This is a genomic window from Pseudoalteromonas sp. SWXJ133 (genome assembly GCF_015864365.1).
GTDB lineage: Bacteria > Pseudomonadota > Gammaproteobacteria > Enterobacterales > Alteromonadaceae > Pseudoalteromonas > Pseudoalteromonas arctica.
Window position 1 is genome coordinate 115,343 of record NZ_JADYXJ010000008.1, and the last position, 57,671, is coordinate 173,013.

At 39.6% G+C, this 57,671-nt stretch carries 53 protein-coding genes, 8 tRNA genes and 1 pseudogene (1 of these 62 cut by a window edge); 39 read left to right on the plus strand and 23 right to left on the minus strand.

The features are described from left to right. Positions 1-816, minus strand: the 5' portion of a protein-coding gene (locus I6F40_RS08385) for a DUF3549 family protein (RefSeq protein ID WP_197192757.1). Its footprint begins 213 nt before the window's first position; only the first 816 of its 1,029 coding nucleotides appear in the window; its start codon is at positions 814-816; its stop codon lies beyond the left edge, outside the window. 104 nt (positions 817-920) lie between these two features. Between I6F40_RS08385 and I6F40_RS08390 the strand changes: the two genes are divergently transcribed. Genes I6F40_RS08390 through I6F40_RS08400 form a run of 3 tightly spaced genes read left to right on the plus strand, consistent with a single transcriptional unit; the run spans position 921 to position 2,447 of the window. Then, on the plus strand, positions 921-1,241 hold the full coding sequence (locus tag I6F40_RS08390; protein WP_166379261.1) for a YqcC family protein: 321 nt from the start codon (positions 921-923) through the stop codon (positions 1,239-1,241). Beyond that, a complete protein-coding gene (truC, locus tag I6F40_RS08395) occupies positions 1,234-1,998 on the plus strand; it encodes a tRNA pseudouridine(65) synthase TruC (RefSeq protein ID WP_197192758.1) in 765 nt (254 codons plus the stop codon). Before I6F40_RS08390 ends, truC begins: the two co-directional genes overlap by 8 nt. Continuing rightward, positions 1,998-2,447 (plus strand): flavodoxin, encoded by a 450-nt coding sequence (locus I6F40_RS08400; RefSeq protein WP_002963026.1) that lies wholly within the window; start codon positions 1,998-2,000, stop codon positions 2,445-2,447. Before truC ends, I6F40_RS08400 begins: the two co-directional genes overlap by 1 nt. Positions 2,448-2,515: 68 nt before the next feature. Here the strand turns inward: I6F40_RS08400 and I6F40_RS08405 are convergent, their stop codons facing one another. Further along, a complete protein-coding gene (locus tag I6F40_RS08405) occupies positions 2,516-4,096 on the minus strand; it encodes a LysM peptidoglycan-binding domain-containing protein (RefSeq protein WP_197192759.1) in 1,581 nt (526 codons plus the stop codon). 155 nt (positions 4,097-4,251) lie between these two features. Further along, positions 4,252-5,025, minus strand: coding sequence for a hydroxyacylglutathione hydrolase (gene gloB, locus I6F40_RS08410; RefSeq protein WP_166379267.1), 774 nt, complete (start codon positions 5,023-5,025; stop codon positions 4,252-4,254). Positions 5,026-5,078: 53 nt separating this feature from the next. Between gloB and I6F40_RS08415 the strand changes: the two genes are divergently transcribed. After that, positions 5,079-5,864, plus strand: a complete 786-nt coding sequence (locus I6F40_RS08415) for a class I SAM-dependent methyltransferase (protein ID WP_165735688.1) — start codon at positions 5,079-5,081, stop codon at positions 5,862-5,864. A 162-nt stretch (positions 5,865-6,026) separates the two neighbouring features. On the opposite strand, the gene rnhA is transcribed toward I6F40_RS08415, so the two are convergent. After that, complete coding sequence (gene rnhA / locus I6F40_RS08420; RefSeq protein WP_166379269.1) at positions 6,027-6,491, minus strand: ribonuclease HI; 465 nt, start codon at positions 6,489-6,491, stop codon at positions 6,027-6,029. A gap of 68 nt (positions 6,492-6,559) precedes the next feature. On the opposite strand from rnhA, the gene dnaQ reads away from it, so the two are divergent. From dnaQ to I6F40_RS08490, 14 genes are all read left to right on the plus strand, one after another. Further along, on the plus strand, positions 6,560-7,273 hold the full coding sequence (dnaQ, locus tag I6F40_RS08425) for a DNA polymerase III subunit epsilon (protein WP_166379271.1): 714 nt from the start codon (positions 6,560-6,562) through the stop codon (positions 7,271-7,273). 9 nt (positions 7,274-7,282) lie between these two features. Next, a complete protein-coding gene (locus I6F40_RS08430) occupies positions 7,283-8,653 on the plus strand; it encodes a TIGR03503 family protein (protein ID WP_166379273.1) in 1,371 nt (456 codons plus the stop codon). Between the two features lie 98 nt (positions 8,654-8,751). Further along, positions 8,752-8,828, plus strand: a tRNA-Asp gene (locus tag I6F40_RS08435). 27 nt (positions 8,829-8,855) lie between these two features. Next, positions 8,856-8,932: transfer RNA gene (locus I6F40_RS08440), tRNA-Asp, on the plus strand. A 41-nt stretch (positions 8,933-8,973) separates the two neighbouring features. Continuing rightward, a tRNA-Asp gene (locus I6F40_RS08445) sits at positions 8,974-9,050 on the plus strand. Between the two features lie 31 nt (positions 9,051-9,081). Continuing rightward, positions 9,082-9,158 (plus strand) — tRNA-Asp (locus I6F40_RS08450). 38 nt (positions 9,159-9,196) lie between these two features. After that, positions 9,197-9,273 (plus strand) — tRNA-Asp (locus I6F40_RS08455). 37 nt (positions 9,274-9,310) lie between these two features. Then, positions 9,311-9,387: transfer RNA gene (locus I6F40_RS08460), tRNA-Asp, on the plus strand. Between the two features lie 37 nt (positions 9,388-9,424). Then, positions 9,425-9,501, plus strand: a tRNA-Asp gene (locus tag I6F40_RS08465). A 54-nt stretch (positions 9,502-9,555) separates the two neighbouring features. Continuing rightward, positions 9,556-9,632: transfer RNA gene (locus I6F40_RS08470), tRNA-Asp, on the plus strand. A gap of 193 nt (positions 9,633-9,825) precedes the next feature. Then, the gene (locus I6F40_RS08475) at positions 9,826-10,539 is read left to right on the plus strand and encodes a response regulator transcription factor (protein WP_024604903.1); all 714 of its coding nucleotides are present in this window, start codon (positions 9,826-9,828) and stop codon (positions 10,537-10,539) included. Then, positions 10,536-11,894: a histidine kinase sensor domain-containing protein gene (locus I6F40_RS08480; protein WP_166378959.1), complete on the plus strand. Its 1,359-nt coding sequence runs from the start codon at positions 10,536-10,538 to the stop codon at positions 11,892-11,894. The genes I6F40_RS08475 and I6F40_RS08480 overlap by 4 nt, the downstream gene beginning before the upstream one ends. 210 nt (positions 11,895-12,104) lie before the next feature. Further along, positions 12,105-14,141: a TonB-dependent receptor gene (locus I6F40_RS08485; protein ID WP_166378961.1), complete on the plus strand. Its 2,037-nt coding sequence runs from the start codon at positions 12,105-12,107 to the stop codon at positions 14,139-14,141. Positions 14,142-14,159: 18 nt separating this feature from the next. Next, positions 14,160-15,281, plus strand: coding sequence for a PepSY-associated TM helix domain-containing protein (locus I6F40_RS08490; RefSeq protein WP_166378963.1), 1,122 nt, complete (start codon positions 14,160-14,162; stop codon positions 15,279-15,281). Between the two features lie 125 nt (positions 15,282-15,406). On the opposite strand, the gene fadE is transcribed toward I6F40_RS08490, so the two are convergent. Continuing rightward, a complete protein-coding gene (gene fadE / locus I6F40_RS08495; RefSeq protein ID WP_007586946.1) occupies positions 15,407-17,863 on the minus strand; it encodes an acyl-CoA dehydrogenase FadE in 2,457 nt (818 codons plus the stop codon). A gap of 324 nt (positions 17,864-18,187) precedes the next feature. Between fadE and I6F40_RS08500 the strand changes: the two genes are divergently transcribed. Then, a complete protein-coding gene (locus I6F40_RS08500) occupies positions 18,188-18,952 on the plus strand; it encodes a class II glutamine amidotransferase (protein ID WP_166378965.1) in 765 nt (254 codons plus the stop codon). A gap of 38 nt (positions 18,953-18,990) precedes the next feature. Here I6F40_RS08500 and I6F40_RS08505 read toward each other — a convergent pair whose 3' ends face one another. From I6F40_RS08505 to cmoA, 5 genes are all read right to left on the minus strand, one after another. Next, complete coding sequence (locus I6F40_RS08505; RefSeq protein WP_007586948.1) at positions 18,991-19,725, minus strand: DUF3108 domain-containing protein; 735 nt, start codon at positions 19,723-19,725, stop codon at positions 18,991-18,993. A 16-nt stretch (positions 19,726-19,741) separates the two neighbouring features. After that, positions 19,742-20,389, minus strand: a complete 648-nt coding sequence (gene purN, locus I6F40_RS08510; RefSeq protein WP_007586949.1) for a phosphoribosylglycinamide formyltransferase — start codon at positions 20,387-20,389, stop codon at positions 19,742-19,744. Next, on the minus strand, positions 20,389-21,441 hold the full coding sequence (gene purM, locus I6F40_RS08515; protein WP_002959993.1) for a phosphoribosylformylglycinamidine cyclo-ligase: 1,053 nt from the start codon (positions 21,439-21,441) through the stop codon (positions 20,389-20,391). Before purM ends, purN begins: the two co-directional genes overlap by 1 nt. A 190-nt stretch (positions 21,442-21,631) precedes the next feature. After that, entirely contained in the window at positions 21,632-22,600 is a 969-nt protein-coding gene (gene cmoB, locus I6F40_RS08520; protein ID WP_166378967.1) for a tRNA 5-methoxyuridine(34)/uridine 5-oxyacetic acid(34) synthase CmoB, read from the minus strand. 12 nt (positions 22,601-22,612) lie between these two features. Further along, complete coding sequence (gene cmoA, locus I6F40_RS08525; RefSeq protein WP_007378000.1) at positions 22,613-23,338, minus strand: carboxy-S-adenosyl-L-methionine synthase CmoA; 726 nt, start codon at positions 23,336-23,338, stop codon at positions 22,613-22,615. A gap of 116 nt (positions 23,339-23,454) precedes the next feature. Between cmoA and I6F40_RS08530 the strand changes: the two genes are divergently transcribed. Beyond that, positions 23,455-24,141 carry a DUF3334 family protein gene (locus tag I6F40_RS08530; RefSeq protein WP_007586957.1) on the plus strand — a complete coding sequence of 229 codons (687 nt, stop codon included), beginning with the start codon at positions 23,455-23,457 and terminating at the stop codon, positions 24,139-24,141. Positions 24,142-24,293: 152 nt separating this feature from the next. Here I6F40_RS08530 and I6F40_RS08535 read toward each other — a convergent pair whose 3' ends face one another. The 6 genes from I6F40_RS08535 to I6F40_RS08560 form a co-directional block, all read right to left on the minus strand. After that, entirely contained in the window at positions 24,294-24,971 is a 678-nt protein-coding gene (locus I6F40_RS08535) for a response regulator (RefSeq protein WP_166378969.1), read from the minus strand. A 4-nt stretch (positions 24,972-24,975) separates the two neighbouring features. Continuing rightward, entirely contained in the window at positions 24,976-26,334 is a 1,359-nt protein-coding gene (locus I6F40_RS08540; RefSeq protein ID WP_231609332.1) for an ATP-binding protein, read from the minus strand. A gap of 222 nt (positions 26,335-26,556) precedes the next feature. Beyond that, on the minus strand, positions 26,557-27,066 hold the full coding sequence (locus I6F40_RS08545; RefSeq protein WP_166378971.1) for a hypothetical protein: 510 nt from the start codon (positions 27,064-27,066) through the stop codon (positions 26,557-26,559). Positions 27,067-27,103: 37 nt separating this feature from the next. Continuing rightward, positions 27,104-29,287, minus strand: a complete 2,184-nt coding sequence (locus tag I6F40_RS08550; protein WP_197192761.1) for a YHYH protein — start codon at positions 29,285-29,287, stop codon at positions 27,104-27,106. A 235-nt stretch (positions 29,288-29,522) separates the two neighbouring features. Then, positions 29,523-30,023: a M48 metallopeptidase family protein gene (locus I6F40_RS08555; RefSeq protein WP_166378973.1), complete on the minus strand. Its 501-nt coding sequence runs from the start codon at positions 30,021-30,023 to the stop codon at positions 29,523-29,525. Between the two features lie 24 nt (positions 30,024-30,047). Further along, positions 30,048-30,896 carry a DUF72 domain-containing protein gene (locus tag I6F40_RS08560; protein WP_166378975.1) on the minus strand — a complete coding sequence of 283 codons (849 nt, stop codon included), beginning with the start codon at positions 30,894-30,896 and terminating at the stop codon, positions 30,048-30,050. A 247-nt stretch (positions 30,897-31,143) separates the two neighbouring features. On the opposite strand from I6F40_RS08560, the gene aspS reads away from it, so the two are divergent. The 3 genes from aspS to I6F40_RS08575 all read left to right on the plus strand — a co-directional run bounded on the left by aspS (position 31,144) and on the right by I6F40_RS08575 (position 33,883). Then, complete coding sequence (aspS, locus tag I6F40_RS08565; protein ID WP_166378977.1) at positions 31,144-32,922, plus strand: aspartate--tRNA ligase; 1,779 nt, start codon at positions 31,144-31,146, stop codon at positions 32,920-32,922. Positions 32,923-33,041: 119 nt separating this feature from the next. Then, positions 33,042-33,272, plus strand: a complete 231-nt coding sequence (locus I6F40_RS08570) for a hypothetical protein (protein WP_166378979.1) — start codon at positions 33,042-33,044, stop codon at positions 33,270-33,272. 14 nt (positions 33,273-33,286) lie between these two features. Continuing rightward, the gene (locus I6F40_RS08575) at positions 33,287-33,883 is read left to right on the plus strand and encodes a pentapeptide repeat-containing protein (protein WP_166378981.1); all 597 of its coding nucleotides are present in this window, start codon (positions 33,287-33,289) and stop codon (positions 33,881-33,883) included. A gap of 72 nt (positions 33,884-33,955) precedes the next feature. On the opposite strand, the gene I6F40_RS08580 is transcribed toward I6F40_RS08575, so the two are convergent. Next, a complete protein-coding gene (locus I6F40_RS08580; protein ID WP_166378983.1) occupies positions 33,956-34,279 on the minus strand; it encodes a hypothetical protein in 324 nt (107 codons plus the stop codon). Positions 34,280-34,408: 129 nt separating this feature from the next. Between I6F40_RS08580 and I6F40_RS08585 the strand changes: the two genes are divergently transcribed. Next, positions 34,409-35,176: an alpha/beta hydrolase gene (locus I6F40_RS08585; RefSeq protein ID WP_024591306.1), complete on the plus strand. Its 768-nt coding sequence runs from the start codon at positions 34,409-34,411 to the stop codon at positions 35,174-35,176. A gap of 58 nt (positions 35,177-35,234) precedes the next feature. Here the strand turns inward: I6F40_RS08585 and I6F40_RS08590 are convergent, their stop codons facing one another. After that, positions 35,235-36,437 carry a bifunctional alpha/beta hydrolase/OsmC family protein gene (locus I6F40_RS08590; RefSeq protein ID WP_007586983.1) on the minus strand — a complete coding sequence of 401 codons (1,203 nt, stop codon included), beginning with the start codon at positions 36,435-36,437 and terminating at the stop codon, positions 35,235-35,237. Positions 36,438-36,965: 528 nt separating this feature from the next. Here I6F40_RS08590 and I6F40_RS08595 point away from each other — a divergent pair. Next, positions 36,966-37,805 (plus strand): isopenicillin N synthase family dioxygenase, encoded by an 840-nt coding sequence (locus tag I6F40_RS08595; protein ID WP_149605142.1) that lies wholly within the window; start codon positions 36,966-36,968, stop codon positions 37,803-37,805. 200 nt (positions 37,806-38,005) lie between these two features. Continuing rightward, positions 38,006-39,400, plus strand: coding sequence for a DEAD/DEAH box helicase (locus I6F40_RS08600; protein WP_166378985.1), 1,395 nt, complete (start codon positions 38,006-38,008; stop codon positions 39,398-39,400). Positions 39,401-39,530: 130 nt separating this feature from the next. On the opposite strand, the gene I6F40_RS08605 is transcribed toward I6F40_RS08600, so the two are convergent. After that, positions 39,531-40,274 (minus strand): DUF3307 domain-containing protein, encoded by a 744-nt coding sequence (locus I6F40_RS08605; protein ID WP_166378987.1) that lies wholly within the window; start codon positions 40,272-40,274, stop codon positions 39,531-39,533. Further along, positions 40,274-40,897 (minus strand): hypothetical protein, encoded by a 624-nt coding sequence (locus tag I6F40_RS08610; RefSeq protein ID WP_166378989.1) that lies wholly within the window; start codon positions 40,895-40,897, stop codon positions 40,274-40,276. The genes I6F40_RS08605 and I6F40_RS08610 overlap by 1 nt, the downstream gene beginning before the upstream one ends. Positions 40,898-41,047: 150 nt before the next feature. On the opposite strand from I6F40_RS08610, the gene I6F40_RS08615 reads away from it, so the two are divergent. The 7 genes from I6F40_RS08615 to I6F40_RS08645 all read left to right on the plus strand — a co-directional run bounded on the left by I6F40_RS08615 (position 41,048) and on the right by I6F40_RS08645 (position 47,081). Continuing rightward, positions 41,048-41,551, plus strand: coding sequence for a LabA-like NYN domain-containing protein (locus tag I6F40_RS08615; RefSeq protein WP_010555312.1), 504 nt, complete (start codon positions 41,048-41,050; stop codon positions 41,549-41,551). 174 nt (positions 41,552-41,725) lie between these two features. After that, entirely contained in the window at positions 41,726-42,646 is a 921-nt protein-coding gene (gene nudC, locus I6F40_RS08620; protein WP_166379013.1) for an NAD(+) diphosphatase, read from the plus strand. Between the two features lie 9 nt (positions 42,647-42,655). Then, positions 42,656-43,837, plus strand: a complete 1,182-nt coding sequence (locus tag I6F40_RS08625; RefSeq protein WP_166378991.1) for a cystathionine beta-lyase — start codon at positions 42,656-42,658, stop codon at positions 43,835-43,837. A gap of 143 nt (positions 43,838-43,980) precedes the next feature. Next, a complete protein-coding gene (locus I6F40_RS08630) occupies positions 43,981-44,808 on the plus strand; it encodes an ABC transporter permease (RefSeq protein ID WP_165740937.1) in 828 nt (275 codons plus the stop codon). Next, a complete protein-coding gene (locus I6F40_RS08635; RefSeq protein WP_166378993.1) occupies positions 44,805-45,713 on the plus strand; it encodes an ABC transporter ATP-binding protein in 909 nt (302 codons plus the stop codon). Before I6F40_RS08630 ends, I6F40_RS08635 begins: the two co-directional genes overlap by 4 nt. Then, positions 45,713-46,087 (plus strand): PH domain-containing protein, encoded by a 375-nt coding sequence (locus I6F40_RS08640; protein ID WP_166378995.1) that lies wholly within the window; start codon positions 45,713-45,715, stop codon positions 46,085-46,087. The genes I6F40_RS08635 and I6F40_RS08640 overlap by 1 nt, the downstream gene beginning before the upstream one ends. Positions 46,088-46,286: 199 nt before the next feature. Then, positions 46,287-47,081, plus strand: coding sequence for a putative porin (locus tag I6F40_RS08645; protein WP_166378997.1), 795 nt, complete (start codon positions 46,287-46,289; stop codon positions 47,079-47,081). A gap of 87 nt (positions 47,082-47,168) precedes the next feature. Here I6F40_RS08645 and I6F40_RS08650 read toward each other — a convergent pair. Further along, positions 47,169-47,389: pseudogene (locus I6F40_RS08650) on the minus strand (M2 family metallopeptidase); the annotation flags it as partial. A 469-nt stretch (positions 47,390-47,858) separates the two neighbouring features. On the opposite strand from I6F40_RS08650, the gene I6F40_RS08655 reads away from it, so the two are divergent. Both I6F40_RS08655 and I6F40_RS08660 read left to right on the plus strand, forming a co-directional pair. Continuing rightward, positions 47,859-48,662, plus strand: a complete 804-nt coding sequence (locus tag I6F40_RS08655) for a putative porin (protein ID WP_166378999.1) — start codon at positions 47,859-47,861, stop codon at positions 48,660-48,662. Between the two features lie 328 nt (positions 48,663-48,990). Next, positions 48,991-51,267, plus strand: coding sequence for an acyl-CoA dehydrogenase (locus I6F40_RS08660; protein ID WP_166379001.1), 2,277 nt, complete (start codon positions 48,991-48,993; stop codon positions 51,265-51,267). Between the two features lie 77 nt (positions 51,268-51,344). Here the strand turns inward: I6F40_RS08660 and I6F40_RS08665 are convergent, their stop codons facing one another. Beyond that, positions 51,345-51,779, minus strand: a complete 435-nt coding sequence (locus I6F40_RS08665) for a hypothetical protein (protein ID WP_166379003.1) — start codon at positions 51,777-51,779, stop codon at positions 51,345-51,347. A 152-nt stretch (positions 51,780-51,931) separates the two neighbouring features. Then, on the minus strand, positions 51,932-52,900 hold the full coding sequence (gene cysK, locus I6F40_RS08670) for a cysteine synthase A (RefSeq protein WP_002963138.1): 969 nt from the start codon (positions 52,898-52,900) through the stop codon (positions 51,932-51,934). A 362-nt stretch (positions 52,901-53,262) separates the two neighbouring features. Between cysK and I6F40_RS08675 the strand changes: the two genes are divergently transcribed. The 4 genes from I6F40_RS08675 to pgsA all read left to right on the plus strand — a co-directional run bounded on the left by I6F40_RS08675 (position 53,263) and on the right by pgsA (position 57,594). Beyond that, the gene (locus I6F40_RS08675; protein ID WP_007587010.1) at positions 53,263-54,414 is read left to right on the plus strand and encodes a dicarboxylate/amino acid:cation symporter; all 1,152 of its coding nucleotides are present in this window, start codon (positions 53,263-53,265) and stop codon (positions 54,412-54,414) included. A 108-nt stretch (positions 54,415-54,522) separates the two neighbouring features. Continuing rightward, the gene (uvrY, locus tag I6F40_RS08680) at positions 54,523-55,173 is read left to right on the plus strand and encodes a UvrY/SirA/GacA family response regulator transcription factor (RefSeq protein WP_002963136.1); all 651 of its coding nucleotides are present in this window, start codon (positions 54,523-54,525) and stop codon (positions 55,171-55,173) included. 9 nt (positions 55,174-55,182) lie between these two features. Then, a complete protein-coding gene (gene uvrC / locus I6F40_RS08685; RefSeq protein ID WP_197192762.1) occupies positions 55,183-57,006 on the plus strand; it encodes an excinuclease ABC subunit UvrC in 1,824 nt (607 codons plus the stop codon). A 42-nt stretch (positions 57,007-57,048) separates the two neighbouring features. Beyond that, positions 57,049-57,594 (plus strand): CDP-diacylglycerol--glycerol-3-phosphate 3-phosphatidyltransferase, encoded by a 546-nt coding sequence (gene pgsA, locus I6F40_RS08690; RefSeq protein ID WP_032827134.1) that lies wholly within the window; start codon positions 57,049-57,051, stop codon positions 57,592-57,594. Positions 57,595-57,671 lie beyond the last annotated feature (77 nt).

Here is a 57,671-nt window from a genome sequence, read left to right on the forward strand (position 1 = left end):
TATTGTTAGTAACACGTCAGAGTCGTGCCTCACTGGTGAGCTTAGTACAGTATCGACTAATTGAGCGCATAACCCTTGAGCTTGACCTTTTGAAACTGATCTTAGTGCTGCGGTTATAGCCACTGTGTCGTTGTTACTAATTGCGGCCTGGGTGTAATCAACAAGTAACTCACTCATTGATGTTGGTATTTCAACGTGTTCAAGCATGGCACTGAGTGGTTGTAGTACTTCAATAGGTAAATGCGCCCATGCTTTTTGCAGATTACTTAAGTTTGTATCGCTGTCTAAGCGTAGTGCAAAATCGGCAATACCCTGTAGTGCAACACTTTGCCAATTATCAAAACCAATTTTACCGCTAAAGTACAATTGTGCATGCTCGTAATACTGCGATGCAGGCTGTTTTAATAGTACTTTTACTTGGGCGTTAAATGCCGCTAATTTATTTGCGTTTGGTGTAAAAACATAAGGGTTATTATCAAGTTTTCCATCGGCTTGCTCACCTGTAATTTCAGTGCCTAGCGCTTGAATAACCATATCAGTAAAGTGATCGCGACTAGCACTTACAAGCATACTTTGCTCATCAAGTGGAAATTTTAAAAACCATACATACGGTTCTTTACTGGCTTTAGTATCCCAAAATTGAATAGCGAGCCAAGCGTGGCCAGCAAGAGGATAAGGGTAAGGCACTTGAGCTTGTTCAATAGCTAAAAATTGTTTTTTATCGAGTTTAGTAATATGCCTGCCAATATCAAAAGCACGCCACTGAGTACCCGCACCATCTAAAAGCTGACCTAATGTAGCTATTTGATCACTCATTGTTTTCTCAACTGTTTTTACTGCAAAATTACATTAATTATACGTCATAGCCGCCTATGAGGGAACAGGGTATAATTGCATTACATATATAAAAGAGGGTGGTTATGTACCAGCAAACCCAAACTTATTTAGTGCAGCTAACGGCACTTTTACAAAAACACGCGCTTTGGCAAAGTGAGCCAATAGACGCTGATGCACTGCTTTCAAATATTCCTTTTTGTCACGATACAATGGCGTTTGAGCAGTGGTTACAATTTGTATTTATTAATAAAATACAGCAATTAATAACGCACAAGCAACCACTGCCACGTAACTTTGCTATTGCTCCTATGGCGCAAATGACACTTGTGAATAAAGCGGGGAGCGATGAAATAATTGAATTACTAACAGCCCTTGATACCTTTTTAGGAGAACCAAATGAGTGAGCGTCCAGCGCCTATTGAATATGGCGAGCTGACTATTTTGTATCAAGATGAAAACTATGTGGCTATAAATAAGCCTTCAGGTTTATTAGTGCATCGCTCGTTTTTAGATAAACACGAAACCCAGTTTGCTATGCAAATGTTGCGCGACCAGCTAGGGCAACATGTATTTCCAGTACATAGGCTCGATAGACCTACGTCGGGCGTATTGCTGTTTGCACTGAGCTCTGAAGCTGCTCGCGATATGAACCAGCTATTTATTGAAGGCACCATTGCTAAGCGCTATGTGGCCTTAGTGCGCGGCTTTGCACCAGAGTCGGTATTTTTAGATAAACCGCTTAAAGAAGAACTTGATAAAATAGCCGATAAGTTTGCAGATCAAGACAAAGCACCGCAAGAAGCGCAAACCCAGTTTAATTGCTTGCACCAAGTTGCATTGCCTATTCCTATAGGTAAGTATCCAACAGTGCGTTACTCGTTAGTTGAGTGCTTTCCAAAAACAGGGCGCAAGCATCAAATTCGCAGACACTTAAAGCACTTATCACTGCCTATTATTGGTGATGTAAATCACGGTGATAATCAGCATAATCAATTTTTTAGAGAGCATTTTGAACTAAGACGCTTAATGTTATTTGCAACAGAGCTTAGTTTTGTGCACCCTTATAGTAATGAATCAATAACAATTAAAGCGCCACTAGGTGAAGACATGCTTGAAATATGTAAGCAGCTAGGTTGGCCAGAGCAAGAAAAGGATTATTAATGGCACATATTAGTATTTTTGTAGGCAGCGTTAATGGCGGTGCAGAGCGTTTAAGCGATGAAGTTGCAGCCACAATTGAGCAAGCGGGTCATACTGCTACAGTAATTACTGAAGCATCACTTGATGATATAAAAAATGCATCGCATATTTTAATTGTTACCTCCACAACAGGCCAAGGTGATGTACCGAGTAATTTGGCAGGATTGTACTTTGCAATGAATAGCACTTTCCCAATGCTTACCGATAAACCGTTTGGTGTAATTGCAATGGGTGACAGATGTTACGGCGATACATTTTGTGGCGCAGGGCGAAGCTTTGACGAGCTACTTCGCGATTTACAAGCAAAGCCTGTGGGCAACCGCCTAGAAATAGATGCATGTGAAGATTTTGAACCATGGCCGGTAGCCGAGCCTTGGTTAAAAGTATGGCTAGAAAAACTACCTGCTTAATCCTTAACGTTAAAGTATTAAAAAAGGAGCGCATGCGCTCCTTTTTACTTTTAATATAGTTTTATAAACTAACTACTTCTGACATCTACTTTAAGTTTTAGCTTTTGGCCAGGTTGTAAGTATTTTTGACCGGCTAAATTATTCCACTTAATAATTTCGTTAACGCTTAGATTAAACTTAGACGCAATACGTGCAAGAGAATCACCTCGGCGTACTTTGTATGTAATAGTACGGTTGGTGCTTGCCGTTGCTTGTGGTTTATTAGCTGATTTATACACAGTTAGTTTTTGATTTAGGCGCAATACAGAGTTTTTCTTTAGTTTATTCCATTTAGCCAACTCATCCATAGTTACGTCATATTCGCGGCTAATATCCCATAACGTGTCGCCACTTTTAACTGTGTGCGAAAGCTTTGTGCGAGTTGCTTTATTAGCAGCTAAACGCATCTGCTTTGGTAAATGCTCGCTATTTATAGCGCCATCAGTAAGCGGGACTAGTAACTCTTGGCCTACTTTAATCGTATTTGATTTGAGTTTATTAAGCGATCGGATTGCACTTGAGCTTGTTGTAAACTTTTTGGCAATTACCGATAAGCTGTCGCCTCGAGCCACAATATAACGCTGCCAGCGTAATCTGTTTTTAACATCAGTGTTTGCTAATTTTTGGCTAAATTCCTCTGCTTTATCAACAGGCAATAATAAAGAATGCGGGCCATTAGGATCAGTTGCCCAGCGGTTAAAACCAGGGTTTAATCTGTATAGCTCAGTAAGCGTCATATCAGCCATATCAGCAGCAAGCGCTAAATCTATTTGCGAGCCAACATCAACCACTTCAACCACTTGTGCATTAATTACTGATTGCCATGTAACGTTAAAATCATCTGAGCGTTTTAATAAATCGGCAAGTGCTAATAACTTTGGTACGTAGGCTGTTGTTTCGCTAGGTAAATCAAGAGACCAAAAATCGGTAGGTAAATGCTTTTTACGATTCTTTTTAATCGCGCGCATCAAGCGCCCTTCACCTGAGTTGTAAGCAGCAATTGCATTTAGCCAATCGCCTTCAAGTGTTTTATGTAAATACGATAAGTAGTCAAGTGCTGCGCGAGTCGACTGCACTATGTCGCGACGACCGTCGTACCACCAGTTTTGTTTTAAATCGAATCGCTCACCGGTTGCAGGCATAAACTGCCAAATGCCCGATGCGCTGCGATTAGAATAACCAAACGGGTCAAATGCACTTTCTACAATAGGCAGTAGTGCAATTTCGATTGGCATTTCGCGCTTTTCTACTTCTTCAACTATAAAGTGTAAGTAAGGTTCTGCACGTTTAGAAATACGATCTAAATAGGCTTGGTGGCGAGCGTAATAATTACGTTCAGTAACAACAGGGCGGTTTTGCGGTATTTCGATAGAAAGTTGGTAGCGAATTCGCTCCCATACATCATCAAACACGGGAGCTTCTTGCTCATCAGGGTCAACTTGCTGATATTGTGCGTTTACCATCAATGCATTGTTAATGTCGTTAGGACTTGCGCCTTCGAGTTGTTGGTTTGCTTGCGTGGCGACTTGAGAGTCTGAGTCTAGAGTTGTCACAGTTTGACAACCACTTAGCGCTAACGCCAAGGCTACTAATAGGGGAGATTTATTCATAAATACCAATACATCGGGTAAAAAACTCGGCGAATACTACCTGTTATGAGTTAACATTGCCACTTAATGACTTTTTAAAACGCAGAAATAGAATCATCACTATATCTTAAGTTAATGATTCTAATAAAATAAATATTAAAGTATTAGTTTGTGCATTAAAAATTGTCTTTGAACTGTCTCAGACTAGCAAAGTTTCCCCAAGGTTCATTGTTTTTTGTAACCGAGATGAATTTTTCTGGCACTAACTCTGTAATGGTTGGCAAATCGCTACGCATAAATGGATTTATTTTTAGCTCCTGTCCAATAGAAGTGGGTAGGGAGATTTGGTTATTACTGCGTAATTCATCTACTTTTTTACTGTACGCGAGTAGTTCTGGGTTACGTGGTTCAACCGCTTTGGCAAAGGCAAGATTAGCTTGCGTGTATTCGTGCGTGCAATACACACTGCAGCTTGCAGGCAGCTCTCTTAGTTTATTAAACGATTCCCACATTTGCTTTGGCGTGCCTTCAAATAAGCGCCCACATCCACCGCTAAACAATGTATCGCCTGTAAAAGCAAGTTCATCATTTGTATAGCAAATATGATCAAGCGTGTGCCCAGGAGTTGCCAAAATATTAAAGTTAATATTAAGTACGCTAATGCTTTGACCATCAGTAAGTGAGTGGGTAACGCCTTTAAATGGACTATTCGCGGGGCCATAAACCGATATATTTGGATAGGCGTCAACTAATGCAGCTACGCCATCAGTGTGGTCGTAGTGATGATGCGTAATTAAAATACCACCAAGCGTTAGTTTGTGCTCAGCTAGATACGCTAATACGCTCTGTGCTTGGCCTGGATCGACTACCCATGCTTGGTTACTATTATCGGTAGTTAAACACCAAATGTAATTATCAGAAAAGGCTTTAATTGCTTTGACTTGCACCATGGTAAATTGCTCTATAAAGTGACACTTACCGCATAGTATAACGAGCTCAAAAAATGAAACCAGCCCTTAGTTTTCAAGAAGGACCCAAACCACTGTCGTGGCAACAGTTTCCTCATGGGGATTATTTGCGCAAAGATATTGAACGCAAAATGGAGCAATGGCTGCCGCGTATGTTTGGCTATCATATGCTTAAGCTAGGTAATTTAAGTGGCGAATTAAATACAAGTATAAGTACGATTAAACACCAAGTGTGTGTTGCAGAACCTGGGCCTTACACTGGGGTAGTTGCTGACATAGATGAACTGCCATTTTACGAGCACAGTATTGATGCCTGCATACTAAGTCACTGCTTAGAGTATCATTCAGACCCACATCACATTTTACGAGAAGCACATCGCACACTTATTCCGGGCGGCTATATAGTAATTACGGGATTTAACCCGTTTAGTTTGTGCGGACTTGCACAAATGCTACCTTTTAGTGGTCAGAAATTACCATGGACGGGGCGCTTTTTTACCCCTGCGAGGGTTAAAGATTGGCTAAACTTACTTGGTTTTGAAATTGTAAGTGACGAACGTTTTATTTATTCATCACTGGCAAGAGGTAATAGGCTATCAAGGTTTGAGTTTTGGCGTACCTTTGCTAAACAGTATTTAAAACCGATGGGCAGTGTTTATATGCTGGTGGCACGAAAAAGAGTTGCGCCACTTACGCCAATAAAACCTAAGTGGCATGCAAGGCCGCAGTTTGCACCAGTAAAAGGGGCAGGGCTTAGACAAACGTCAAAGCAACACTTTAAATCGTGCGAGCAAAAAAATAATACCAATTGCATTAAATAAGTGAGCTATTATAGCGCTAAGAAAATAGCACATTAACAAGGCTAAAATTGTGACATATAGTTGTTCTATATGAATAATTTTTAACGCAGTTAGTGAGTTATTTAATGCGATAGAATGAACATGTTTTTAATAAAATTGGTATAACAACTAGCTCATAATAAATTAAGGCTGGTAGCCTACATCTTCTAGTAAATCTCTACTGCCAGCGGCATCGCGCGCTAAATCATCAACTATTTCGTTGTACTTATGGCCGCTATGCCCTTTAACCCATTTCCAAGTTACATTGTGCTCGCTACAGGCTTTATCTAGGCGTTTCCATAAGTCGACGTTTTTAACCGGCTTTTTAGCTGATGTTAACCAGCCACGTTTTTTCCAGTTAGTGATCCACGATTCAATGCCTTGCTTAACATATTGGCTATCGGTTGTTAGGTTTACTTCGCATTCTCGAGTGAGTGATTCTAGGGCTACAATAGCCGCGAGCATTTCCATTCGGTTATTTGTTGTGAGTTTATAACCTTGGCTCATTTCTTTTTCGTGGCCGTTATAAATCATAAAAATACCATAACCGCCGGGGCCTGGATTACCTAAACATGAGCCATCGGTGTAAATCTCTACGGTTTTTTGCACTGTTTTACCTTGATCTTATGTACAATAAAGTGATTATAGAAAGATACCAGAATCAGGCTAAATTCGATATGGCACGTAGACAAATAGTTTTAGATACAGAAACCACCGGCATCGACCCTAAACAAGGGCACCGTATTATAGAAATTGGGTGTGTGGAGTTAGTAAATCGCCGCTTAACAGGCAATAACTTTCACGTTTATATAAACCCACAACGAGCAAGCGAAGAAGAAGCAATCGACGTTCACGGTATCACTAACGAATTTTTACGTGATAAACCGTTATTTCATCAAATTGCCCAAGAGTTTTTCGACTATATTGAAGGGGCTGAACTGGTTATTCATAATGCACCGTTTGATATTGGCCACATGGATAACGAATTCTCGCTACTTAATCAGGGCTATCCTAAAACTGATACTTTTTGTCAAGTTCTCGACACGCTTAAAATGGCGCGTGACTTGCACCCGGGTCAAAAGAACAATCTTGATGCATTATGTCGTCGTTACGATGTAGATAACGGCAAACGAACACTTCACGGCGCGCTACTGGATTCTGAGATTTTAGCCGATGTTTACCTTGCCATGACAGGTGGTCAAACAAAGCTAAATTTGAATCAAAATAAAGATGACGGCAGCGAGCAGCAGAAGGGCGATATAAAGCGTTTAAATAGTGATAGAGCCCCATTAGTTGTTCTGCGAGCAAGCGACGCTGAGCAAAGCGCACACGAAGCACGATTAGATCTTGTAAATAAAGAAGGCGGCCAATGTATATGGCGCGCTGAATGAGGCCATTTAATGAAAACGATGTATTTTGTAACAGCGTTATGTGCAGCTAGTTTATTCACTAGTAATGCTTATGGCGTAAAGCAAGTAGAAGTGCTCAAACGTGATGGACATCAAAATGAGATACCATTACTTGATAATCGTTTTCGCATAGATAGCGACATTGATGAAATAACGCTGCTCTTCTTTAGAAAACCAGGAGCATCTTCTGTTATTTTAGTTAGACCGGATGGAAGTAAGTACTTCACTAGAGATGCTGCTTATAACCCAAATATTGAATGGTTTGATGAACTCAATTACGATTTAATAACCATTAAAAAGCCTATACCTGGTCCTTGGCAAGTAATAGGCAGTATTTTACCCGACAGCAGAATAGTTGTATTAGGAGAAGTATCTCTTGCTGCAGAGCCTCTTCCACCTATGTTGTTTAAAGGAGAGACAATAAAAATCACCGGGAAAATACTCAATGATGGAGAACCAATTGATGAAAACTTGTTTAGGGACGTTGTAAAGCTAAATGTAGATTTTGTGAGTACTAATAACGACAGTTTTACGAATTTTGGCGCAGGAGGTCAAAAAGTAGCTGAATTTAAAGACGATGGTCGTGGATTTGACGAACACCCAAAGGATGGCGTTTTTACTGGTGAGTTCACATTGGATTTTCCTGCTGGCGAATGGGCTTCTAGACTTTACATTTCTACACCATTATTAAAGCGTAGAGTAGTTCAAGATAAAGTAGTGGTTCATGAACCTCCTTTTAACTATGCAATTATTCGAGCGGATGAAAATGTTAGTGATCATCATTTAACTATTAATATAGATACCAAAATAGTAAAACCCGAAACGGTCATTATTCAGGGTAAAATTTACTATCCAAATAATGAAGAACAAATGTTTACAATTAATGCGATAGCAGATGCATCGCGCCAACTTGTAATTAAAAATTATGGCTGGGGTAGATATAGTGTTGAGTTATCTGTTTTTGGCACTAATATTAACGGCCGTGAATTTATGGCAACGCTGCCAACCTATAAATTTGCGGTAGAACGACCGATAAAAGTTGTGCCCGAAATAGATCCTGCAACGATTATTACGCCAGATAAAATGATTGAGAGTGAGCCTGTTGAAGAAAAAATGGCTACATCTACAATAATTAGTTTAATTGTAGGCTGCAATACGCTCATTTTATTACTCGGTTGGTTGTTAATTCGTATATTTGTTCAGAAAAAACCGATTAAATTTAAAGTGAAGCTGCCTTTTTTAAAGAAAAAGAAAACAAGAAAAGGGGACGTTACCGACAAAGAAAAAAATCAAGTCGGTGAAAATGGCTCAAAAAATGACAAATCAGGTGAAATTTTAAACCTTTCGATGTCAGATGACTAAAAAACCTATAAAAAAGCAAAAAAGCCCTTGACGAAATAGGGGCTGGTTCGTATTATTCACGCCGCTGTTAAGGGAGACCTAAACGGCACCGGAAATATGGAGTGGTAGTTCAGTTGGTTAGAATACCGGCCTGTCACGCCGGGGGTCGCGGGTTCGAGTCCCGTCCACTCCGCCATTTTCGAAAACTTGTAAGTACTTAGCTGGAGTGGTAGTTCAGTTGGTTAGAATACCGGCCTGTCACGCCGGGGGTCGCGGGTTCGAGTCCCGTCCACTCCGCCAACACTTACACAACGTATGGTTGTAAAACATATTCTTATTATGGAGTGGTAGTTCAGTTGGTTAGAATACCGGCCTGTCACGCCGGGGGTCGCGGGTTCGAGTCCCGTCCACTCCGCCAATAAGAAAAAATAACAGTTTAAATATACGCTGGAGTGGTAGTTCAGTTGGTTAGAATACCGGCCTGTCACGCCGGGGGTCGCGGGTTCGAGTCCCGTCCACTCCGCCAACTATTTAAACAATGTTATATTACAAAATTTGTATGCTGGAGTGGTAGTTCAGTTGGTTAGAATACCGGCCTGTCACGCCGGGGGTCGCGGGTTCGAGTCCCGTCCACTCCGCCAACAAATTAAGTAATAACAAGTATAATGATATCTCTGCGGAGTGGTAGTTCAGTTGGTTAGAATACCGGCCTGTCACGCCGGGGGTCGCGGGTTCGAGTCCCGTCCACTCCGCCAACAAATTAAGTAATAACAAGTATAATGATATCTCTGCGGAGTGGTAGTTCAGTTGGTTAGAATACCGGCCTGTCACGCCGGGGGTCGCGGGTTCGAGTCCCGTCCACTCCGCCATTTGATATCATGATTAAAATTAGTAAGTGCATTACCCCATGCACATACCACTGCGGAGTGGTAGTTCAGTTGGTTAGAATACCGGCCTGTCACGCCGGGGGTCGCGGGTTCGAGTCCCGTCCACTCCGCCACTTGTTATTTCCTAAATGACAAGTTTATGCTCGAAAAACACTCAAAACACTCAAAACACTCAAAACACTCAAAACACTCAAAACACTCAAAACACTCAAAAAATCAACTTTCTCCACACTCACTAATTTTGATATTGATTTGTATTACCATTTGCTTTAATTTGTTTTAATACTATAAAAATTATGGCTTTCTATGTCTGCACCACAGGCCTATCAACGTAACAAATCTGATTTTGATATTTTAGTTGTTGAAGACGATACATTACTTAATGATCAAATTACTGAATTACTAGCCAACCAAGGATACTCTGTTACACAGTGTTTTGATGGTAATCAAGCGCTTGATTTAGCGGTTGCTCAACGTTTTAGTCTTATTTTATTAGATGTTATGTTGCCGGGCAAAGATGGCTTAGCAGTGCTTAATATTTTACGTAGTTGTAATAACACCCCTGTAATAATTGTATCGGCAAAACATGCTGAAGAAGAGCGCATTTTAGGTTTATCAGCTGGTGCAGATGATTACTTAGCAAAACCGTTTAATAGCCAAGAATTATTACTACGAGTAGATTCAGTACTAAGGCGCGTTTTTAAACAAGACACAAATACCCCTTACATTGCTAATATTGATGGACTTGAAATAGATAGCCTACACCAGCAGGTTTTTCTGCATTGTGAGCTATTAGCTTTTACGCCTATTGAGTTTGCCTTGCTGCAAATTTTAATGAAAAACCAAGAACAAATACTGTTAAAACCTTTTTTATATCAAGTGGCGCTTAACAAGCGTTTCAGTCAGTACGATCGTAGTTTAGATATGCATATGAGTCGTATACGAAAAAAATTAAATAACGCCGGCTGGGATGGCAGCCGTTTACACACTGTGCATGGGCAAGGGTACTGTATTAAATGACACGACGTTTATTTTGGAAGCTGTGCTTAATTATTGGTACTGGTGTTGTTGCGATGTTTTATTTAATTAATGTCGCGGTTAATCATTTTGAAAATGATATGAGCATGCTAAGTGACTCAAGTCGAGAAGAGTTAATTAATTGGCAAAAAAAGGCTGAGGTTATATTTGATCAAGGCGATATGAGCGAACTTGAGCGTTGGGTTGATGATTTACAACAACAAGAGAGTATTTGGGCTGTAATTGCTAAAGCCAATGTGGTTGAGTTAGCAGGTAATCGCTCTCATCGTTATGAGTATACAGGGTATAACTTGGGACGAAGTATTGATTGGAAAATTCATCTGTATTTTGAGCATGCACCCGTTATGCAATTACCTTTTAAAGATGGTGCAACTAGCCTTGTTGTGCAGTTGCCGCAAAGAATGCGCCCAGGATCACTTTGGAATTTAACACGTTTGTCGTTACAAGTTTTATTGCCAATGCTGATATTGGTGTGTTTATCGATTGTGTTATATCGCCATATTATGCATCCTATTAAAGAACTCGACTTAGCAAGTAGGGCATTTAGCAAAGGAGACTTTAGTGTCAGAGTTCGGGAGCAGTTGGGCTCACGCAATGATGAACTATCCCAGTTAGCTGAAACATTTGATTTAATGGCAGAGCGGATCAGTGATCAGATTATGCATCAACGTGTATTACTAACTGATCTGTCTCACGAGTTGAGAACACCTTTAACACGCTTAGATATAGCAACTGACAATTTACTCTCTCACAGAGAAAAGGGTGTAGAAGACACGCAAATCAAATTAGAGCGTATTCACAAAGAGTCACAGCACATCCGTAAGTTAGTGGATGACACGCTTACTTTATCCTGGTTAGATAACGAGTCACCTCAGTTGCGCATCGAATCTTTGGATTTAGTCGATTTACTCGAAATTCTCATTGAAGATGGGCGTTTTGAGTACCCAGATAAACTTATTTTTGCTGACTTACCTAATCAAGCCCATATTGAAAACAGTAATCACAGAGCATTAGGTCAAGCACTGGAGAATATACTTAGAAATGCACTACGTTACACACCCATTAATAAAAAAGTACGGATTAGCCTCATTGATTATAAACATGAATATCAAATTATTATTGCAGATCAAGGTCCAGGAGTACCTAAAGAGCATTTAAATACTATTTTTAGACCTTTTTTCCGGATTGATTCAGCTCGCTCATGCAACAGTGATAGCTTTGGTTTAGGGCTTGCTTTAGCACAAAGGCAATTACATGCGATTGCTGCGACAGTATTTGCTAAAAATGATACTGCAGGTGGTTTAGTAATGACTGTAACGGTTCCTAAAGGTGTATAAATTACATTTCATATTGTGTGCTTGTAAAAACTGAGCAACGCTTTCTCGTCCTGTTCACGCCCTTACTTACATATTTTTAGGCAACTAAAGTAGATTGCACCTAACGCGTCTTTGTATATATCCTAAATGTAACAAATGTAAAGTTGCTATACTTTTAATCAAAAGAAAATGATAATTCTTCTTATTTGCAATTAAGAAGGAACGTCCCCCTTGAAAAAATTAGCCCTAATGAGTGCCATTTGTGCATCATTTAGTTCACCTATATACGCGCAAGAACTTGCTAAAAATACAGCGTCTGTTGAAAAAATATCTGTAGTTGGTTCTGCAACTAATTTGAGTATTACAGCTGAAGAAATAGAACAATATCAAGCAAGTGATCTGGCTGACATTTTTCGACATTCACCTTCTGTTAGTGTGGGTGGCTCGGTAGGCGTTGCACAAAAGATCTATATTCGTGGTGTTGAAGATTCTTTATTAAATATAACGGTTGATGGTGCACAGCAAACATCAACGTTATTTCATCATATTGGTCGTGTAACAATAGATCCTGACCTATTACAGCAAATAGATGTGCAAGCAGGTGCCGGAGAAGCAACAAGTGGTCCTGGTGCGATTGGCGGCTCTATCCGCTTTAAAACTAAAGACGCGCAAGACTTACTTAATCAAGGTGAACAATTTGGTGGACGTGTTAAAGCAAGTTACTTTTCAAATGACGGTACGCGTTTAAGCACCAGTGTATACGGTAAATTAAGTGATGCATGGGGCGTACTAGGGTATTTCAGTACTGTGGATCGCGAGAACATGGAAAATGGTGATGGCGATACTATTTATGGTACGGCCGCCGATCAAGATATGATGTTTATTAAAGCCAGTGGTGAGTTAGCAGATAATCATCATTTGTCGGTAAGTATTGAAAAACGCGACGAAGAAGGGGATTTTTCAGCACGCCCTAACTGGGCGGTACAAGAAGGTGATGCTTTGTATCCAAGTGAAGCAGAGCGAGAGACTTACGTTGCTAATTATATATTTTCTCACAATAACTTATTGTATTTAGAGGCGACAGCATACAAAACCGAATCATCTTTTAATGGCGGCCGATTTGCTTGGCTTGCTGACATTGACACATATGGCTTAGATATTCGTAATACAAGTATTATTGATGAACATAAATTTGTTTATGGCGTTGATTATAGAAATGATGAAGTATCGAGTGGGTCTGCAGCAGGTGCAAAAGAAAATTCAGAACAAGGCAGTGTACTGGGTGTTTATGCACAAGGTTATAGTGATATTACTCCACAACTTTTACTGAGTTATGGAGTGCGTTTTGATAGTTATAAGTTTAAACAAGACATCCTATTAGATGAATATTATGGCACTGCAATTACAGAAAGTGCATCGAGTTTAGACGACAATGAAGTGAGCTTTAATATCGGTTTAGCATATGACATTAATGAAGCTTGGACAGTAGGGCTTGGGTATGCTGAAGCCGCGCGTGGTAAACAAATAGGGGATGGCTTTACCATTGATGGATATTTATATGACGGTTCAGATATTCCAGTAGCGGATGAAAGTTTAGTACCTGAGACCGTAGCTAATATTGAAGCATCCATAACATACACTAATGAAAATTTATCCGCTAAGGCAAGTATTTATAATTCGTCTTTAGATGATGTGATATTTGAAGGGTATGAAGGAAACTCGGTTTATAACAATATAGGCACGTTAGAGACTAAAGGATTTGAGTTTGACCTAGCATATCGCTTAAATTCATTTGATTTCTTCATTGGATTTTCAGCTACTGATACAGAGCTTGACCCACGTGACGGGTTGTACAGTGTAAATTATGATGCAATTGATATTAATGGCTATGAGTTTGTCGGTTTAGGTAATAGCAGAGGCAATACATGGGTTGCTGGCGTTGATTACGACATTAACACTGATGCAAAGGTTGGTTTTAGTGTAACTAAAGTCGATTCACTCGATATTGATACTCTTCATCAAGCTGTTGACCTTGGTTGGACCGATTCTTTATATACCCTAAATAAACCAAGCTATACCACTGTTGATTTATATGGGCAGTGGAATGTGACGAATGCATTATTATTTAATGTTGCTGTTACTAACTTATTTAATGAGTTATATATCGATCATTCAAGTGTGGGTGACTACAGTGAAGTATTTGACACTGTTGTTGGTCCATACGAATCTGGGCGCGATATTCGCTTATCGATTTCTTATCAGTTTTAAGAATAAGTAACTTATTTTATGTTCTTAAAATTGTTTAAAAAGTGGGTCTTTTGGGCTCACTTAATTATAGGTTTAATCGCCGGTTTATTTATTTTCAGTATGTCGTTCACGGGTTTTTTATTAACCTATGAACGACAGATTGTTGAGCTAGATGAAATGCGATTTACTGTAAAAAGCACCTATGCTCAACAGCGGCTATCGACTGATGCTGTTGTAGATATTTTGCAAGAATCGCATCCGAGTCAATCACATATTTATATTCGTTGGGTAAATCGAGAAGGGGCTGCTATTCCTGCCTGGGCGGGAAAACATAGCTATTTATTACACCCTTATACGGGAGATGTTATTCGTGAAGGAGAGGGGCTAGCGGCTGGCTTTTTTCACGTTGTAACTGATATACATCGTTATTTATTACTGCATGGCGCTTCACAAGTGATTGGCAAAAATATAAATGGCTACGCTAATCTATTTTTTATCTTTTTATTACTATCGGGTGCTTATTTGTGGTTACCAAAGCGATTTAATCGCTTTGCATTAAAAGGATATTTATTGCTAGCAAAGAGTTACAAATCATCACATCATCGAAATAGGCAGTGGCATTTAGTTTTTGGAATTTGGTGTTTACCGGTTTTACTCGTTTTGTCATTAACGGCTACTTTGTTTCATTTTGATTGGGCAAATAAGGCACTGTACGGCGCATTTGGACAAAGTGTACCGGAGCGTGAAAAGCATCTACCAGTATTAGATTTATCGGCTAATAAAGTACCTTACGATGCTTTATTTCAACAAGCTCAAATACATGCAATTAATAATGGTGCTGCTGATTGGTATTCAATGTGGTTAGAATTAGGTGACAAAAAACACGAAGCACGTTTTTATATTGATACCAGTATCGGGAATCGCCAAGAATATGCGTATTCATTATTTTTAGATACTCGCACTGGTGATGCAATTAAAACGTTAAAAAAATCGGATTGGACGCGAGGCGATCAAGCATGGGGAACATCTCGATTTTTACATACCGGTGAATACTTTGGTTTTTTAGGGCAAACATTAGCTGGTTTGGCATCATTACTCGCATGTTTTTTAGTGTATACAGGCATAGTTTTAGCATGGAAGCGATTGATAACTAAGCGCTAATTTACACTTATCGTCGAGTATTTGATTGCTTGATATGTGCGATTTGATATATAAGAATTTATTTTACACAAAAAAGCCAGCGCATTAGGCGCTGGCTTTTAGTATTCAAATGCTTACTTAGTTAATTAAGCAGCATCAGCTTCTTTTTTAACGCTATTACGCGCGGCTTTACCTGCAAGTAAGTCAGCAGGGTCAAAGTCATCAACGTTAATAACATCTAAACGAGATTGCTCAACAGCAGCTAGTTTATCAGCCTCTGCTTGGCTTAATATGCCTGCTTCAAGCCCCATTTGCGCTACTTTATCAAGCTGGAAGAATGGCAGTTTAAGACCTTTCTCTTTGCATACACGGTCAAATAATGGCTCAACAGCAAGTACGTCTTTAAGCGTTTGCTCTTGACGACCTACAAGGTTAAGCGGCTCATTTGTTAAGTATACATAGCTTGCTAAACGGTTACGCGTTTCGCTAGGTACTTGTAGTAGTTGCGCAAGTTTATGCTCAAGTTGGTCAGTTGGTTTACGAACCGGGCGACCAAACGGGAATAACAATACTTTTAACACGGCACGTAGTGGAGCCGAAGGCATGTTATTAATTAAATCAGCAAGTGCACGTTGGCAATGGTAAAGGTGATCTTGGCAACTCCATTTTACTAGAGCAAAATCTTCTTTTTTACGGCCTTCATCGTTGTAACGCTTAAGCGTTGCAGACACTAAGTATAAGTAACTAAGTAAGTCACCTAAACGTGCTGAAATACGTTCTTTACGTTTTAGTGAACCACCAAATACTGCCATGCTAATGTCTGACATAAGTGCAAGTGATGCACTAAAGCGTGACGCTATACGGTAAAATTCAGCAGTTTCGTCGTTGTACGGCACACTTGTAAAACGAGCGCCGGTAAGTGCAAGCCATTTAGTACGTACAAGGTTCGACATAGTAAAACCAATGTGACCCATTAGCGCTTTATCAAATACGTTAAGCGCTTCTTCGCGGTCTTCAATTTCGCACGCACCTAGTTCGGTAAGTACAAATGGATGACAGCGAATTGCACCTTGACCATAAATAATCATATTACGGGTCAAGATGTTTGCACCTTCAACGGTAATGGCAATAGGTGCACCTTGATAGCCACGACCTAAATAGTTATTTGGCCCAAGCATGATGCCCTTACCGCCAAGTACATCCATTGCATGAATAGTTGCATCACGCATTTGCTCTGTCAGGTGGTATTTAATAATGGCAGAAACAACCGATGGTTTTTCGCCTAAATCAACAGCACCCGTAGACATGCTAACCGCAGCATCAGAGCTGTAAGCGTAACCAGCTAATTTAGCTAGTGACTCTTCAACACCTTCCATTTTACCTATAGGTAAACGGAACTGACGACGAATGCGGCTATAAGCACCTGTCGCAATAGCAATCATTTTAATGCCACCGGCAGAGTTTGACGGCAATGTAATTGCACGACCAACCGATAAACATTCAACCAACATGCGCCAGCCTTGACCAGCCATATCTGGACCACCAATAATATAATCAAGTGGTACGAAAATGTCTTTACCGCGAGTAGGACCATTTTGAAATGGTACGTTAAGCGGGAAGTGTCTACGACCAATTTCTACTCCAGGAGTATCCGTTGGAATAAGTGCACATGTAATGCCTGGCTCTTTATTGTCGCCAATTAGGCCGTCTGGATCTTGTAATTTAAACGCAAGACCAAGTACGGTAGCCACTGGGGCAAGTGTAATGTAACGCTTATTCCACGTTAAACTAACACCCACAACCTCTTCACCATTCCATTGCCCTTTACATACCACACCGTAGTCTGGAATTGAGCTTGCATCAGAACCCGCTTCTGGCGAAGTTAATGCAAAACATGGAATTTCTTGACCGCTCGCTAGGCGCGGTAAATAATGATCTTTTTGCTCTTTTGTACCATAGTGTTGTAATAATTCACCTGGGCCTAAAGAGTTCGGTACACCAACAATTGACGAAAGTAATGTTGATTTACTTGTTAGTTTTTGAAGTACACATGACTGTGCAAATGCAGAAAATTCTAAACCGCCGTATTCTTTTTTGATGATCATGGCAAAGAATTTATTATCTTTTAGATATTGCCATACATCTTGAGGAAGGTCGGTTAGTTCGTGCGTTGCTTCCCAATCGTCCAACATGCTACATACTACTTCAACAGGGCCATCAACAAAGGCTTGCTCTTCAATAGTAAGTTTAGGAACTGGGTATTGATGAAGTTTTTTCCAATCTGGGTTACCGCAAAATAAGTCAGCTTCCCACCACGTTGTACCGGCATCAATAGCTGATTTTTCAGTATCAGACATGCTTGGCGTTACTTTTTTAAACGTAGCAAAAATAGGCTTGATGATATATTGCTGACGAAGGCCAGTAACAGAAAGAGGAACCGCGATGATCAAAAAGATCAACCAGCTAATTAAACCAAAAGCACCTGCAAAGGTACCAATTAATAAAGTTATAGCCGAAACACCAAGTGCTGTGTTCCAACTTGCTCTGTGGTAAACCGCAGTGCAAAGCAACGCGATTAGAACCAGTGTAAATATGAGTGTCATTTTTATTCCTTAATAGAGGTCAGACCACCTCACTTAGAGTAGCGCTAGTAACAGTAATTTTCAAGTACATAACGATGTTAAATTGTAGTAGAAAGTAACTTAAATACGATATTTAATTACCCGACAGAGGAACGCACAATAACTATCGTATAGTCAAAGCATTAACCGTAAGTAGTGTTAACGTAAAAATAAATAAATCTAATAGCAAAATGACACTTTTTAAGTAAGTATAGCCGTTATAGCGGGCTGCAAATTAGTGTACGCTTAATACACAAATATAACGCTATTTATTTTAATGTATGGTTTTTAAGGGTTATTTTATTAATGTGTGAATTACTTGGCATGTCAGCCAATGTGCCTACCGATATTTGTTTTAGTTTTTCAGGCCTTTTAGAGCGTGGCGGAAACACGGGACCACATAAAGATGGTTGGGGTATTACATTTTACGAAGGTAAAGGCTGTAGAACCTTTAAAGATCCGCAGCCGAGTTATCAATCTGAAATTGCAAAGCTCGTCAAAGCATACCCCATTAAAAGTGTCTCGGTTATTAGCCATATTCGCCAAGGTAACCGCGGGAGAGTATGCCTTGAAAATACTCATCCTTTTACGCGAGAGTTATGGGGGCGCGAGCTTACTTACGCTCATAACGGGCAGCTATCTAATTATCATGATTTAAAACCGCAGTACTATCGCCCAGTAGGTAACACCGATAGCGAACTCGCTTTTTGTTGGTTACTTGATAAAATTCGTGAAAAATACCCAAAGCGTCCAAGTAATATGGCGTCGGTTTTTAGATACGCCGCTAAGCTTTCGCATACCCTTCGTGAAAAAGGGGTGTTTAATATGTTATTGACCGACGGGGTGTTTGTTTTAGCGTATTGCACTAATAACTTACATTACATAACGCGCCGTGCGCCATTTGGTAAAGCAACGCTTATTGATGCGGATATGGTGGTTGATTTTCAAAAAGAAACCACACCAAACGATGTAGTGACGGTAATAACAACAAGGCCTTTGACGAATGATGAGCGTTGGCAAAAAATGGAGCCGGGGGAATTTGCATTGTTTAAAATGGGTGAGCTGATTTAGCCCACCTATTTTAAATATTAACTTTGGTTTAATTAAATTTAGTTAGCTTCTTGAGGTTGTTGTGCTGTTGCAGGCGCAACAGCTGTAGGTGCAGTAACAGTAAATGAATTCATTTGAACTTCAAACTGCTCCATACCTTTTTCGCCTTTCCACATACGTACCAGCATGTAATCCATTTCTGGCGCAAACCATGCAATTGCTTGGCGTTTATCGTTATCGTATAAACGTTTAACTTTAATGGCTTCTACATTACCGATAGGTAGGGAGATCATCTCTTTTTCAACAACTTCAAAGTTGTAGTCGCGGCGGTTACCTTTTTTGTCTATAAGCGGGAATGAAAAGCTCGTTTCGCCTTTTTTCAATCCTTCGCGCACTTGCACTTGGTATGAAATAGCATCCTGAAATTCATCAGTCCATTCGCATTTAAGTGGGTATTCGCTAGCGCTGCTGGTCACTACTTTGTTTGTTGTATCAAAATCAATTTTATAATCTTTATCTGGGCCTGTACCGGTGCGGATCATATTGTAATGATGCGGGGTAACCTTGCCATCTTTAAAGGTAAACTTTGATGTTTCTTCACGAGAGTCAGAGAAAATCATCCACTCAATATTGCTGTGGTATGTTAGTTCATAAGTATCGTCGCCCATTTTTTTGAGCTCACGAACAGCCTCACCATGATTTTTACCTTTGCGTAAAATATCGTAGTTAGCTTGATATTGGGTCAATTCGCCTGCAATTAGGCTAGTTGGAAGTAAAGCGCCCGCACATAACAACAGGGCACTTATTTTTTTATTGTGAGTAGTGCGCGCCGTGTGCAGGAAGTTGTTTTTTGTCAAGAACTGCATAATCTGCTTCCATAGTAAGTCTGTGTTCACTGAACCACTTGACCACCAAAGGATAAATTATATGCTCTTGCTCATGCACGCGTTTTGCTAATGTTTCTGCTGTATCATCCTTGAGTACAGGTATTTGCGCCTGAAGAATAACGGGACCGCCGTCTAATTCTTCAGTAACAAAGTGAACACTTACGCCATGAACATCGTCTTTTGCATCAATTGCTCTTTGGTGGGTATTCAGCCCCTGATACTTAGGCAACAAAGATGGATGAATGTTCAACATTTTTCCAACATATTTTTGCACTAAGCCAGGAGTAAGAATACGCATAAACCCAGCTAATACAACTAGATTTGGCATAAAAGAGTCGATAACGTTCATTAATTGCGCATCGTACGCTTCGCGCGAGTCAAAATCTTTATGACTGAGCACTTTTGTAGCAATACCTGCTTTTTTTGCACGCTCTAGGCCATAAGCGTCTGCTTTGTTACTAATAACAGCCGCTATATGTCCGTTTATCTCGCCACGTTCGCAGGCATCTATGATGGCTTGTAAATTAGAGCCACTACCTGAGATTAAAACTACCAGACGAGTCGGTGCCATTACTTAGCACCACCTACAATTTCAACTTGCTCTTCGCCAGCTGCTGCATCTTGAATTTCACCAAGGTGCCATGCATTTTCGCCCAAGTCTTTTAGCATTGTTAAGCTTTGCTCAAGTTTGTCTGCAGGAACTACTAAAACCATACCTACACCACAGTTAAATGTACGGTACATTTCGTGTGTAGTAATATTGCCGTTTTCTTGTAGCCAGTTAAAAATAGGTGGCCACTGCCAGCTATCACCTTTAACTACAGCTTTTGCTGAAGCGGGTAATACACGTGGAATGTTTTCCCAAAAACCGCCGCCAGTAATATGCGAAAGGGCATGTACGTCAACGTTTTTGAATAACTCAAGTAAAGGTTTTACGTAAATACGAGTAGGCTCAAGTAAAGTTTCGCCTAAAGTTTTACCTTCAAAGTCAGCGCTGGTATCAGCTTTTGACACTTCAAGTACTTTACGAATTAAAGAGAAGCCATTTGAATGAGGACCACTTGAAGCAAGTGCAATAAGCTGATCGCCTGCTGCTACTTTTGTGCCATCAATAATTTTAGATTTTTCTACAACGCCTGTACAAAAGCCTGCCATGTCGTAGTCTTCACCATCATACATACCTGGCATTTCAGCTGTTTCGCCACCAATTAGGGCACAACCTGAAATTTCACAACCTTTGCCAATACCTGTAACTACGTCAGCTGCTGTGTCTACATCTAGTTTACCAGTTGCATAGTAATCTAGGAAAAACAGGGGTTCAGCACCTTGAACAATTAAGTCGTTTACACACATTGCAACTAAATCAATACCAACCGTATCATGTTTTTTTAAGTCGATTGCTAAACGTAGTTTAGTACCAACGCCATCTGTGCCTGCAACTAATACTGGTTGCTTGTAGCCTTCAGGAATTTCGCAAAGTGCGCCAAAACCACCAATTCCGCCCATTACTTCAGGACGACGAGTTTTTTTAACTACGCCTTTAATACGCTCAACAAGTGCATTACCAGCGTCGATATCTACGCCCGCGTCTTTATAGCTTAGAGACTGTTTTTGTTCGCTCACAGGTTTTCCTCAAAATAGTTGTTTTGGGTTGCTTAGAAACGCGCGTATTTTACAACAATTGCAAGGTCGCGGCTAGCTCAAATGTAATTTTGAAATAATTAACAAGGACACTTGTCCGCTGTCTGTTGTTTAAATAAACAAAAAAACGCCCGTAGGCGTTTTTTTAGTATTAAAGGCGTTAAATTAACAGCTATGCTTTTGCGGTTAATATGGCTCGAAGTGGAGCGGGGTAGCCTTCAATTGTTTTACTTGTATCGTTTGGATCTAAAAAGTCGATTAACGATTCGTTTTCCATCCAATCGGTTTTGCGTTGCTCTTCAAGCGTGGTAATAGCGCAATCTTTTATTTGCACATCTTTAAAGCCAACGCGTTCCATCCACAGTTTTAATGCTGCAGTACTTGGAATAAACCAAACGTTGCGCATTTTAGCGTAGCGGTCGGTAGGGACTAAGACTGTGTTTTCATCACCTTCAATTACTAGCGTTTCAAGTACGAGTTCGCCGCCTGGGCGAAGCTGCGCTTTTAACTGTGCTAAAAAGTCGATAGGTGAGCGACGATGATAAAGTACGCCCATCGAAAAAACCGTATCAAACGCTTTAAGCTCAGGTAATGCTTCAACGCCTAGTGGCAGTAAATGAACGTTTTCGTCTGGATTGTAGTGTTTAATTGCTTGAAACTGACATAAAAATAAATCAGACGGATCAATACCCACTACAAACTCTGCGCCTTCACCGCGCATACGCCATAAATGATAACCTGAGCCACAACCAATATCTAAAACGGTGCGGCCTTTTAATGGCACAATATGAGGAAGCAGGCGGTCCCACTTCCAATCACTGCGCCACTCTGTGTCTATTTCAATTCCGTGCACACTAAATGGGCCTTTGCGCCATGGCATCATGCGTTTTAATAAATGCATGGCTTGCTTTTGCTCGCCATCACTCATCTCCCCTGGGGCGCCAATTTCTACCTTAGTAGAAATATCAACGTGCGAAGTTGCCACCTCTGGTAAGTTTTTAAGTACTTTTTGCCATTTAGGTAAATCACCGTGGCTAGCCTCGTTTTGCCAATGTTTTAATTGTGCAGGCAAGGTTTCTAGCCAGTGACTAAGTGGGCTTTGTGCAATAGATGCGTAAAATTGATTAAACCATTGAGACATGGATGACTCTCTTTATTTAATTGCTACCATTGAGCAAAAATTAAAACATTGATACCACACTTGAGTTTGGCTAAAACCAATATCTTGTAAGCGAGTAAAGTGAGCGCTTAGTGTATCTGGGCGCATAACGTTTTCGATGGCGGTACGCTTTTGGCTTATTTCAAGCTCAGAGTAACCATTGTGTCGTTTAAAGTCGTGGTGCAAATCAATCAATAAATTGTCGCATTGCTCGTTTTCAGCTTTAATTTTTTCGCTAAGTAGTAGCACGCCACCAGGTTTAAGATTAGCGTATATTTTCTCAAGCACAGCTTGGCGCTGCGCATGTGGAATAAACTGCAACGTAAAGTTCATTGCTACTACTGAGGCGTTTTGAATCTCAAGCTCGTTAATATCGCCCAAAGTAACAGTAACAGGCACATCTGATTTAAAACCTTGTAAATGTACCTTACAACGCTCAACCATAGCTTGAGAGTTATCTACCGCTATTATATGGCAGTTATCGGTGCGAATATTTCGTCGCATGCTAAGCGTTACTGCACCCAGTGAACAGCCTAAATCATAAAGATTTGAGTTACTTTGTGCATACTCACCCGCAAGCTTACCCATTGTACTTACAATAGTTGCGTAGCCCGGTACCGAGCGCTGAATCATATCTGGAAAAACTTCGACTACATTTTGGTCAAAGCTAAAATCTTTTACTTGTTGCTCAGAGGCATAAATACTGTCTTTTATGGTCACGAAGGCAGTCTCTTTGTAAATAATGGCGCTATTTTAACATTTTATACTGGATAGTCAGCGATAAATTCAGTAGCTTGACTAGAATTATGAATAATAAGTATAAAAGAGAAGATTAAATGAGCAAAAGTAAGGTCATCAGCACAGACGATATATTAGCAACCCTTTGTCATTCAGTGACAGGCGTACTCACTTCAGCCAGCGGTAATGGTATTAGCTACTCAGCCATGGTGCAAAAAATAACACGTACATGTATGCGACCAGATATTGGCTGCTTTGTTTTATTTGACGGCGGTTTTACAGGGCTTGTAATTACCAACTTTACTTCGCAAGCGGCGATGGAAATTTATGGCGATTACATGCGTAACATGGGAATGCCAGAAGATGAAATAGCGCATAGCCATTTATCAGACGACGTATCAAACGTACTAGGCGAGTTGATGAATCAAATTGTTGGCGACTTTACGTCTAAAGTGCGCGAGCAGTTACATACTTCAATTACGCAAAACCAGCCAAAAATGATGGCAATAAACAAGCAAGTGCAAATATCGGTAGATACCACCATGGATCGCCCGCAAGCCCGTCGCGTAACATTCACTACAAGTAAGCAAAATATCTTTTACTTGGAATTAGCGATGGATAAAACAGAGTTTATTAAATTACACGACTTTGATATTGCAGAAGCACTAGACCCAGACGACATAATTGAAAACGAAGCACGTAAAAAAGCGGACAAAGAAAAAGCATCTACAGCAGTAGAGCAAGACGATGCCGATGATGATTTCATGGCAGGCTTAGGGCTTTAAGTCTATTTACGTAGGTTTGGTTGAGTGAAACGAAACCCAACGACTGCTCAGCTATTAATCTTTAGCTGTTAGTGATCAGATTAGTGATTAAAATAAAAGCGCGACTGATATCGCGCTTTTTCGTCATGTTAGCTTTATTTGAATAAGTAAACCTACTCTTTAAATTTATAACCCACACTATAAACCGCAGCTATTGGGTTTAGCCCTGCTTGAATGTCGTTAATCTTTTTTCGTATATTTTTAATGTGTGTATCTATGTTGCGATCGGAGATGTCGGTTGTGTCGCTGTATACGTTATTAATAATATCTTCGCGGGTAAAAACACGACCTACGTGGCTTATAAATAATAAAAATATTTTAAACTCGACGGCGGTAAAGCCAATACTTTTGCCGTTTAGGCGTGCTTCGTAATCGTCTTTGTGTAATTGAAAATTATTATGATTGATGATGTTGGCTTTAGGCTGGCTGGTTCTTCTTAGTACGGCTTTTATGCGTGCTATAACTTCTTTAGGGCTGAAGGGTTTGCATATGTAGTCATCGGCGCCGATCTCTAAACCCTGTAAGCGGTCTATTTCCTCACTTTTTGCGGTAAGCATAATAATAGGCACGTTTGAAAAGGCTCTAATTTGCTTACATAGCTCTATGCCATCAACATCTGGCAGCATTAAATCAAGAAGTATTAAATCTACAGCGTTTTGTTTTACAAAACTAACTACACCTTTGCCACTATTAAAGTGCTCAGTTTCGTAATTTTGTTGCTTAGCATAGGCAATAAGTACCTCTGCAATATTTTCTTCGTCTTCAATAACAAGTATTTTTTGTGATGTCATTATTTCAACCTAAAAGTGTCAGCGTTATTTTAACTTTTAGCCCACCAAGTGGTGAGTTGTGCAACGATATTTGACCACCATGTGCCTCTACTATTTGTTTGCAAAGTGCAAGCCCTAAGCCCGAGCCGCCGTGCTCTCGGCTTCGAGACTTTTCAACGCGATAAAAACGCTCAAACAATTTTTGTAAGTCGTTTGGTAAAACACTTGGTGCTGAGTCTTGTAAAATAAGCTCAATATTATTGTGTGTTTTGTTGGCAAGTATTATTACTTGTCCGCCTTTATGCGTGTATCTGCAGGTATTTTCTAACAGGTTTGAAAATAATTGTACAAGGCGTTCTTTATCGCCATTTATTATACATTTACCGGCTTTGGCTAAGCTTTTGCTATCTACATTTAATTCACGCTCTTTAAAGCGAGCGGTGTAGTTTTCAATTGATTGCTCAAAAATGTTTATTAAATCAATGCGTGCATTGCTATAGGTTAAATTAACGCTATCTGTTTGTGCTAGTTGAGCTAGGTCGTCAACAATGTGACTTAAATTATCTACTTGGTTTATGAGTAAATTAATGCGCTTTGTGTCGGCTGTAAATACGCCATCTTGTACGGCTAGTAAATGCGAGCGTAGTACGGTAAGTGGGGTTCTTAATTCGTGGGATGTGTCTGACACCCATTGAAACCGCATTTGTTGGTTTTGCTCAAGCGTGTGGGCTAAGGCATTAAAGTTGTTGGATAGGGTACCTAGCTCATCTTTACTAGAGGAGGTTATTCTGCTGGCAAAATTTCCGTTTGTTAACTCATCGGTGCCAGTTACTATTTGCTTTATTGGTTTTATTAAATGGCGAGATAACACAATAGCCATAATAAATGCGAGCACAATAACGAGTAACGTGATCATAAAATAGTTATGAAATTGCGCTGCTAAAAATGCTTTTGCTGGGCTACTTTGCACAAGTTTTGAAGGTACTAAACCTATCCAGCCTATAACGTTATTGTTTAATAAAATAGGCTCTATATGTGGGTTATCATTTAAATTAGTTCTACCAACAACAACTTTTTTATTTTGATCATATAAACTTATACGTTGCCCTGTTTTAAGGGAACCCGCAGGTAAGTGTACCCACAATAAAGAGGGCGTTGCTTTACTGCTATTTGGTTTGGGTGGGGTGCTTGTGTGTTTATTAGTTTTAGGTTCGCCTGGCTTTTTTTGCGGCTCCACAATAGAGCGCCATAATTGCGTGTTTTGCGTAATGGGTTGCCAACTGCCTAATTCGCTATAAAGCTCAATAAGTTGCTGCTTAACCATTGCGACATGCTTTGTTTCTTCTTGTTCAACAAAGTCGTTAAAACCTGACGAAAAGGTCATGTATATAAACACAAACATAAGCCCAACAAGGGCGATATTAGTGATAAAAAAAGCTAAAAAAAATTTATGTATTAATTTCACTGATTGGCAAATAGTAAAGATCATGACGTTAACGTACCAAGCAGTATTGCATATTGATTATGTGCCTACAATTAGCGTATTTAGGGAGTTGCTTACTAAAATCCTTTTTAAGTAAGCTTTTTAGGTATGTTGATATTTGGACTAGAACTTTATTTTTGCGGTATCGCCAGCACCCAGTAACTTATATTGTGGCTTTACAAAGCTTGCGTGTACTGCGCCTAAACTTTTAGGGAACGATATGGCAAGCTCATCTACTGTTGTAAATGTGTGCTTCGCTTGAAAAACAATTTCTAGGTCGTGCGCTTCGTTGTTGTTGCTGGTGGTAAAAGCGACGCGTTCAAACACGATAACTTGCTGATTTACACGTAAGCTCGTTTTTTGTTTAAGTGCATTTTTTACAAACTCTTCTTGTTGCTCTGTACTTAAGTTTGTAGGCATAAGCTTATCAATATCGCCCATAAGCCATGCTTGCTCGCTTTGCAGCGCTGAAATTAAATGCTCAGCATTAGTTAATACTTTAACCTCAACTTGCCCGTCTCTTAAAATCACTTGGGCTGTTGTGTTTTTTAATACATGGGCGCTCAATTGAGCGCTCATACTTGTTAAAATACACGCTAGCATTAGCCATTTTAATTTTTTTAAAAAATACATAATTACTACCTTTTATTGAGGCGGTTGACCTTTTTTTTTATTGAGGTTGCTCAATAGTTGCTTTACAAATAAGGGTGTTGTCGGTTTCTAAGTCTTCGCCCCATATGAATTTTGCGTTTTCATCCCAGTTAATATCGTCGTAACCATCTTTTGGTCCTACATCGGCAAAGTTGTGCTCTACTGCATTAGCCCAGTTTGTGTTATCAAAGTTACTTTGCAGCCAGTTAGTTGGCGCTTCTTTTGACATAAACGTACAAACGCCTTCGCCCGCGACAGGATTTGATTCGCTTTCGCATAATTTGTTAAGCGGCGCTTTGTGAAGTATTTCGCATTTAAAGCTTTGATCGCTTACGGCAACTACTTTATTTGTATCGGTGTCGGTAAGTTGCATAATAAAACCGCCATCACCCATTTGCTGATTTTTAGCACCGATGTATTCAAGCCCAGTGTCGTTTTGCTTAAAGTCTTTAATTATTAAATTAAGCTCAATAGGGTAGTTTGCAGAAAACGTAATGCTTTCGGCATTAAATGAACGCTCTGTGGTTATAGGCACAGAATCTTCAACAAGTAACTGCTCGCCTATGTAGGCTGTAAACCAGTTATCAGCCCATGCTTCTAGCTTTAAGTTATGCTTGCCTGTAATGGCAGGATTTGTATTTTGCTTAGTGACTGTTGGAGTAAGGTGATTTGGTTGCGGGCCTCTACAAAATGTACCGGTTTGAACCTTGCCACCATTACTGATAGTTTTTTGTTTAAAGCTATAGCAGTCTTTTCCCTGTGATGCAGGGCTGTAGGTAGTAAAGTAGCTTTCGCCTTTGTATGAGTAGCTCATTGTACGGCTGCCGTTTTCAGAGATCGTGTGCGTTAAGTTTTCAACGCCTCCTTGTGGCGGGCGCAGATCGGCTCTTATACCTTGAGTATCGCCACTAAGTGGTGACACTCTTGGTAATTTTGCGGTATCTACTTCACCTACTAAGCACTGAATAATATACGGCGGCGTAGCTGATGTTTGGTAGCGATAGCCAAATGTGTCATCGATTTGTCCGTTACATACATCAAGGTCACCTTTGGCAATTGCACTGCCGTCAGGGTTTTTACTGCCATACAGCGGGTAACCATCGTAAGCCCAACCAATAATGGCATCGCTTGATTGGTTTTTCATTGTGTCAATCATACACGTTGGCGATACATGATAATGGTAGTCATCACCTCGTCCTGTGTGTCCGCCACATATATCTAACTGTCCGAGTGCTAACGTGTCGTGTTTTTCATCGTAGCTATTTACGTCCAACTCACCTTGCGAAGAATAGTCGTATATTGGTACGCCATTAACGGCAACACCTACGGCTGCATCAATTGTTGTTATTGTTTTTGCTTTTTTCGGGTTTAGCTTTATAGGTGCGGCGTAGTCTTTAGCTGGAACGGGTATTTGCTCGTTAGTACCTGTAATACCAGTCATTACTTCATGATCAGGATAAGTAGATGAGGCAATATAAGCATATTGTTCATCGCACGTAACAGATACGCTTTTATCAAACCCTGCATTACTCACTGATTGTGTAATAGCATCGCAACGAGGTGATTTTACGTTAGCGGTTAAATATGATTTATCAGGCTTTGGTTGCTCATTTGGCTTTGGTTTTGAATCCGGTTTGTGCTCGGCGCTACTGGCGCTTCGCGAGTATTTAACCGTCATACTTGCAGTATCGAGCGTAATATCTTTTACAGCAGCGAGTAATGCTGAGCGATCTACCTTTGTATCGCTATTAAAGGTAACCGGTGCAGATAGCGCGTACACAGTATAAGCATAGCTTTTTTCACCTGGACCTTTAGAGCAAGGCGGCGCGTATTGGTTTAAATCGTTTACGCTATTAGAGCCCACTTCACCGAGAGTTTCGCCCGCTTTAATTTGTGTTTTATCGGCGGCAATATTGTACATGGTCCAATACCAATGCATTCCCTCTGGCGCTTTATGATCCATAATTAACGCATAATATTTGGCTGCCTTAGGTGCACCGCTCCAGTTAAGTGGGGGGCTAATGCTTTGCCCATCGCATGTATAAGTAATAGGCAAATTACCGCCATCACTTACTTTTGAGCTGGTTAGAGTAAAATCATTGAGGTTTGATTGTTCAAGTGATTGGCTGTTTTGCTCGTTGCAGGCACTTAAGGTTACACAGCACAGTGCACTGAGTAAAAAGGCATAGGTATTTTTCATCATTTAAAACTCGAAAGATTAAGAGTACATAGAAAGAATTAGCTATTAAGAGTGTAGTTCTCAAATGTAGGGCAATTATGTAGTTTTAAACTTTTTTGTTTTTATTAAGCGAAAGGAGTTAAGTTGTGAGCTGCTTACTTGGATAAGAGAAGAGATTGGATATGGGCGCTTGGTTATGAAAGGAAATATTAACTTAAGTATGGCGTTATTTTCACTCAGTTAAATAACGCTAAAATCCTTATTTTAAATAAGGATTTTCTCCCATTGCGACTACCACACAAAAAATTCTTAAATCTAACTCTAGCTGGTGGTAACTCGGTTCCATATGGCAGCAAAGTTGATAAAAGCCTTTGTTATGGTCTTTTTCTCTAAAGTGGGCGAGTTCGTGTACTACTAATGCTTTTAGTAGTGGCTCGGGGGCGCGCAGCAAATCGCTGTTAATCGCTAAATCGTGCTTACGGGTTTTACCTTGCATTCGATACGTATGTGTACCAAGTGCGTTGGTGACCATATCGCCTTGCTTTTTAAAAGCAGCGCGCCCAAATGGTGGCGCATTTTTTAAATATTGTTTTTTAAGCTCGGTTGCATAGCTATAAAGTAGTTTATCGCTAGTAATTGTATGTGATTGCGGGTACTTTTTAAGTAAGTAGTCACATACCTTTTTGTTATTTATAAGGTTTAATACTTGCTCAACAATGTTAGCTGGATAGCCGGTAAAGTAACGTGCGTATTCACTCATTATTAATTCTCTGTCGTTTTACTTTTAAAAAAGTGCTTGCTGGTGGGCTTCTTTTTCGCCAGTAAATGGGGTTAATGCTTTGTGATTATAACCAAGGTCCTTACAAAACTGCCTTGCTAATAATGGCGCTTCTCGGTTATTTGCCGTATGAAAAAACACATAAGGCGTTTTTCCTTCATCAAGCCATTGTTTTACTTTACTCAGCCACGGTTTATAAAAAGGCTTATAGTCGTTTTGTAAATCGGCAATAACAAAGCGCGCCATGGGTTGCGTGCTTGTAGCAATGGCATGCACGGGTAAATGCGGCTTTTTTTGCTGTACATCAATTAGCGCTTCGGTTGTTGGTTTTACCGCAAATAGGGCGCGAGTATCCATCGATATGCGATTTATGTTGTTTGCCATTAATAACTGATTAAGCGCTATTTCGGCTTCGCCCTTTTGAAAAAACGCAGTATGACGTACCTCTACACCGTAATTAACCTCTTTTGGTAATAGGCTAATAAATTGTGCGAGTTTGGGTAAGTCACCAGGGCCAAATGCTTTGGGTAATTGCAGCATGACTTGCCCAGTTTTTTCTAAAATAGGGGAGAACAATTTAAGCCAATCAGTAAGCTCGGTTTGAACATTAGTTAGGTGCAGCTCGTGGCTAAAGCGACGATTAAACTTAAAAGTAAATTTAAAATCGTCAGGTACGCTGTTTGCCCAGCGCAATACGGTGCTTGGCGAAGGGTCAGCGTAAAAGCTGGTATTGCCTTCAACAGAGTTAAAGTGTTGGGCGTATTGGCTAAGCATATCGGCGTTTTTACATTGGCTTGAAAATAAATTGCCTTTCCATGCATTACTCGACCACTGCGGGCATCCAATATATAACATACAAACTAGCGCCTTATTATAAAGTGGCGATAGTGTAGCAAATAACAAAACGAGCTGCTGTAAATTCAAGGGCAAAAGCGGCACACGCCCTAGCATCTTAATGTTAGTTGAGTATAATGCATGGCTTAATTTGATTATTTTTAGATTGCTAGCGGCTTTATTTGCATTGTGGTGACCTGTTTTTTAAATCACACGCCTTAAAACAAATAAGTTTAGCCGTTTAAGCCTTTTATCTGACAGGAAAACTATGCGCTCTATATATTGCGGACAGCTAAATAAAACTCACGTAGATCAAGAAGTTGAACTATGTGGCTGGATCAACAAACGACGTGACCTTGGTGGACTTATCTTTGTCGATTTACGCGATAGAGAAGGTTTAGTACAAGTTGTATTCGACTCTGACATTGAAGAGTTAATGAGTTCAGCTAACACACTTCGCCAAGAATTTTGTGTTCAGTTAAAAGGTATTGTTCGCGCACGCCCAGACAGCCAAGTAAATAAAGACATGGCAACAGGGGAGATCGAAATTTTAGGTAAAGAGCTTAATATTATTAACCGCTCTGAGCCATTACCGCTTGATTTTAACCAAGTAAACTCAGAAGAGCGTCGTTTAAAATATCGCTACCTAGACCTACGTCGTCTAGAAATGAGTGACCGTATTAAATTACGCGCTAAAGCAAGCAGCTTTGTTCGTCGCTTTTTAGATGAAAACGGCTTTTTAGACATCGAAACACCTGTACTTACTAAAGCAACGCCAGAAGGTGCGCGCGATTATTTAGTACCAAGCCGCGTTCACAAAGGTAGTTTTTACGCTTTACCACAGTCTCCACAGTTGTTTAAGCAATTGTTGATGATGTCTGGTTTTGACCGTTACTACCAAATTGTTAAATGTTTCCGTGATGAAGATTTACGCGCCGATCGCCAACCAGAATTTACCCAAATAGATATAGAAACCTCTTTCATGAGCTCTGATCAAGTACGTGGTATGACTGAAAAAATGATCCGCGAAATGTGGCAAACATTATTAAACGTTGATTTAGGCGATTTTCCAATCATGCCTTACAGCGAGGCAATGAGCCTTTACGGTTCTGATAAGCCAGATTTACGTAACCCAATGAAATTGGTTGATGTTGCAGATTTAGTTAAAGACGTAGAGTTTAATGTTTTCTCAGGTCCGGCTAACGACGAAAAAGGTCGCGTTGCTGTGTTAACTGTACCGGGTGGCGCTAAGCTTTCTCGTAAACAGCTTGACGATTACACTAAGTTTATTGGTATTTACGGCGCTAAAGGCATGGCGTGGATGAAAGTAAACGACCACACTGCAGGCGCTGAAGGTGTTCAATCGCCAGTGGCTAAGTTTTTAAGCGAAGACGTAATTACTAAATTACTTGCGCGTACTAATGCACAGTCTGGCGATATCATTTTATTTGGTGCCGATAAGCGCAACACAGTAAATGAAGCAATGGGCGCACTGCGCGTTAAGATTGGTGTTGATTTAGAAATCACTAACCTTAATAGCTGGGCACCACTTTGGGTTGTAGACTTCCCAATGTTTGAAGAAGATGACGAGGGCACATTACATGCTGTACATCATCCATTCACTGCACCAAAAGACATTAACGCCAGTGAGCTTGAAGCAAACCCAGCAGCTGCTATTTCAGATGCCTACGATATGGTATTAAACGGCTACGAAGTGGGTGGCGGTTCGGTACGTATTCATAATGCAGATATGCAAGAAACTGCATTTAGAATTTTAGGTATTAACGAGCAAGAGCAACAAGACAAGTTTGGTTTTTTACTTGATGCACTTAAATACGGCACACCACCACATGCAGGTTTAGCATTTGGCCTTGACCGTTTAGCAATGCTTTTATGTGGTACCGATAACATTCGTGACGTTATTGCTTTCCCTAAAACAACACAAGCGTCGTGTTTATTAACCAACGCGCCAAGCAAACCTAACCTTGATTCGTTAGCTGAACTTGCAATAAGTGTTGTAGAAAAAGCGACACCTAACGAAGAGTAATATTGTTTCGCTTTTTTGAGCTAAATTTAAAAACCCTTAAGTTGTTTGCTTAAGGGTTTTTTTGTGGTTAAATTTATAGCAGAGTATGTTTTAAACGAACAGAAGAAAAAGGAATTATTATGTCGTTCAGCTTAACCTTATTTGGTGAGTTTTTAGTTTTTATTATTGTGCTGTGTATTCCTATTTTTGCTGTAATTAGTTACAAAATAGGTAAGCGTAAAAGTACTATGCCGGGTGTTTTAGCTTTTGTGGGTGGCTGTTTAGCGCTATTTCTACTATTTGCTTTGATTTTTATTGCAGTGCTTGCGCTTAAAAAAGATTTACCTAAAAATAGCGTCTATGCCCATTAAAAACTAGGTTAATAGTGTCAATTTCAAATAATAATCACTACTTCGACGAGCAATTTAATGCTTTGCAGCACGAAGAGCAACTAACTGAGAATTCTGAGTTTGAAGAATGCACATTTACCGATTGCGACTTTTCAGGCGGGCAGTTTAAAAATTGCCGATTTATACAGTGCAACTTTAAAAACTGTAATTTATCGTCACTAAAATGGAACTACAGTTCGCTTGAAAATGTAAGTTTTAGCCACTGTAAATTAAATAGTTTGCAATGGGCTGATGTAGATTGGCCTGCGCTTAGTATTAACGCACCGGTGAGTTTTAATTATTGTGAGCTCAGTAATAGTTCTTTTTTTGAATTAACTCTCAAAGCCCTCAAACTAACACACTGCTTTGCCAAAAATGTTGATTTTAGACACGCTGATTTAAGCGGTAGTGAATTTACAGGAACAGATTTTCGCGATAGTGAGTTTTTTCAAACTAACTTAACAAAATGTGATTTTGTAAGTGCTACAGCGTTTAATATAGATTTGAATAATAATATTTTAGCGAATGCTAAGTTTGATCGCTTCGAAGCACTTAATTTGCTTACCAGCCTTAATATAGAGCTATGTGATTAATTTAGTTTAATATGATTACATATCTAGAAGCGACAGCTTGGCTGGGCTTCTAGATACTGCGTGACTGTGTAATTAACGGCTTGGACCATTTTTATTACGTGCACTGGCAAGCTGTCTTGCGATTTCTAATAACGCAGGTGAAATATCTTCAGCGCCATCTTTAATTAGTTTTGTAACGTCACCTGACGAAAACAAACCGTCACGTGGTGATTTAATACCTAACTCACGAACAAAATCCTTCGCTTTACCTGTGCTGCCTGTTTCAATAAACTTAAAAATAATACGTTCATTGTTGTTTTTAGCAGGTGCTTTTAAGGTTTCGATTTCGTCATGTATCTCGGTTAGTTTGTCTTCTAAAATTTCTATACGTTCTTGAATGCTATTGTATGATTTCATTTATTGGATCTTTTACTAAATATATTTAAACAATGGCGGCTATTATCGCATAGTTTGACAATAGAGAATGCAAAGCTATAAAGTAAAAGTTATTTTTAATTAAAAACAATAATTTATATAAATTTAAATATGCAAAAAACACTTAAAAAGCTTTTTATATTAAGCGCTCTAGCTCTAAGTACATCAGTTATAAGCACATCAGTAATAGGCGCAACAAGCTATGCAAACGATGGCGTTATAACTGATGAAAGCCGCAATCGCACTATTCCTATCAATATTACATTACCAAGTAACAATGCTAAGTGTACAGCTCAAGTAAAATGCTCTGTAGCGTTTATTAATGCGGGCTACGGGATTAGCCATAACGAATACACGTTTGCTAGTAATGTGTTTAATCAGCGTGGATACTTAACAGTAGCCGTTGCACATAAATTAAAAACCGACCCTGACCTTAATCGTGAGCAGCCTTATTTAACCACTCGCATGGAAAACTGGCATCGTGGCGTAGCAACGCTTAAGTTTTTAGTTAATGAGCTATCGAGTAAATACCCAGCGTACGACTTTACAAAACTCACCTTATTTGGGCATTCTAATGGCGGTGATATTTCCGCATTATATGGCTCTATTTATCCAAACGAAGTTAGCACTATTATTACGCTCGATCATCGCCGCATGTTGATCCCGCGCAATAAAAACATTCGCGTACTTACTCTACGCGGTAGTGATTACCCAGCTGATGCGAATGTGCTGTTAAACGATTCAGAGCTGGATAAGTTTCCTGTTACACAAACACTAATAGAAAAATCTCGCCATAACGATATGTACGATGGCGGGCCAAAATGGCTGGTGGACAGAATGAGTAAAGAAGTAGAGGGATTTTTAGATAGTAAAAATTAGGTTTATAAAAGTTAAATCACAGCGCAGTGTTACCTGCGCTATATTAATTTTATGGTAGTTACTCTACCAGTTCACTTACAATAACCGGGTTGTTATGCAGTGTTTTATGCACTGGGCATTTGTCGGCTATTTCGAGTAAACGCTGGCGCTGTGGCTCAGTTAAGTCTCCACGTAAGGTGATTTTACGGGTAATGGCTTCAAGGTTACCTGTTTGCTCACAATCGTCGCAATCTTTGTTGTAATCGCGAGTGTGATCAAGCTCTACTTTTACATGCTCCAGTGGTAAGTTTTTACGTGTAGCGTACATACGCAGTGTCATGGCCGTACAGGCACCAAGCCCCGCTAATAAGTGATGATACGGATCAGGACCTAAGTTTTTACCACCTACTTTTATTGGCTCATCTGCAAGCCAAGTATGATCTTTTGTACTTACGTGCTGAGTAAATACATGGTCTTTTTCTTCAACGAGTACATTGCCACCCGTTAAACTTGCCGTGTATTTAGTTTTGTCGTACTTAACATAACGGTTTGCCCACGTTGCAATTATTTGTGCTGCGTAGTCGGCATCGTTTTTATTTGTTAAAAGGTGATCGGCGTTATCTAGGCTAATAAAGCTTTTAGGATGCTTGGCTGATGCATAAATTTTTTCAGCTTCACTAATATTTACCGTCGCATCAATAGGGGAGTGCATTACTAATAATGCGCGCTTAAGTTTACTTATGTGGCTTTTATCGTACTTGGCTATATCGTCAATAAATTGCTTTTTAATGGTAAATTCACGACCGGCTAAGTTTACTTTAGCTTCACCTGCTGCGTTAATTTCATCAAGGTGTGCTTCAAAGTTATGCGCTACGTGCTGCGCATCTGACGGTGCACCAATGGTTGTAATAGCCGATACTTCAGGAATATGCTCCGCAGCAGCAAGAACGGCAGCCCCGCCTAAACTGTGGCCAATGAGTAGTTGCGGCGCCGCAAAATGCTCACGTAAATGATTTGCCGCAGATACTAAATCTTGAATGTTTGATGAAAAGTTACTGTTAGCAAAGTCGCCATCGCTATTACCTAAACCGGTAAAGTCGAAACGTAGTACGGCAATGCCTTGTTGTGTTAAAGCTCGGCTAATACGAGTGGCTGCTGCAATGTCTTTACCGCAGGTAAAGCAGTGTGCAAATAGCGCGTAAAACTTAACGTCACCAGAGGGAAGTTCAAGTTGGCCGGCAAGTTCTAAATCGCCGCTTTTAAAAGATACTTTTTGTCGCATGGGGAGCCTTATTTACACAAATAAAATATATTAGGGCGTGTTGACCGTTGTGGATTGAAATTTGTTCAATCTAGGGGCGATTTAATCGCGGCGCGAGGTTTGTAACCTAGTGGACTAAGTAAAAACCGAGCAACAAAGAGTTAATCGTCCCTAGAAAGAACCCAAAGGGTAGCGCATGTTTGGCATTTATGCTGCGTTATCGCCTATTTATGGGGAACAACCACACATCACAGGCTCTGCCTTGCTTAAATACCAAACAGTCTGCTACAAATTCACCTACCAAAGGTCAGCACGCCCTAGTAGACCATATATAAGCACTAAACCTTGCAAATTCAACGTTTTTTTATAAGTTGATCTTGATCAAGCCAAGTGGCGGTGACTATGCTTTGCGGACATATGTCCTTATTTTTTTGAGGTCATTTGTCTATCCTCGCATAGCGCTATAATGAAGGCTTTGCTACTTTATATAAGTAATTTAGCACTATTAAAAGCAACTCACTTCACACAACCTATTCACTGGAACGTACAATGCAATTACCTACTGTTGATTATAAAGCTCCCGATGCGGCTGCACAATTTGTTGAATCGTTAAGAAATACTGGATTTGGCGTTTTAAAAAACCACCCAATCCCACAGTCTTTAGTTGAGTCTATTTACAAAAATTGGCAAGACTTTTTTAACTCAGAGCAAAAGCACGACTTTTTATTCTCTAAAGACACTCAAGACGGTTACTTTCCGCCTTCAGTATCTGAAGTAGCGAAAGGCTTTACAATAAAAGATATTAAAGAGTACTTCCATGTGTACCCTAAAGGTCGCGTTCCTGCCCAGCTTGAAGCTGATGTACGTGAATACTACCGTTTAGCAAGTGAATTTGCGGGCACGTTGTTAAGCTGGGTTCAGGCTGAATCTCCGGCTGATGTACGTGCTAAGTTTTCGATTGATTTAAAAGACATGATTGCCGATTCTGAGCAAACATTGTTACGTATTTTACATTATCCGCCTATGACGGGTGATGAAGAGCCAGGTGCTATTCGCGCAGCAGCCCATGGCGATATTAACTTATTGACTGTATTACCAGCTTCTAATGAGCCTGGTTTACAAGTTCAAAAAACAGATGGCGGTTGGTTAGACGTGCCATGTGATTTTGGCAGCTTAATTATTAATATCGGCGACATGTTACAAGAAGCGTCGGGCGGGTATTTCCCATCGACAATTCACCGTGTAATTAACCCAACGGGTAAAGCATCTACTAAATCGCGTATTTCACTACCGTTATTTTTACACCCGCATCCAGATGTTGTGCTTTCAGAGCGCTACACGGCAGATAGCTACTTGCAAGAACGCCTGCGTGAATTAGGTGTTAAGTAACTCTTATACTTAGAGTAATTAAGTATAAATATAAAACGGCTTATGGCCGTTTTTTGCATTTTTAAGCAACTTGAGCACAGGTTTAATTTTATTAAGCTATGCTCAATTGCTCGCGACGTAAATAATGGCATGCATTCTTAGCTACTACAGGTATAATGCGCGCAACTGGCTAACGTAGCCTAATTTAAAAGAGAGTTTATATGAGTTTTGAAGGTTTAGGTTTATCACAGTCTTTGGTTAATGCGGTTTTAGAAAAGGGCTATGAAACGCCAACGCCGATTCAGGCTCAAGCAATTCCTGCAATTATTGAACGCCGTGATGTTATGGCAGCAGCGCAAACAGGTACAGGTAAAACAGCGGGTTTTACATTACCACTTATTGAGCGTTTGTCGTCAGGCCCTAAAGCTAAAAGTAACCACGTACGTGCACTTATTTTAACGCCTACACGTGAGCTTGCTTTGCAAGTAAGCGAAAACGTTGAAGAGTACGCTAAGCATTCGGATGTGAGCTCATTTGTAGTTTACGGTGGCGTTAAAATTAACCCACAAATGCAGCGTCTTCGTAAAGGTGTTGATATTTTAGTAGCAACGCCGGGTCGTTTAATCGACTTACATAATCAAAATGCAGTTAAATTTGATAGCGTTGAAGTGCTTGTACTCGATGAAGCTGACCGCATGTTAGACATGGGCTTTATTCACGACATTAAACGCTTAATTGCTAAAATGCCTGCTAAACGTCAAAACTTGATGTTTTCGGCTACATTTTCTGACGAAATTCGTGCATTAGCAAAAGGGTTAATTAATGACCCTGTTGAAATTTCAGTTGCTGCAAAAAATACCACTGCAAAAAGTGTTACTCAGTGTGTTTATGCGGTAGATAAAACACGTAAAACAGCATTGCTAAGCCACTTGATTCGCACTAACGATTGGCAACAAGTGTTAGTGTTTAGCCGTACAAAGCACGGTGCTAACCGCTTAGTTAAACAACTAGAGCGAGATGATATTGTAGGCGCGGCTATCCATGGTAATAAGTCACAAGGCGCACGTGTTAAAGCACTTGATGGTTTTAAAAGTGGTGAAGTACGCGTACTAGTAGCAACAGACATTGTTGCACGTGGTTTAGACATTGTTGAATTACCGCATGTTGTTAACTACGACTTACCAAACGTATATGAAGATTACGTTCACCGTATTGGCCGTACAGGCCGTGCTGGTGCGTCGGGTCATGCGATTTCGTTTGTAACAACAGAAGATGCTGTTGATTTATACGGTATTGAGCGCTTTATTGGTGAGCTTATCCCACGTGCTGAAGAAGACGGTTTTGAGCCTATTAACCCAGTAGCAGAGCGCGCATTAGATGCTCGCCCACTGCCGTCTAAAAAGCCTAAGAAAAAGCAGCCTTTTAATAAGCCTAAATCTGATAGCAGCAAGCCTAACAGTAAAAAACCGACCAATGGTGGTAATGGTACCGGCCCACGCCGTGGTGGTTCTAAAAAGCCAGCAGCTAAAACAGATGATAACGCGCAAAACCCATGGGCAAAGCGTGAATCTGTTGGCGGTAATGGCCAACGCCGTCGTCGCACAAATAACGATTAATCATTGTTAATGATTATATTGGCGTTTAATTAATTTAGAACTTGATTAAAGGTTGATACAAAAAACGCGCTCCCTTCTTAATAGAAGTAGCGCGTTTTTTATTGTCTGTAATTTGTACTTACTGTATTGCCTACCTGATTAAATAGTTAATACCCAAGCCGAAAAATAAAGTCACACTTACGCTAAGTAATGTGCCGAGCATAACGTACTCGGTAAGTTTTTTATCTTTGCTTGCACTTAAATCACCAAACCTAAATACCGACTTTGCCGCAAGTAAAAAGCCAAGCCCTGCAAATTGGTCAAGCAATATAAAGCTCAGCATAAGTACGCGCTCAAGCATACCTATGCTTTGCCCTGCAAGTGGTAAGCTACCAGTACTTGAAAAGTTACTTGTTAAACGCTCTAACATCATTCTTATAAATACGGCGCTGGGACTTAAAATAATTAAATAACCGCATACCACCCACAGTATTTTGGGATCAGTGAGCATATTATTAATTGCAGCCATAAAGCTACTGTTATCAGTTAGCCAAATACTGAGCGCAATAATAACCAGTATGTGCGCTATTTGATCAAGTAAAAAAGGCACCACGCCTTTATTAGAATACGATTTAGCTATATCAATAAAGTAATGGCTCAACATAATGCTCGCCGTGGCAATTAAAACACTGCTTAGTTGCTGCCACCCGAATGTATATTCCCACACGGTAATAATGAGTGCACTCGTTACACCATGCACTAGTACATGAAAATAAAGCTTACTGGCTTTAAAGTGACGGGTGTTTCTGTCGTTTACCCAACTCATAGGTTGCCAGTAAAAATCAGCGAGTAAGTGGCCAATAATAAGCGCGACCAGTAAAAGTGAAAACGTCATTATTCACCTCCTTTAATTATATTTTTTATAGCGTGTTGTGTGTACTTAATAAAGCGCTCTATAAGTTGGTAGTGCGCTAAATTGAGTAGTTTGGTTACGTTTTCGCGACTTGTTTTAAGCTCTTTAGCCAGTGCCGCGTGGCTGTTGTCTGGTGATGTTAAATAGACATACAGGGCATTTGCTTGTTTTTGTGTGATTTTAGTGAGTAATACGTCGGCAAAGGCTAAATTAAGGTTTAAGCTTTCATCGAGCTGCTGCTCATTAATATTAAAAACAAAGCGTTGATTACCTATTTTATCAAGGCCTTGACCTGAAAGGGTAAAAGCAGAACCGGTTGCTGTTTTTATATCGCTGCGTGGGTTATCTATTTGCCCAAGTGCCAAGCTTTGTCGTAGTTCATAACCTGACGATTTAAGGTGTAAATATACAAGTATGGCATTTTTAAAAAGGAGCTCAGGATTATTAACTTGTAACTGAAAGGCATCGCCTCGGTATATATTCCAAAGGGTTTGCTCCCCCGAAATGTTTCGCAAACTTTGCTCTAGTTGGTAAAGCATGGCATCGTATTGCTGCTTAGGGATTGTTTGCGATTTAATAATATCGCCGCTGATCACACCAATCATAAAAATCTCAAAATGGTTACTTTTTAATATGTAACCAATATTGGTTACATAAGGGTATGTAACCAATTTAGGTTACTTAAATATAAATTGCAAGGTACACTTATTTTATAACGTTACTTTTATTGCTATTAATCCTCACTAGGACACTAAATGACTTTACAAAACGAGCAGCAAAGCACTAAACCACGGGTCGGTATTTTTGTTGATGTGCAAAATATTTATTACACGTGCCGTGAGAGTTACGGAAAAAACTTTGACTACAATGCGTTTTGGCGGGTAATGCAGGCGCAATACAATATTGAGTGTGCTTTTGCGTATGCTATTTATCGAGGAGATGAAAAGCAAAATCAGTTTCAAAATATTTTGCGTGCGATTGGTTTTGAGGTAAAGCTAAAGCCATTTATTCAACGTCGTGATGGAAGTGCTAAAGGCGATTGGGATGTAGGCATAACAATAGACATGTTAGAGCAGGGTAAAAATCTTGATAAAGTTATTTTGCTCTCTGGCGATGGTGACTTTGCTTTGTTACTTGGGCATTTAAAAAATCAATATAATGTACCGTGCGATGTATACGGTGCTGACAGGTTAACTGCTGAGGTATTAAAACAAAGCGCAGAGCAATTTCATTTAATTGATAATACTTTGCTGCTTTAACAGCAAAAAATAGTTAAAAAAGTGCAAGCTAAGTGCCTGCAACATGAGAGATTTTAATACAAAGCCGTAATAGATGAATTAAGCCTTATATAGGCTTTTTTTATTACTGTAATCAATTGGGTTTGCTAAATGATTATGGTAATTTTAAAGCATAACGAGTTACCAAGGACTTACATGCTTCATTACAGCAACATGCCACTAGATAGAGGCTCAAATTTTCGTAAAGACCCATCGTGGCTTAAAGCGCATATGTCGGCGCAAAGTAAATGGGTTTTAGTTAAAAATAATCAAACCCTATTTATTAAAGATACCCCTAAAGTAAGCTATTTAACGTATCAACAAGTGGCACATTTAGATTTAACGAGTGCTATTTTTGTTGGTTTAAACAATGCTAAACATGGTGTGTTTGCATTGGATGTATCGGATCTGGATGAAAGCGTACTTTCGCCTTTAATAGAGGGCGCTCAGTTTTTTGATATTCGCCAATATGGGCCTCAAGTAACCATTAAATATGCCTCAATAGCGGCGCTTGCGAGAGGTTTATGTTATTGGCATGCCACGCATCGTTTTTGTGGGCGCTGTGGTAGTAAAAACCGTTCAGTGGAAGCTGGGCATTCTAGAGTGTGTGAAAACGAAAACTGTAAGCATCCTACATTCCCGCGTACCGATCCTGCGGTAATTATGGTGGTTACTAAAGTCTTTGCTGACGGAGTAGAACGCTGTTTATTAGGTCGCCAAGCTGCGTGGCCCACTGGTATGTATTCGTCGCTTGCTGGATTTGTAGACCCAGGGGAGACACTGGAACAAGCTGTTGCGCGTGAAGTTAAAGAAGAGGCAGGCATAGAGGTTGAAAATGTACGTTATGTTGCATCTCAGCCATGGCCGTTCCCATCGTCAATTATGCTTGGTTTTTTTGCACAGGCGACATCTGAGGAAATTAATGTAGATAAAGAAGAGCTAGACGATGCAAAATGGTTTAGCCGTGAAGACTTAGAGCAATTTGGTAATTGGCACGAAGAAGGCGAGCATTTAAAGCTGCCTAGAACCGACTCTATCTCTCGTTATTTAATTGAGCATTGGCGCACAAACCCTTAAGGATTAACAATGTCGAGTAAAAGTAATAAAAACACTCAGCTGGTATCATCAGGGCGCAAAAAAGCGTACACACACGGCGTAGTAAACCCCGTTGTACAGCGTGCATCTACCATTGTATTTGATACTGTAGCCGATTTAAAAGAAGCGGCTAAAACCCGTGGTGATAAAACGTTATTTTATGGGCGCCGGGGCACAACAACACACTTTGCACTACAAGAAGCGATTACAGAACTTGAAGGCGGCGAAGGCTGTGCACTATACCCTTGTGGCGCGGCGGCGATTAGCCAAGTATTTTTATCGTTTTTAAAAACCGGTGATCATATTTTAATGGTTGATAACGTGTACGAACCAACTCGCGATTTTTGCGATAAAATTTTAGTGGGACTGGGCATTACAACAACCTACTACCCGCCAACCATTGGCGCAGGTATTAAAGACTACATTCAGCCAAATACCAAAGTGTTGTTTTTAGAATCCCCAGGTTCTATTACGATGGAAGTGCAAGATGTGCCTGCTATGGTAAAAGTAGCCAATGGGCACAACGTAATGACCATACTTGATAATACCTACGGCAACGGTTTGCATTATCGCCCGTTAGAGCACGGTGTTGATATTAGTATTCAAGCTGCAACAAAGTATATTGTTGGCCATTCAGACGTGATGATGGGGGTGGCTGTTGCTAATAAAAAGTATTGGCCAACCTTGCGCGAAAACTCATACTTACTAGGGCAATGTACCAGTGCCGATGATGCGTATTTAGCACTTAGAGGCCTGCGTACAATGGGTGTGCGTTTAAATCAACATGAAAAAGCAGCAATAGAAGTAGCTAAATGGCTTGAGCAACATGAGCTTGTTGATCATATTCGACACCCTGCATTTGAAAGCTGCCCAGGGCATGAGTTCTTTAAACGTGATTTTGATGGCAGTAATGGGTTGTTTTCATTTGTGATGAAAACCGGCAATCAAACAGCGATTGATGCATTTTTAGATAGCCTTGAGCATATTAAAATGGGCTTTTCGTGGGGCGGTTTTGAAAGTTTAGTAACAGCTAATTTAACTATGAAAGGGCTGCGTTCAAATACAGGTTGGGATTTAGGGCCGGTTATTCGCCTGCATATTGGCCTTGAAGATGTTGAAGATTTAATTAGCGATTTAAGCCAAGCACTTGAGGTTTATAAGCAGCATTTATAATTTATATCGCAATTTATGCTGTTACATTTAAACGTATTGTTACAAAGCTCGCCATTGGTGGGCTTTTTTTTGCTGGTAATTCAAGGTGTTTACACTTAGTGTGGATAAATACACAGAAAATAAAAAGTCATTAAGGATAGTCAATGGCAACACCATTACCGATAAACGTAGGGCGATTAACGCAAATAGCGGGATTTGAGCTTGTACGTATGTTTTTAACTAAACGTGGACTTATTGCATTAGCTGCCTTTGCATTGGTGTGGCTAATAATACTGCGCTACCCAATAGGGCAGGCAGTAGGCATTGTAAGTGCGCCCGATTTTGAGCAAATAGCCCGTGATATATCAGGTTCTATTGGTTTAAGTAAATTATTGGATTGGCCTGAGGCCGAATTTGCTATGTACTGGTTAATAGCCCTGTATAGCTTTCCCGTTTTTGGTTTGTTTATTTGTAGCGACCAAACGGTAGGCGATAGAGAGCGCGGCACACTAAGGTTTTTATCACTGCGCTCCACTCGCTTTGAAATACTATTTGGTCGTTTTTTAGGGCAATTAGCGGTATTAGCGTGTTTGGTAGGTATAACGCTTGTGGCCACGCTTGCTGTACTAGGGTTTAGAGATCCAAGTTTACTGGCTGGTGGTTTTGCTCGTGCGCTTTCTATATTTTTAATATTGGTTGTTACTTTATGTCCATTTGTAGCACTTATGACGTTAATAAATACCTTTGCTCGCTCATCGCGTTTATCTATTGTATTGGCAATTTTATACTTTGCAGCAGGCGGTATTGTAGTTGGTATATTGCAATGGCAAATACCCGCATTAGGCTTGCTTGATTATTTATTTCCGGGTGTGCAAATAGAGTTATTAGCGGGGCAAAATTTACCATTATTAAGCGCTGTGGCTATTCCCCTTGTGCAAACTGCGGTGTTACTAAGCGTTGCTCAACGTATTTTTGCAAGGAGCTCACTATGAGACCATTAATTACAGCCAGCGGTTTGAGTAAATCGTATGGTGCAAAACTTGCGCTTAATAATGTGGACTTTGAGATTAATAAAGGTGCGCCAGTGGCGCTTGTTGGGCCAAATGGTGCGGGTAAAACCACCTTATTTAGTTTGTTGTGCGGCTATATAGCGCCAAGTAAAGGCAGCCTTGAAATATTAGGGCATAAGCCAGGGAGCGCTGCTTTATTTAATAAAGTAAGTGCATTACCACAAGATGCACAACTTGACCCTCGTTTTAATATAGATAAGCAACTCGCTTTTTATGCAAAACTGCAAGGTATGGGTGCTAAGCAAAGCCAAACTGAGGCGCTACGTGTACTTGATTTAGTTGGCTTAAAAGAAATTGCAAAGCAGCGTGCGGGGGATTTATCGCACGGTATGCGCAAGCGCGTTACGATAGCGCAAGCACTTATTGGCGCACCACAAATTGTAATGCTTGATGAAGCAACCGCAGGGCTTGATCCGATTCATGCCAGAGAAGTACGTGAGCTAGTATCTGAATTAAGTGAGCAGGCTACATTTATTTTAAGCTCTCACGATTTAACTGAGCTTGAGCGACTATGCTCACAGGTACTTCATTTAGATAAAGGCGTACTAAGCGAACATCAAACAAAAACAAATAATACCGATAAACACTTTTATACATTAATGCTAAGCGAAGCTTATCAAAATGTTGAGCAACAGCTTCAAGCAATTGCAGGGGTGAGCCGCGTGTATATGAGCCAGCATAAAGAATATGTTGTTGAGTATCAGCCAACGAGCGATTCACTTGATATTGCACTACTGAATTTTTGTCATCAACAACACTGGCAGTACAGGCAGTTAGTTAATGGACATACATTAGAGAACCAAATATTTAAACAGGAGAAAGTATAATGGGTTTACTTAGCGGACTTATGGGTAATGCAAGCGAAGTTGACGATTCTGATTTAGAGAAAGTACTCGCCAATACATTAATTGACGGCGAACAAGTAGAAAAGGCATATAAAGTAGTACGTGATATGTTTATTTTTACTAATAAGCGCTTAATCTTAATTGATAAGCAAGGTATGACCGGCTCTAAAATGGAAATGGTGAGTATTGCTTACTCTAAAATTACCAAGTTTAGTAAAGAAAGTGCAGGCCATTTTGACTTAGATGCCGAGCTAAAAATATGGGTTGGCTCAGATCCAACACCAATTAGTAAAGAGTTTAAGTCTGGCGATAATATTAACGATGTTTACCGTATTATTAGCCAACACGCGCTTTAATACGGTACATGTTTTAAGTAGTTGTTGACTAGATGTTGCAACTACTTTAATTTTACAGTTTACAACACTTCCTTACAATTAACTTAATAAATACAACTGGTTAGTTAAGTTTTCATTCAGTTTCCTAACGTTAGCATGTGCCTCGACTTTAGCAATACAGCTAGAGCATAAAAAGCAATGTACATAGGGAAGTCTTACAATGAAAAAATTAGCAGTTATTATTTCGAGCATTTTATTATCTAGCACTGCGGCTGCTGCAGACAGCTATAATTCAATTAGTAACCTAAGCTATAAAAATAGCGATAACAACGACACCGTTGCTGTCGATTCTATTTACTACTTATCTCCTAAAAAAACTTTAGGTCCGTACGATCAGTTTGAATACATCAATAAACAAACTAACGTATATGGTGGCTACGCAGATGACGATTTTGGCGATTTAACATCAGTTGGTGGTGAATACTTCATTAATGAATTTGTTGTTGGCGCATCTTACGAGAATACAGACCTAGATTCAGGCTCTAACCGTGAGCTTTATAAACTGACGGGTGGTTACTTTTTCAACCCAGATTTACTTGCAAAAGTAACACTAGTTGAAAACAAAGACGGCGATGATTTTGCATTATTTGATTTAGCTTACAACTACATGCTAAACAGCACAGATTACGTAGGTGTTACACTTACATCAGACGACGATTTTGATTACCGTGCAGTAGCTGCTAAATACTTTATTGATTTACAGCAAGGTAACTACCTTACTTTTGAAGGTAAATACGAAAGCATTGATGATGCCCAAAACCAATGGGTAGCAGAAACTAACTACTACTTCTCAAAAGCAACATCTGTATTTGCTAACTACAACAAGCAAGATACTTATAGCTTTGGTGCTCAACACTTCATCAATAAAAATATTGGTGTAAAGGTGGGTTACGAAAACAACGCTGATGATTCTGATAACGATGCGTACTTTGCTAACATGCGTTTTCAGTTTTAATTAAGTCCTGTACTTAGTTAATACAAGAGTAATATTAAAAAGCCCGCTAAATTTAGCGGGCTTTGTCGTTTTTATATAAATACATTATCACCAACCGCAGTTACGGCCTTCGTTTTGCTTATCTAAATATGTTTGTAATGGTACAGAGTAATCAAGCATTGCTGTTGCATCCGTTTGCGGTTTGCCTGTTACAGTTTCAAGCGCTCCTTGCCAAGGACGAGACAAGCCCATTTCAAGCATGGCGTTTAGCTTATCCCCGCTTATTTTGAGTTATAAATTGCGCAGCGACGAATAGCTTTATCGTTACCAAAGTCATTTTTTAGTTATAAAGTAGTAATTTATGTGGTTACTTTTACTGATAAATAATGGTTATTATGAAGAAATAGATAAAAATACGCACTGAAACAAACCTGTTTGTTACTATAAATTCAGAAATAATAAATAAAAAAGAGTAATTTTTTTGAAAAATTAGAAAAAATATAGTGAAATAAAATAATATTGATGAGGTTTATCGAATAATTAAGTTGTATTCAATTTAGCGGCAACTTATACCGTATTTTTTACTTTTTTAACTTAAGTAGTGACATGCTACTGTTCAGTATATTTAAGAGATACTTTATAGTTACATTTACATTCAAATATTTACAATTAAATCACTTCACTTAGGTCGCAATATGACCTCTCATTCAGTTTTTGTTCATTTTTTTGAAGTTAGGATGCGCCCCAACTTTAGCTAGACAGCTTAAGCATAAAAGTAATATTCACAGGGAATTAAGAATGAAAAAATTAGCCGTTATCATTTCGAGCATTTTATTATCAAGCGCTGCAAGCACTGCAATGGCTGCAGACAGCTATAATTCAATAAGTAATTTAGGTTACCAATTTACAGACAGTAATAATGATGACCAGTTTAGTATCGATTCTACTTATTATTTCTCTCCTAAAAAGACATTAGGTCCTTACGACCAGTTTGAGTACATCAATAAGCAAACTAATGTTTTTGGTTCGTACACAGATAACGACGCAAGCGATGTAACATCGGTTGGCGGCGAATATTTTTATAAAGATGTTGTTCTTGGTGCTTCTTACGAAAACAGTGACTTTGGTTCAAATGATGAATCTTATGCGTTTACAGCTGGTTACTTTTTCAACCCAGATTTACTTGCAAAAGCAAAATTTGTTGAAAATGATGACGGCGAAGACTACGCGTTATTCTCTTTAGCATATAATTACATGCTTAATGGTACTGACTATGTTGGTGTAACTGTTGAGTCTGATGATGATTTTGATTACCGCTCAGTAGCAGCTAAGTACTTTGTTGATTTACAAGAAGGTAACTTTTTAACAGTTGAAGGTACATTCGAAAGTATCTCTGAAGCTGACGATCAGTGGAACTTAGAAACAAATTACTACTTCAGCAAGGCAACATCAGTATTTGCTTCTTACGATAAAGAAGATGCTTATACTTTTGGTGCTCAACACTTCTTTAACCAAAACCTTGGTTTAAAAGTAGGTTACGGTAACAATGCTGATGACTCTGACAACGATGCTTACTTTGCTAACATGCGTTATCAGTTTTAATTAGAGAATATACCTTCTCTAATTAATACAAAAATATAGTTTAATGCCCGCTTATTTAAGCGGGCTTTTTGTTGTTTGCTGCAAAATGAATAGTGAAAATGGGCTATGAGCAAAGCAGCACCTTACCTTTAATAATGCATATTTATGTAATTTTGATGCCGAAGCTAAGTTTTTATTAGCTCGAAAAAGAGTAAAGCTAGGTGATCAACAGTACCTAATTTAAAAATAAAATATTGAGGCGTTTTAGTCATCTTGCAATGATTGTATTTAAATTAAGATGGGTCATAATTAAGTTACTATTTTCATTCAATGTGTAAGGAATGTGCGCATGTTAATATTTATAATATTGCTGGTCGTGGTGGTGGTTATTTTTGCGGTTAAAGATATTCGCCTAAACTTGATTAGTCGTCCTACGTTTAAAATGTTCAAAAAGGTGCTTCCGCCATTATCGCAAACAGAGCGAGAGGCGATGGAAGCAGGTGATGTTTGGTGGGATGGTGAGTTATTTAGTGGTAACCCAGACTGGCAAAAACTGCACCGCTTTCCTAAGCCAGAGCTTAGCGATAAAGAAAACGCATTTATGGCTAACCAAGTAGAAACCTTATTGGCGATGCTTGATGATTATCAAATTGTACAAAAAGACAAAGACTTACCAAAAGAAGTGTGGGATTACCTAAAAACAGAAGGTTTTTTTGCGCTGATCATTCCTGAAAAATTTGGCGGTCGTGAGTTCTCGGCAATTGCTAATTCAACGATAGTGTCAAAAATTTCGACTAAAAGCTTAACAGCCGCAGTCACTGTTATGGTGCCTAATAGCTTAGGTCCGGGCGAGTTACTTCTTCACTATGGTACGAAAGAGCAGCAAGATCGTTGGCTGCCAAGTTTAGCTAATGGTACAGATGTTCCTTGTTTTGCATTAACGGGACCAGAGGCGGGCTCTGATGCTGGCAGTATTCCTGATTCAGGTGTGGTGTGTATGGGTGAGCACAATGGTGAGCAAGTAATGGGCCTGCGTTTAAATTGGTCAAAGCGTTACATTACACTTGCACCCGTGGCTACTGTACTCGGCTTAGCATTTAAAATGTATGATCCAGACGCTTTATTAGGTGATAAAAAAGAGCTAGGCATTACATGTGCTCTAATACCAACCGACCATCCGGGTGTTGAAACGGGTGAGCGTCATTATCCGCTTAATATGGCCTTCATGAATGGTACCACTTACGGTAAAGATGTATTTATACCACTGGACTGGATCATTGGTGGCCAAGAGTGTGCAGGGCGTGGCTGGAGAATGCTTGTTGAGTGTTTAAGTGCAGGGCGTGGTATATCACTACCAGCATTGAGTGCAGCAACTGGGCATTTAGCTTCAAAAATGACATCGGCATACGCCATGGTACGCCAGCAGTTTGGTGTATCTATAGGGCAGTTTGAAGGTGTGCAAGAGGCACTTGCACGTATTGGTGGTTTAACTTACACACTTGAGTCGTGCCGATTAATGACCGCAGGTGCGATTGATTTAAAATTAAGCCCGTCGGTTGTAACCGCGATTGCTAAATACCATATGACTGAAATGGGTCGTACGGTAATGAATGATGCAATGGATATTCATTCAGGTAAAGGAATTCAAGTAGGGCCTAATAACTATTTGGCGCATGGCTATATGGGTATTCCAGTATCAATTACGGTTGAAGGCGCGAATATTTTAACGCGTAACTTAATGATATTTGGCCAAGGTGCAACACGCTGTCATCCATTTGTTTTAAAAGAAATGGAAGCCGCTGCAATGGAAGATGACGACGCAGCACTTGAACAATTTGATGGTTTATTAATGAACCATATAATATTTGCAGCAAGTAATGCAGGCATGGCATTTGTGCACGGCTTAACACGTAGTTATTTTGCTAAAGCGCCTGTAAGTGGTGAAACGGCTGTTTATTATAAGCAACTGAGCAGAATGAGCCGAGGCTTAGCTATTTGCACAGACGTGGCTATGTTAATGCTTGGCGGTGAGCTTAAACGAAAAGAAATGATATCGGCACGTTTGGGTGATGTATTAAGTCATTTGTACTTAGCATCAACTGTTTTAAAACGTTATGAAGACGAAGGGCGCCAACAAGCTGATTTACCATTTGTAAAATATGCTATTGAGAACTCATTATTTGAAATTGGCCAAGCGTTTAATGGCTTCTTTAAAAACTTTTCAAATCCGGTTGTTGATTTTACCCTTAAACGTATCGTATTCCCGCTTGGAAATCATTACCACAGACCAAGTGATGAAATAGCACAAAGTATTTGTGAGCGAATGACTCAACCGGGTGTATTTAGAAACCGCTTAACGCATTTATGTTATGTAGATGAAAATGCAGGTACAGGGGTCATGGAAAGCGCATTTTTAGCTATGCATGATATGCAAGCGCAGTTTAAAGATCTAAAACAATGGCAGCGTAAGGGCAGTGTGCCTGCAACGCTTGATATTGAAGGCGCTATAAGTTATGCACTTGAGAATAAGTTGTTAGAGCAAACGGATGCTGATGCAATGCATCACGCTAATAAGTTACGAAAGAAAGCCATTGCAGTTGATAACTTTCAACCAGGTGAGCTGTAGCGCAGTACTTTAAATACTAACTCAAGCGTGATCAAAAAGGCCTTACAAATGTAAGGCCTATTTATGTTTTATTTATTTTAACGAGCGTAGGGATCGGCGATTATTTTATCTATGTACCATTTCCCCTTTTTGCGGACCATTTCAACGCTACGGAAATTATCTACCTTATTGCCATTTAAATAGCCGGTAAAAATAAGGTTTATTTTAGCATTATCTCCGTATTGCTCACGAACACTCATGTTTGTCCTATCGACTTCCATAATTACTTCATCATATTGCATATTTACTAAGTTTCGCGAAAATTGCTTTGCAGTACCGTAAGATTTCATTATACGAGTAAGGTGCGGTGTTGCCATGGTGCTGGCTTTTTGAAGGTCCTGTTGGTTATAAAGCGCATCAAAATATGCTGTGGCAGTGTCACCTGGAGTTGCACTATCTGATTTTGTAATATCACCACAACCAAATATAAATAAACTGGTTACTATAGCTATCAAAGTTATTAATTTTTTCATCTTACCTTCATCATTATTATTATTTAGATTAAGCAAATTGTGTGTTTAAAAAATGAATATGTAAAGAGTAAGATAAGAATTAGTTACTTATATTAAGTTAGGCTAATAAAAAAGGATGCATAGGCATCCTCATTTATTATTAGCTTTAGAGGTTATTGTACTAACTCTTGCTCACTAAATTCTTCATCAAACATTGGGCTTGATAAGTAACGCTCAGTTGCACTAGGTAGGATAACAACAATATTTTTATCTGCGTTTTCAGGTTTTTCAGCAATTCGCTTAGCTGCAACAACCGCAGCACCTGACGAAATACCGACTAAAATACCTTCTTTTTTCATTAACTGATGCGCCATTGCAATTGCGTCTTCGTTAGATACAAGCTCGGCACCATCAATTAAGTCCATATCTAAGTTGCCAGGGATAAAGCCTGCACCAATGCCTTGGATTTTATGAGGGCCAGGTTTAATTTCTTCACCGGCAAGCGTTTGGCTAATAACAGGAGAGTTAGTTGGCTCAACAGCAATAGACTTAACGTTTAAACCTTTTTCTGTTTTAAGGTAGCGGCTAACACCTGTAATAGTACCACCAGTACCTACACCTGCTACAAAAAAGTCTACTTTGCCGTCAAGCGCATCGTAAATTTCAGGGCCTGTTGTTTCAAAGTGAATTTTTGGGTTTGCAGGGTTTTCGAATTGTTGTAATAAAATATACTTATCAGGTGCTGTTGCTTGAATTTCTTTTGCTTTTTCAATTGCGCCATTCATACCTTTAGCACCGTCGGTAAGTACTAGATTCGCACCTAATGCTTTTAATAGCTTGCGACGTTCTAGGCTCATGGTGTTTGGCATAGTAAGCGTTAACTTGTAACCACGTGCTGCTGCAACAAATGCAAGTGCAATACCGGTGTTCCCCGATGTTGGTTCTATAAGTTCTTTACCTTCAACAAGCTGACCTGACTTTTCAGCTTCCCAAATCATCGATGCACCAATGCGGCATTTGATACTAAAGCTTGGATTACGAGATTCAACTTTAGCGTATACATTCCCACCTGTAACACGGTTAAGTTTTACCAGCGGTGTATTACCGATGCTTAGTGAGTTATCTTCAAAAATAGTAGACATAATGTTCCTTTGGATGCAATCTGATCAACGTGTTAATAGCCTTTGCTACTAACTATATAAATACACTTTACTGTGAGTTTAAAAAAACTAAAGTAAAGTTTGGCTATAACATATATCTATTGGGCTTATAACTAGCCGAAATAAAAATCAATTATTAACGGTGCTTTAGTTATTATAGGTGCGGGCTTAATTTGAAATTTAAAGAGTAAAAACTCGTTTAGTCAAAAAATGTTCGAAAGAGCATTGGATCAAGCTGTATTTGTTCGTTATTTGTGCATATGAATGTAACTTGAATAGTTTTATCACACAATGCGTCTAAAACATGATAAAAACACGTATCTAAATTCAATTAAGCAATCACAATGAAGTTAATCTTAAAATTAATTGCCGGTATTGTGGCCGGTATCTTAGTCGGACTATATGTACCTATAACTGGTGTTGAACTTTTATTTACAGTAAAAGAGCTGATTGGTCAAATTATCTCCTTTACCATCCCTCTTATCATTTTATTTTTTATTGCATCGGGTATTGCTGGCCTACCAAAAGGGTCTGGTCACTTACTTGGTAAAACAGTAGGGTTTGCTTACAGCTCTACCATTATTGCAGGTACGCTTGCATTTTTATTAGTAAGTGCTGTTATCCCTTTTTTAAGTGGTGGCATAACATTTGAAGCAGAAGTTGCTACTGAAATAGGTAGTTTTATTGATTTAGAAATTCCACCTCTGATGGGTGTAATGACCGCATTAGTGACTGCTTTTGTATTTGGTATAGGCATGAGCCAACTAGAACTTGATACGCTTAAAAAGGTGTCTGATCAGGGTCGTGATGTAGTGGACGGGTTATTATCAAAAGTAATTATCCCTGCTTTACCATTTTACATTGCTGGCGTATTTGCCGAAATGACGGTGGCAGGCACTGTGGTAGATACGTTGCAAACATTTGGTGTAGTACTAATTGCAGCGCTTGTTATGCATTGGTTATGGTTAAGCGTTTTATATATAGCGACAGGTATATTGTTAAAACGTAATCCAATCGAATTAGTTAAAAATATGCTACCAGCTTACTTTACAGCGTTAGGTACTATGTCAAGTGCAGCAACGATTCCAGTATCGCTTCAATCAAGTAAAGCAAATAACGTTAAAGAAGATGTAGCTAACTTTACAGTGCCACTTTGCGCGACTATTCACTTATCTGGCTCAACTATCACTATAGTAACCTGTGCAATGGCTGTTATGTTTTTATCGCCAAGCATGGAAGTTCCTTCATTAATGGGTATGCTACCGTTTATTATGATGTTAGGTGTAGTAATGATTGCAGCACCGGGTGCGCCAGGTGGTGCAGTCATGTCGGCGCTTGGTTTATTAACAAGCATGCTTGGGTTTAATGAAGGTGCTGTTGCATTAATGATTGCACTTTATTTAGCACAAGATAGCTTTGGTACTGCGTGTAATGTAACGGGTGATGGTATCATTGCGTTATGGGTTGACAGATTTAGCGAAAAATCGTCATCTTAAACTATTAGAGCGAGGCAATAATATTAATTATTGTTTCGCTTTATGTATGTTACTGTGGCAAATTAATTTAATTAAATTGCATGTTGTTAGGTAAGTGAGGATGTTCCATTGATTAATGTACTTTTAGTTGATGACCATGAACTTGTACGAACAGGAATCAAGCGTATTCTTGATGACGTACGAGGGTTTAAAGTAATTGGCGAAGCTAAAACTGGCGAAGAGGCTGTACAGTTTTGTCGTCAGCATGCGCCAAACATAGTATTAATGGATATGAATATGCCAGGCATGGGCGGATTAGAAGCGACTAAAAAGATTTGTCGTTACTGCCCAGATGTAAAAATTATTGTGCTTACTGTTAATTGTGAAGACCCGTTTCCGAGCAAGGTAATGCAAATTGGTGCACATGGCTTTTTAACTAAAGGTGCAGGCTCTGACGAAATGGTTCGTGCCATTCGTTGTGTTCATGCTGGTCAGCGTTACATTGCACCTGAAATTGCACAGCAGATAGCGCTTGCACAAGTGACAGGCCGCACAGATGAAAACCCTTTTCAGAGTTTATCTGAGCGCGAACTGCAAATTATGCTTATGATCACCAAAGGTGAAAAAGCACAAAATATAGCTGAACGCTTAAATTTAAGCTCTAAAACAGTAAATAGCTATCGTTACCGTATGTTTGAAAAGTTAAATGTAGGTGGTGATGTTGAGCTTACCCATTTAGCTATTCGTCATAAAATGATTGATATAGACGTTTCGTACTAACTATAATTTATGTCTGAATTCGATCACGTACATTTTCTCAAAACGCTATCAAGTGAGCCGGGCGTATACCGCATGCTTGATAGTGATAACCAAGTTATTTATGTTGGTAAAGCAAAGCATCTAAAAAAGCGTGTGAGCAGTTACTTTAGAAGTAACATTACCGATAGCAAAACACGCGTTTTAGTGAGTAATATTTGTAACATTGAAGTCACCCTCACCAATACTGAAACCGAAGCGCTGCTGCTTGAAAATAATCTAATAAAAAAATATCAGCCTCGGTACAACATATTATTACGCGACGATAAGTCGTACCCCTATATTTTACTCACTAGCCATAAACACCCTCGTTTAGCATTTCATCGTGGCAGTCGTAAAATTAAAGGTGAGTACTTTGGGCCTTTCCCAAGCGCAGGAGCTGTATCTGAAAGCTTGCGCTTAATGCAAAAAATATTTCCTGTTCGTCAATGTGAAGATGCTTATTACCGCGCAAGAAGTCGCCCGTGTCTGCAATATCAACTTAAACGTTGCTCAGCTCCATGTGTAAATAAAGTAACTGATGATGATTACAGTGAGCAAGTTGACTATGTTCGTAAATTTTTAACGGGTAAATCTCACGAAGTTATTGCTGATTTAATAAAAAAAATGGAAGCAGCCAGCCTGCAATTAAACTTTGAATTAGCGGCAAAAGTTCGCGACCAAATAATGCTACTTCGTAAAATGCAGGAGCAACAGTCTATTTCTGGTAACTTTGCAGAAATGGATGTTGTCGGTTTTGCGCATTTAAACGGGTTAAACGGCATTCATTTATTAATGATCCGCGATCATAAAGTACTGGGTAGTAAAACCTATTTTCCAAAAGTACCTAAAGATTCGAGTGAGCAAGAAATATTGACTTCATTTTTAGGACAGTATTATTTAGCGCCAGGGGCAACAGGGCGTATTGCAAAAGAAATCATATTACCGTTTGAAATAGAAGAGAGCGGGGCACTCGGCGAAGCGCTTACACAAATAAGTGAGCGCAAAGTAATCCTTAAAGTGGTCACTCGTGGTGAGCGTGCGCAATACTTACAACTGGCCAATAAAAATGCATTAAACAGTATTGCGGTTAAACAAAGTACCCAAGACTCTATTAATAAACGTTATGCACAATTAAAAGCAACACTGCGACTTGACGATATTACCCGAATGGAGTGTTTTGATATAAGCCACACCATGGGGGAGAACACCGTTGCAAGTTGTGTTGTATTTGACTCACAAGGCCCAAATATAAAAGAGTATAGGCGCTACAACGTAACAGGTATTACAGGTGGCGATGATTATGCTGCAATGGAATTTGCACTTAACAAGCGCTATAACAAGTTAGTAGACGAAGACAAAATTCCAGACGTTATCTTTATTGATGGCGGTAAGGGGCAGTTAGGACGCGCTGAGCAGTACTTTTCTAATTGGCCGCACACTAAAATGCCTTTATTAGTCGGTGTTGCAAAAGGAACGAGTCGTAAACCCGGTCTTGAAACACTATTGATTGATGGTGGACGCAAAACCATTCCGATGGATTCAGATGCGCCTGCGCTTCATTTGATTCAGCATATACGTGATGAGTCTCACCGTTTTGCTATTGCAGGGCATCGTAATAAACGACAAAAACAACGTACACAATCACTACTAGAAGAAATAAATGGAGTAGGTTCTAAGCGTCGCCAAACATTATTAAAATATTTAGGGGGCATGCAGGGTGTAAAAGCTGCTAATATAGAACAGTTAAAGAAAGTTCCTGGGATCAGCCCTGACATGGCTGAGAAGATATTTAACCATTTGCATGACAAGGGCTAGCCCTACATGCGAATATAGCAAAAAAGACATATCCAAGTAGTTATGTGGAATATTCCAAACACACTCACAACATTTAGACTTTTTCTTATCCCCGTTTTTTTGGTGATATTTTATTTGCCTTATAGCTGGGCTTTTTTTGCTGCCGCCTTTATTTTTTGGCTTGCATCGATCACCGATATATTAGACGGTTATTTGGCAAGAAAGCTTGAGCAATCAACTCCTTTTGGTGCTTTTTTAGATCCTGTTGCTGACAAAGTAATGGTATGTGCTGCACTTGTAGCGTTATCTGATCAGTACCAGTCAATGTACATGACAATACCTGCTCTTATTATAATAAGCCGTGAAATTATCATATCTGCACTTCGTGAATGGATGGCAGAGCAGGGTAAGCGTGGTAATGTAGCTGTATCAAATATGGGTAAAATAAAGACGGCTGCACAAATGTTAGCCATTATCGGTTTGATTTGGCAATATGATACGTGGATGAACTATTTAAGTTTTGGACTACTGTATATTGCGACCTTTTTAACCTTGAGTTCTATGATGCAATATTTACGTGCAGCATGGGGTGAATTGACTAAAAATTAACTCTAAATGTATAATAACGCACCGTTTTAGATAAAAAACAAGCAAACAGTTCAAAACTAGCATTTTTTGTATTGACG

What these genes read in the sequence shown, in the direction of transcription:
- I6F40_RS08675 (WP_007587010.1), top strand. Translation starts at nt 53,263, where the DNA reads ATGAAGTTAATCTTAAAATTAATTGCCGGTATTGTGGCCGGTATCTTA.
- I6F40_RS08430 (WP_166379273.1), top strand. Translation starts at nt 7,283, where the DNA reads ATGAAAACGATGTATTTTGTAACAGCGTTATGTGCAGCTAGTTTATTC.
- cysK (WP_002963138.1), bottom strand. Translation starts at nt 52,900, where the DNA reads ATGTCTACTATTTTTGAAGATAACTCACTAAGCATCGGTAATACACCG.
- I6F40_RS08640 (WP_166378995.1), top strand. Translation starts at nt 45,713, where the DNA reads ATGGGTTTACTTAGCGGACTTATGGGTAATGCAAGCGAAGTTGACGAT.
- I6F40_RS08400 (WP_002963026.1), top strand. Translation starts at nt 1,998, where the DNA reads ATGGCACATATTAGTATTTTTGTAGGCAGCGTTAATGGCGGTGCAGAG.
- I6F40_RS08475 (WP_024604903.1), top strand. Translation starts at nt 9,826, where the DNA reads ATGTCTGCACCACAGGCCTATCAACGTAACAAATCTGATTTTGATATT.
- I6F40_RS08610 (WP_166378989.1), bottom strand. Translation starts at nt 40,897, where the DNA reads ATGATTGGTGTGATCAGCGGCGATATTATTAAATCGCAAACAATCCCT.
- I6F40_RS08630 (WP_165740937.1), top strand. Translation starts at nt 43,981, where the DNA reads ATGGCAACACCATTACCGATAAACGTAGGGCGATTAACGCAAATAGCG.
- I6F40_RS08590 (WP_007586983.1), bottom strand. Translation starts at nt 36,437, where the DNA reads ATGCGACAAAAAGTATCTTTTAAAAGCGGCGATTTAGAACTTGCCGGC.
- I6F40_RS08405 (WP_197192759.1), bottom strand. Translation starts at nt 4,096, where the DNA reads ATGAATAAATCTCCCCTATTAGTAGCCTTGGCGTTAGCGCTAAGTGGT.
- I6F40_RS08560 (WP_166378975.1), bottom strand. Translation starts at nt 30,896, where the DNA reads ATGTTATATATTGGATGCCCGCAGTGGTCGAGTAATGCATGGAAAGGC.
- dnaQ (WP_166379271.1), top strand. Translation starts at nt 6,560, where the DNA reads ATGGCACGTAGACAAATAGTTTTAGATACAGAAACCACCGGCATCGAC.
- I6F40_RS08660 (WP_166379001.1), top strand. Translation starts at nt 48,991, where the DNA reads ATGTTAATATTTATAATATTGCTGGTCGTGGTGGTGGTTATTTTTGCG.
- I6F40_RS08500 (WP_166378965.1), top strand. Translation starts at nt 18,188, where the DNA reads ATGTGTGAATTACTTGGCATGTCAGCCAATGTGCCTACCGATATTTGT.
- I6F40_RS08635 (WP_166378993.1), top strand. Translation starts at nt 44,805, where the DNA reads ATGAGACCATTAATTACAGCCAGCGGTTTGAGTAAATCGTATGGTGCA.
- I6F40_RS08600 (WP_166378985.1), top strand. Translation starts at nt 38,006, where the DNA reads ATGAGTTTTGAAGGTTTAGGTTTATCACAGTCTTTGGTTAATGCGGTT.
- I6F40_RS08615 (WP_010555312.1), top strand. Translation starts at nt 41,048, where the DNA reads ATGACTTTACAAAACGAGCAGCAAAGCACTAAACCACGGGTCGGTATT.
- truC (WP_197192758.1), top strand. Translation starts at nt 1,234, where the DNA reads ATGAGTGAGCGTCCAGCGCCTATTGAATATGGCGAGCTGACTATTTTG.
- cmoB (WP_166378967.1), bottom strand. Translation starts at nt 22,600, where the DNA reads ATGTCTCAATGGTTTAATCAATTTTACGCATCTATTGCACAAAGCCCA.
- I6F40_RS08585 (WP_024591306.1), top strand. Translation starts at nt 34,409, where the DNA reads ATGCAAAAAACACTTAAAAAGCTTTTTATATTAAGCGCTCTAGCTCTA.
- I6F40_RS08550 (WP_197192761.1), bottom strand. Translation starts at nt 29,287, where the DNA reads ATGATGAAAAATACCTATGCCTTTTTACTCAGTGCACTGTGCTGTGTA.
- I6F40_RS08535 (WP_166378969.1), bottom strand. Translation starts at nt 24,971, where the DNA reads ATGACATCACAAAAAATACTTGTTATTGAAGACGAAGAAAATATTGCA.
- I6F40_RS08580 (WP_166378983.1), bottom strand. Translation starts at nt 34,279, where the DNA reads ATGAAATCATACAATAGCATTCAAGAACGTATAGAAATTTTAGAAGAC.
- fadE (WP_007586946.1), bottom strand. Translation starts at nt 17,863, where the DNA reads ATGACACTCATATTTACACTGGTTCTAATCGCGTTGCTTTGCACTGCG.
- I6F40_RS08530 (WP_007586957.1), top strand. Translation starts at nt 23,455, where the DNA reads ATGAGCAAAAGTAAGGTCATCAGCACAGACGATATATTAGCAACCCTT.
- I6F40_RS08665 (WP_166379003.1), bottom strand. Translation starts at nt 51,779, where the DNA reads ATGAAAAAATTAATAACTTTGATAGCTATAGTAACCAGTTTATTTATA.
- I6F40_RS08390 (WP_166379261.1), top strand. Translation starts at nt 921, where the DNA reads ATGTACCAGCAAACCCAAACTTATTTAGTGCAGCTAACGGCACTTTTA.
- pgsA (WP_032827134.1), top strand. Translation starts at nt 57,049, where the DNA reads ATGTGGAATATTCCAAACACACTCACAACATTTAGACTTTTTCTTATC.
- I6F40_RS08645 (WP_166378997.1), top strand. Translation starts at nt 46,287, where the DNA reads ATGAAAAAATTAGCAGTTATTATTTCGAGCATTTTATTATCTAGCACT.
- I6F40_RS08625 (WP_166378991.1), top strand. Translation starts at nt 42,656, where the DNA reads ATGTCGAGTAAAAGTAATAAAAACACTCAGCTGGTATCATCAGGGCGC.
- I6F40_RS08570 (WP_166378979.1), top strand. Translation starts at nt 33,042, where the DNA reads ATGTCGTTCAGCTTAACCTTATTTGGTGAGTTTTTAGTTTTTATTATT.
- nudC (WP_166379013.1), top strand. Translation starts at nt 41,726, where the DNA reads ATGCTTCATTACAGCAACATGCCACTAGATAGAGGCTCAAATTTTCGT.
- I6F40_RS08605 (WP_166378987.1), bottom strand. Translation starts at nt 40,274, where the DNA reads ATGACGTTTTCACTTTTACTGGTCGCGCTTATTATTGGCCACTTACTC.
- I6F40_RS08555 (WP_166378973.1), bottom strand. Translation starts at nt 30,023, where the DNA reads ATGAGTGAATACGCACGTTACTTTACCGGCTATCCAGCTAACATTGTT.
- I6F40_RS08490 (WP_166378963.1), top strand. Translation starts at nt 14,160, where the DNA reads ATGTTCTTAAAATTGTTTAAAAAGTGGGTCTTTTGGGCTCACTTAATT.
- I6F40_RS08415 (WP_165735688.1), top strand. Translation starts at nt 5,079, where the DNA reads ATGAAACCAGCCCTTAGTTTTCAAGAAGGACCCAAACCACTGTCGTGG.
- I6F40_RS08545 (WP_166378971.1), bottom strand. Translation starts at nt 27,066, where the DNA reads ATGTATTTTTTAAAAAAATTAAAATGGCTAATGCTAGCGTGTATTTTA.
- I6F40_RS08540 (WP_231609332.1), bottom strand. Translation starts at nt 26,334, where the DNA reads ATGACCTTTTCGTCAGGTTTTAACGACTTTGTTGAACAAGAAGAAACA.
- purN (WP_007586949.1), bottom strand. Translation starts at nt 20,389, where the DNA reads ATGGCACCGACTCGTCTGGTAGTTTTAATCTCAGGTAGTGGCTCTAAT.
- I6F40_RS08480 (WP_166378959.1), top strand. Translation starts at nt 10,536, where the DNA reads ATGACACGACGTTTATTTTGGAAGCTGTGCTTAATTATTGGTACTGGT.
- aspS (WP_166378977.1), top strand. Translation starts at nt 31,144, where the DNA reads ATGCGCTCTATATATTGCGGACAGCTAAATAAAACTCACGTAGATCAA.
- I6F40_RS08655 (WP_166378999.1), top strand. Translation starts at nt 47,859, where the DNA reads ATGAAAAAATTAGCCGTTATCATTTCGAGCATTTTATTATCAAGCGCT.
- I6F40_RS08595 (WP_149605142.1), top strand. Translation starts at nt 36,966, where the DNA reads ATGCAATTACCTACTGTTGATTATAAAGCTCCCGATGCGGCTGCACAA.
- gloB (WP_166379267.1), bottom strand. Translation starts at nt 5,025, where the DNA reads ATGGTGCAAGTCAAAGCAATTAAAGCCTTTTCTGATAATTACATTTGG.
- uvrC (WP_197192762.1), top strand. Translation starts at nt 55,183, where the DNA reads ATGTCTGAATTCGATCACGTACATTTTCTCAAAACGCTATCAAGTGAG.